At 68.8% G+C, this 57,671-nt stretch carries 51 protein-coding genes (1 of these 51 cut by a window edge); 21 read left to right on the plus strand and 30 right to left on the minus strand.

All coding sequences use genetic code 11. The features are described 5' to 3' along the window. Positions 1–1,302, minus strand: a 1,302-nt coding sequence (locus tag EV138_RS13660; protein WP_133981890.1) for a sensor histidine kinase, incomplete at its 3' end; no start/stop codon positions are given. 166 nt (positions 1,303–1,468) lie between these two features. On the opposite strand from EV138_RS13660, the gene EV138_RS13665 reads away from it, so the two are divergent. The 3 genes from EV138_RS13665 (at position 1,469) to EV138_RS13675 (ending at position 3,617) form a co-directional block, all read left to right on the plus strand. Beyond that, entirely contained in the window at positions 1,469–2,362 is an 894-nt protein-coding gene (locus EV138_RS13665; RefSeq protein ID WP_133979253.1) for an ABC transporter ATP-binding protein, read from the plus strand. Positions 2,363–2,390: 28 nt separating this feature from the next. Further along, entirely contained in the window at positions 2,391–3,209 is an 819-nt protein-coding gene (locus EV138_RS13670) for an ABC transporter permease (RefSeq protein WP_133979255.1), read from the plus strand. A gap of 216 nt (positions 3,210–3,425) precedes the next feature. After that, a complete protein-coding gene (locus EV138_RS13675; RefSeq protein WP_112241259.1) occupies positions 3,426–3,617 on the plus strand; it encodes a DUF3073 domain-containing protein in 192 nt (63 codons plus the stop codon). A 247-nt stretch (positions 3,618–3,864) separates the two neighbouring features. Here the strand turns inward: EV138_RS13675 and purM are convergent, their stop codons facing one another. The 3 genes from purM to EV138_RS38390 form a co-directional block, all read right to left on the minus strand. Continuing rightward, positions 3,865–4,938, minus strand: a complete 1,074-nt coding sequence (gene purM / locus EV138_RS13680; protein WP_133979257.1) for a phosphoribosylformylglycinamidine cyclo-ligase — start codon at positions 4,936–4,938, stop codon at positions 3,865–3,867. Positions 4,939–5,020: 82 nt separating this feature from the next. Further along, positions 5,021–6,583, minus strand: a complete 1,563-nt coding sequence (gene purF / locus EV138_RS13685; protein ID WP_133979259.1) for an amidophosphoribosyltransferase — start codon at positions 6,581–6,583, stop codon at positions 5,021–5,023. 19 nt (positions 6,584–6,602) lie between these two features. Further along, on the minus strand, positions 6,603–6,731 hold the full coding sequence (locus EV138_RS38390; protein WP_255513685.1) for a hypothetical protein: 129 nt from the start codon (positions 6,729–6,731) through the stop codon (positions 6,603–6,605). A 102-nt stretch (positions 6,732–6,833) separates the two neighbouring features. Here EV138_RS38390 and EV138_RS13690 point away from each other — a divergent pair, with 102 nt between their 5' ends. The 3 genes from EV138_RS13690 (at position 6,834) to EV138_RS13695 (ending at position 8,357) form a co-directional block, all read left to right on the plus strand. Continuing rightward, positions 6,834–7,817, plus strand: coding sequence for a helix-turn-helix transcriptional regulator (locus EV138_RS13690; protein ID WP_238158117.1), 984 nt, complete (start codon positions 6,834–6,836; stop codon positions 7,815–7,817). A 41-nt stretch (positions 7,818–7,858) separates the two neighbouring features. Beyond that, positions 7,859–7,996 (plus strand): hypothetical protein, encoded by a 138-nt coding sequence (locus tag EV138_RS37260; protein ID WP_166678582.1) that lies wholly within the window; start codon positions 7,859–7,861, stop codon positions 7,994–7,996. 175 nt (positions 7,997–8,171) lie between these two features. Then, entirely contained in the window at positions 8,172–8,357 is a 186-nt protein-coding gene (locus tag EV138_RS13695) for a hypothetical protein (protein WP_166678583.1), read from the plus strand. A 511-nt stretch (positions 8,358–8,868) separates the two neighbouring features. Here the strand turns inward: EV138_RS13695 and EV138_RS13700 are convergent. The 4 genes from EV138_RS13700 to EV138_RS13715 form a co-directional block, all read right to left on the minus strand. Continuing rightward, the gene (locus EV138_RS13700; RefSeq protein WP_133979265.1) at positions 8,869–10,239 is read right to left on the minus strand and encodes an NAD(P)(+) transhydrogenase (Re/Si-specific) subunit beta; all 1,371 of its coding nucleotides are present in this window, start codon (positions 10,237–10,239) and stop codon (positions 8,869–8,871) included. Further along, positions 10,236–10,541 carry an NAD(P) transhydrogenase subunit alpha part 2 gene (locus EV138_RS13705; RefSeq protein ID WP_112241273.1) on the minus strand — a complete coding sequence of 102 codons (306 nt, stop codon included), beginning with the start codon at positions 10,539–10,541 and terminating at the stop codon, positions 10,236–10,238. The genes EV138_RS13700 and EV138_RS13705 overlap by 4 nt, the downstream gene beginning before the upstream one ends. Further along, positions 10,538–11,662 (minus strand): NAD(P) transhydrogenase subunit alpha, encoded by a 1,125-nt coding sequence (locus EV138_RS13710; RefSeq protein WP_133979267.1) that lies wholly within the window; start codon positions 11,660–11,662, stop codon positions 10,538–10,540. Before EV138_RS13710 ends, EV138_RS13705 begins: the two co-directional genes overlap by 4 nt. A gap of 72 nt (positions 11,663–11,734) precedes the next feature. Beyond that, a complete protein-coding gene (locus EV138_RS13715; RefSeq protein WP_133979269.1) occupies positions 11,735–13,060 on the minus strand; it encodes a dipeptidase in 1,326 nt (441 codons plus the stop codon). A 94-nt stretch (positions 13,061–13,154) separates the two neighbouring features. On the opposite strand from EV138_RS13715, the gene EV138_RS13720 reads away from it, so the two are divergent. Beyond that, the gene (locus tag EV138_RS13720) at positions 13,155–14,105 is read left to right on the plus strand and encodes a hypothetical protein (RefSeq protein ID WP_133979272.1); all 951 of its coding nucleotides are present in this window, start codon (positions 13,155–13,157) and stop codon (positions 14,103–14,105) included. Here EV138_RS13720 and EV138_RS13725 read toward each other — a convergent pair whose 3' ends face one another. After that, positions 14,106–15,599 (minus strand): serine/threonine-protein kinase, encoded by a 1,494-nt coding sequence (locus tag EV138_RS13725; protein WP_133979274.1) that lies wholly within the window; start codon positions 15,597–15,599, stop codon positions 14,106–14,108. Between the two features lie 170 nt (positions 15,600–15,769). Here EV138_RS13725 and EV138_RS13730 point away from each other — a divergent pair, with 170 nt between their 5' ends. The 5 genes from EV138_RS13730 to EV138_RS13750 all read left to right on the plus strand — a co-directional run bounded on the left by EV138_RS13730 (position 15,770) and on the right by EV138_RS13750 (position 21,213). Next, on the plus strand, positions 15,770–16,873 hold the full coding sequence (locus EV138_RS13730) for a hypothetical protein (RefSeq protein WP_133979276.1): 1,104 nt from the start codon (positions 15,770–15,772) through the stop codon (positions 16,871–16,873). A 49-nt stretch (positions 16,874–16,922) separates the two neighbouring features. Beyond that, positions 16,923–18,050: a hypothetical protein gene (locus EV138_RS13735; RefSeq protein WP_133979279.1), complete on the plus strand. Its 1,128-nt coding sequence runs from the start codon at positions 16,923–16,925 to the stop codon at positions 18,048–18,050. 23 nt (positions 18,051–18,073) lie between these two features. Further along, positions 18,074–19,144 (plus strand): hypothetical protein, encoded by a 1,071-nt coding sequence (locus EV138_RS13740; protein ID WP_166678584.1) that lies wholly within the window; start codon positions 18,074–18,076, stop codon positions 19,142–19,144. Positions 19,145–19,192: 48 nt separating this feature from the next. Further along, on the plus strand, positions 19,193–20,356 hold the full coding sequence (locus tag EV138_RS13745; RefSeq protein WP_133979283.1) for a hypothetical protein: 1,164 nt from the start codon (positions 19,193–19,195) through the stop codon (positions 20,354–20,356). A 122-nt stretch (positions 20,357–20,478) separates the two neighbouring features. Next, positions 20,479–21,213 carry a metallophosphoesterase family protein gene (locus EV138_RS13750; RefSeq protein WP_133979286.1) on the plus strand — a complete coding sequence of 245 codons (735 nt, stop codon included), beginning with the start codon at positions 20,479–20,481 and terminating at the stop codon, positions 21,211–21,213. A 161-nt stretch (positions 21,214–21,374) separates the two neighbouring features. Here the strand turns inward: EV138_RS13750 and EV138_RS13755 are convergent, their stop codons facing one another. The 4 genes from EV138_RS13755 to EV138_RS13770 all read right to left on the minus strand — a co-directional run bounded on the left by EV138_RS13755 (position 21,375) and on the right by EV138_RS13770 (position 24,904). Continuing rightward, on the minus strand, positions 21,375–22,157 hold the full coding sequence (locus EV138_RS13755) for a hypothetical protein (protein WP_133979288.1): 783 nt from the start codon (positions 22,155–22,157) through the stop codon (positions 21,375–21,377). Further along, entirely contained in the window at positions 22,154–22,684 is a 531-nt protein-coding gene (locus EV138_RS13760) for a SigE family RNA polymerase sigma factor (protein ID WP_133979291.1), read from the minus strand. Before EV138_RS13760 ends, EV138_RS13755 begins: the two co-directional genes overlap by 4 nt. 163 nt (positions 22,685–22,847) lie before the next feature. After that, the gene (locus tag EV138_RS13765; RefSeq protein ID WP_133979293.1) at positions 22,848–23,858 is read right to left on the minus strand and encodes an expansin EXLX1 family cellulose-binding protein; all 1,011 of its coding nucleotides are present in this window, start codon (positions 23,856–23,858) and stop codon (positions 22,848–22,850) included. A gap of 101 nt (positions 23,859–23,959) precedes the next feature. Then, positions 23,960–24,904 carry an alpha/beta hydrolase gene (locus tag EV138_RS13770; protein WP_133979295.1) on the minus strand — a complete coding sequence of 315 codons (945 nt, stop codon included), beginning with the start codon at positions 24,902–24,904 and terminating at the stop codon, positions 23,960–23,962. A gap of 233 nt (positions 24,905–25,137) precedes the next feature. Here EV138_RS13770 and EV138_RS13775 point away from each other — a divergent pair, with 233 nt between their 5' ends. The 7 genes from EV138_RS13775 to EV138_RS13805 all read left to right on the plus strand — a co-directional run bounded on the left by EV138_RS13775 (position 25,138) and on the right by EV138_RS13805 (position 31,958). After that, positions 25,138–25,704: a TetR/AcrR family transcriptional regulator gene (locus EV138_RS13775; RefSeq protein WP_133979297.1), complete on the plus strand. Its 567-nt coding sequence runs from the start codon at positions 25,138–25,140 to the stop codon at positions 25,702–25,704. A gap of 162 nt (positions 25,705–25,866) precedes the next feature. Continuing rightward, positions 25,867–26,997: a histidine kinase gene (locus EV138_RS13780; protein ID WP_112241308.1), complete on the plus strand. Its 1,131-nt coding sequence runs from the start codon at positions 25,867–25,869 to the stop codon at positions 26,995–26,997. 10 nt (positions 26,998–27,007) lie between these two features. Further along, a complete protein-coding gene (locus EV138_RS13785) occupies positions 27,008–27,754 on the plus strand; it encodes a LytR/AlgR family response regulator transcription factor (protein ID WP_133979299.1) in 747 nt (248 codons plus the stop codon). Then, positions 27,751–28,134: a hypothetical protein gene (locus EV138_RS13790; protein ID WP_133979301.1), complete on the plus strand. Its 384-nt coding sequence runs from the start codon at positions 27,751–27,753 to the stop codon at positions 28,132–28,134. Before EV138_RS13785 ends, EV138_RS13790 begins: the two co-directional genes overlap by 4 nt. A 32-nt stretch (positions 28,135–28,166) precedes the next feature. Beyond that, on the plus strand, positions 28,167–29,702 hold the full coding sequence (locus EV138_RS13795) for a sodium/solute symporter (protein ID WP_238158118.1): 1,536 nt from the start codon (positions 28,167–28,169) through the stop codon (positions 29,700–29,702). A 271-nt stretch (positions 29,703–29,973) separates the two neighbouring features. After that, positions 29,974–30,315, plus strand: a complete 342-nt coding sequence (locus tag EV138_RS13800; RefSeq protein WP_133979305.1) for a DUF485 domain-containing protein — start codon at positions 29,974–29,976, stop codon at positions 30,313–30,315. Then, entirely contained in the window at positions 30,312–31,958 is a 1,647-nt protein-coding gene (locus tag EV138_RS13805; RefSeq protein WP_238158119.1) for a monocarboxylic acid transporter, read from the plus strand. Before EV138_RS13800 ends, EV138_RS13805 begins: the two co-directional genes overlap by 4 nt. A gap of 90 nt (positions 31,959–32,048) precedes the next feature. Here EV138_RS13805 and EV138_RS13810 read toward each other — a convergent pair whose 3' ends face one another. From EV138_RS13810 to EV138_RS13815, 3 genes are read right to left on the minus strand one after another with little or no spacing between them, the layout of a single operon-like run. Then, positions 32,049–33,533, minus strand: a complete 1,485-nt coding sequence (locus tag EV138_RS13810; RefSeq protein ID WP_133979307.1) for a CYTH and CHAD domain-containing protein — start codon at positions 33,531–33,533, stop codon at positions 32,049–32,051. A 48-nt stretch (positions 33,534–33,581) separates the two neighbouring features. After that, positions 33,582–33,749: a hypothetical protein gene (locus EV138_RS37265; protein WP_166678585.1), complete on the minus strand. Its 168-nt coding sequence runs from the start codon at positions 33,747–33,749 to the stop codon at positions 33,582–33,584. Next, positions 33,737–34,579 (minus strand): methyltransferase domain-containing protein, encoded by an 843-nt coding sequence (locus EV138_RS13815; RefSeq protein ID WP_133979309.1) that lies wholly within the window; start codon positions 34,577–34,579, stop codon positions 33,737–33,739. Before EV138_RS13815 ends, EV138_RS37265 begins: the two co-directional genes overlap by 13 nt. Positions 34,580–34,607: 28 nt before the next feature. On the opposite strand from EV138_RS13815, the gene EV138_RS13820 reads away from it, so the two are divergent. Continuing rightward, positions 34,608–36,317 (plus strand): aminotransferase-like domain-containing protein, encoded by a 1,710-nt coding sequence (locus tag EV138_RS13820; RefSeq protein ID WP_133979311.1) that lies wholly within the window; start codon positions 34,608–34,610, stop codon positions 36,315–36,317. On the opposite strand, the gene EV138_RS13825 is transcribed toward EV138_RS13820, so the two are convergent. The 5 genes from EV138_RS13825 to EV138_RS13845 form a co-directional block, all read right to left on the minus strand. Beyond that, entirely contained in the window at positions 36,318–37,286 is a 969-nt protein-coding gene (locus EV138_RS13825; protein WP_238158120.1) for a hypothetical protein, read from the minus strand. A gap of 11 nt (positions 37,287–37,297) precedes the next feature. After that, on the minus strand, positions 37,298–39,022 hold the full coding sequence (locus EV138_RS13830) for a thiamine pyrophosphate-dependent enzyme (RefSeq protein ID WP_133979313.1): 1,725 nt from the start codon (positions 39,020–39,022) through the stop codon (positions 37,298–37,300). Between the two features lie 10 nt (positions 39,023–39,032). After that, positions 39,033–40,622: an FMN-binding glutamate synthase family protein gene (locus EV138_RS13835; protein WP_133979315.1), complete on the minus strand. Its 1,590-nt coding sequence runs from the start codon at positions 40,620–40,622 to the stop codon at positions 39,033–39,035. 45 nt (positions 40,623–40,667) lie between these two features. Beyond that, positions 40,668–41,960, minus strand: a complete 1,293-nt coding sequence (locus tag EV138_RS13840) for an MFS transporter (protein WP_133979317.1) — start codon at positions 41,958–41,960, stop codon at positions 40,668–40,670. 67 nt (positions 41,961–42,027) lie between these two features. Then, positions 42,028–42,375 carry a sterol carrier family protein gene (locus tag EV138_RS13845; protein WP_133979319.1) on the minus strand — a complete coding sequence of 116 codons (348 nt, stop codon included), beginning with the start codon at positions 42,373–42,375 and terminating at the stop codon, positions 42,028–42,030. An 82-nt stretch (positions 42,376–42,457) separates the two neighbouring features. On the opposite strand from EV138_RS13845, the gene EV138_RS13850 reads away from it, so the two are divergent. Then, the gene (locus tag EV138_RS13850) at positions 42,458–43,096 is read left to right on the plus strand and encodes a hypothetical protein (RefSeq protein ID WP_133979320.1); all 639 of its coding nucleotides are present in this window, start codon (positions 42,458–42,460) and stop codon (positions 43,094–43,096) included. Between the two features lie 5 nt (positions 43,097–43,101). On the opposite strand, the gene EV138_RS13855 is transcribed toward EV138_RS13850, so the two are convergent. The 9 genes from EV138_RS13855 to topA all read right to left on the minus strand — a co-directional run. Continuing rightward, positions 43,102–44,637: an alpha/beta hydrolase gene (locus EV138_RS13855; protein WP_238158121.1), complete on the minus strand. Its 1,536-nt coding sequence runs from the start codon at positions 44,635–44,637 to the stop codon at positions 43,102–43,104. Beyond that, positions 44,637–45,734, minus strand: coding sequence for a PSP1 domain-containing protein (locus EV138_RS13860; RefSeq protein WP_133981893.1), 1,098 nt, complete (start codon positions 45,732–45,734; stop codon positions 44,637–44,639). Before EV138_RS13860 ends, EV138_RS13855 begins: the two co-directional genes overlap by 1 nt. A 176-nt stretch (positions 45,735–45,910) precedes the next feature. Further along, entirely contained in the window at positions 45,911–46,939 is a 1,029-nt protein-coding gene (locus EV138_RS13865) for a DUF4190 domain-containing protein (protein ID WP_133979325.1), read from the minus strand. Positions 46,940–46,976: 37 nt separating this feature from the next. Continuing rightward, positions 46,977–47,651 (minus strand): DUF4190 domain-containing protein, encoded by a 675-nt coding sequence (locus EV138_RS13870; protein ID WP_133979328.1) that lies wholly within the window; start codon positions 47,649–47,651, stop codon positions 46,977–46,979. 104 nt (positions 47,652–47,755) lie between these two features. Then, positions 47,756–48,925, minus strand: coding sequence for a DNA polymerase III subunit delta' (locus EV138_RS13875; protein ID WP_133979330.1), 1,170 nt, complete (start codon positions 48,923–48,925; stop codon positions 47,756–47,758). After that, positions 48,922–50,892, minus strand: a complete 1,971-nt coding sequence (tmk, locus tag EV138_RS13880; protein ID WP_238158122.1) for a dTMP kinase — start codon at positions 50,890–50,892, stop codon at positions 48,922–48,924. Before tmk ends, EV138_RS13875 begins: the two co-directional genes overlap by 4 nt. Positions 50,893–51,040: 148 nt before the next feature. Beyond that, positions 51,041–53,872: a glycoside hydrolase family 2 TIM barrel-domain containing protein gene (locus EV138_RS13885; protein WP_238158123.1), complete on the minus strand. Its 2,832-nt coding sequence runs from the start codon at positions 53,870–53,872 to the stop codon at positions 51,041–51,043. A 646-nt stretch (positions 53,873–54,518) separates the two neighbouring features. Beyond that, entirely contained in the window at positions 54,519–54,962 is a 444-nt protein-coding gene (locus EV138_RS13890) for a Fur family transcriptional regulator (protein ID WP_133979334.1), read from the minus strand. 16 nt (positions 54,963–54,978) lie between these two features. Further along, positions 54,979–57,671, minus strand: the 3' portion of a protein-coding gene (topA, locus tag EV138_RS13895; protein WP_133979336.1) for a type I DNA topoisomerase. Its footprint extends 82 nt past the window's final position; 2,693 of the gene's 2,775 nt are visible here — the last part of the coding sequence; its start codon lies beyond the right edge, outside the window — the gene reads right to left on this strand; the stop codon is at positions 54,979–54,981.

Consider the following 57,671-nt stretch of genomic DNA (forward strand, 5'->3'; position numbering starts at 1 on the left):
GGCGCCGGTCTTGTCGGTGGCGCCGGTCTTGTCGGTGGCGCCGGTCTTGTCGGTGGCGCCGGTCTTGTCGGTGGCGCCGGTCTTGTCGGTGGCGCCGGTCTTGTCGGTGGCGCCGCTGTCGTCGGTCCGGGCGGGTCTGGCCGGGTCCTTCTCGGACCACGGCAGCCACGCCTCGACCCGCCAGCCGCCTTCCGCGGTCGGTCCGGCCGAAATACTTCCGCCCGACAGGCTGACCCGCTCCCGCAGCCCGACCAGTCCCGCACCCGCGCCGGGTAACAAGGAATCCGCCGCCACCGGCCGGACGTTCGTCACCCGGACTGTCACGCCAGTCCCCGGCGCGCCCTGCACCACTACTTCGGTCGAGACTCCCCGGGCGTGCTTGTGCACATTGGTCAGCCCCTCCTGCACGATCCGGTAGACCGTCCGACCCACCGAAGCCGGTACGTCGTCCGGCAGGACCAGCTCGCTCGACACGTTCACCCCGGCCGCCCGGGAGGCCTCCACCAACCGGGCCAGGTCGAGCGCTTGCGGTACTGGGGCCAGGTCCGCACCGGCCGCGCTGAGATCTGTCCGCAGTACGCCGAGAACTTCGCGCAGGTCCTCCATCGCCTGCCGGGCGGTCTCGCGGATCAGGCCTGCCGAGCTCTCCACCTTCTCCGGGCCGACCGCCGGGTTCACCTCGAGGCCGCCGGCGTGCAAGGCGATCAGCGACACCTTGTGCGCCAGGACGTCGTGCATCTCCTGGGCGATCCGGGCCCGCTCACCCAGCCGGGCCTGGTCCGCGCGGAGTTCGCGCTCCGCCTCGGCTCGCTCGGCCCGGTCCCGCAGCGACACCATCAGATCGCGCCGGGCGCCGATGTAGGCGCCGACCGCGACCCAGGTCCCGATCAGGAACGGTCCAGTGAAGAGCAGTACGTACGGATCGCTGGTCCGGTCGGACCAGGCACTGGCGACATACGCGACGTACGCCGCCAGGCTGAGCGCGGCCAGCATCAGGTCACGGCGGCGAACCGCCAGCGTCAGCAGGGCCAGTCCCATCGGGACGAAGATCTGACCGCCCAGCAGCGCCAGGATGGCAACGACGGTGACGGTGACGGGGAAGCGACGACGCCACCACAGGGCCAGCGAGGCGGCGATTCCGAGGCCGAGCACGAACCAGTCCCGCGCCTGCCAGCCACCCCGGGTGGTCCCGGACGCTGCCTGGGCGACGATCGTGATCAGGCTGAAGCCGATGTACATCAGGTCACGGATGCGCGGGGCGCGCTGGACGAACCAGCCGTACCAGCGCCGCAACCATTGCATTGCGTCAGCGTAGTCGCGCAGCGTAGATGTCCACGTCCACCTTCGGGAGCGATCCGTCTCCCTCCTCCGGTGGGGGTCAGGGTGGATCCCCGACGACTTTCGTAGGGGGCCGGTCGAGACGCTCGGTCGATGTGGGCAGGGGGCTCCGGACGGAAGAGTTGCCCCCATGATCACCGTCGAGAACCTCAGCAAGCGCTACGGCAACACCACCGCCGTGCAGGATGTCTCCTTCACTGTCGAGCCCGGCAGCATCACCGGATTTCTCGGCCCGAACGGGGCCGGCAAGTCCACCACGCTGCGCATGCTGACGGGACTCACGCCGCCGACCTCCGGCCGCGCGACGATCACCGGCAAGCGGTACGTCGAGTTGCCGAACCCGGGCCGCGTCGTCGGCGTCATGCTCGACGCTGCCGCCCAGCACCCGGGCCGCACCGGCCGGGAGACCCTGCAGCTCAACGCGAGCCTGCTCGGCGTACCGAAGGGCCGTGCGGACGAGATGCTCGAAGCCGTTGGGCTCAGCTCGGCCGCGAAGCGCCGGGTCGGCCAGTACTCGCTGGGGATGCGGCAGCGGCTCGGTATCGCGAGCGCGCTGCTCGGCGACCCCGCAGTACTGATCCTGGACGAGCCTGCCAACGGGATGGACCCGGAAGGCATTCGCTGGATGCGTGGCTTGCTGCAGGACTTCGCGAACCGCGGCGGCACAGTGATTCTGTCCAGCCACTTGCTGGGCGAGGTGCAGGCGACCGTGGACCGGCTGGTCGTCATCGGAGGCGGCCGCATCGTCGCCAACGGCTCACTGGACGAACTGCTCGCTGGGAGCGGCACGCTGGTCCGCGGTCTCGACCCGGTCGCGCTGAACCAGGCCCTGACCGCCGCCGGTCTCTCCCTGGAGCCGCTGCACGACGGAGCACTCCGGGTCGACGCCACTGCTGAGCAGGTCGGCCGCGCTGCCGCCGCTGCCGGCCAGATCCTCCTTGAACTGCGCGAGAGCGACGGCGCCGGTCTGGAAGAGCTCTTCTTCCAGCTGACCAGCCCGACCGCCACTGCCGTTGCCGCCTGACCACTCGAAACTTCTGGAGTTCACCACCATGGCTGTCACCGAAATCGCCTCCCCACCCACCACGTCGGCCGCGGTCGCTGGGAAGCACCGCGCCGTTGCCACCTCACTGCCGCCCGCACGGGGGCAGTCCTTCCTCCGGCTGGTCGTCACCGAGCTGCGGAAGTCCCTGGACACCCGCAGCGGCCGGGTGCTGATCCTCGCCATCCTTGCGCTGGCCGTGGCTGCGCTCACCTGGCAGCTCACCCACATGGACGCGGGCCGGCAGCACTTCGACAGCTACCTGGCTGCCGCATCGACAGGCGTCCAACTGCTGCTGCCGGTGATCGGTGTGATGGCGATGACGAGTGAGTGGACCCAGCGCACCGCGTTGACCACCTTCACGCTGTCGCCGCGCCGGGTCCGGGTCCAGCTGGCCAAGTTCGTTTCCGCGATCGTGCTGAGCATCGTCGTACTGACCGCGACCACGGTGCTCGCGATGGCCGCCACTGCGATCGGCGGCGCCACCGGCGGCAACGGATCGTCGTACGCCGGACTGGGCGGCTCGCTGGCCGGTGCCTACCTGACCACCGCGTTGAACGTCGTGATGGGTGCCGCTTTCGGTGCGGTGATCGCCCAGACCGCCGTCGCGATCCTGGTCTTCTTCATCGCCCCGACGGCCTGGGCACTGGCCGGGCCGGCGCTGTTCAAGGACAACGCGAACTGGCTGGACGTGTTCGGCGCCTTCGGCCGGATCGCCGAGCGCGATCTGCACGGGATGCTGCCCGAGACGCTCACCGCGATCGGCGTCTGGATCGTGCTGCCGACCATCGCCGGACTGTGGGCAAGCTCACGTCGCGAGGTGAAGTAGGTCCTCGGTTCGACGCTCAAGACGCGGAAGGCCTGGCCGGTTTGAGGGGATCGGCCAGGCCTTCCGGCCGGTCACCGGGCCTGTTCGGGGGTCCAGCCAGGGGGCGGTGCGTGTGTCGGACACCGGCTCCGGGTAACCTAGAACCACGATTACTGACGACTGATCCGTGGGCGCCCAGCTGCGTACCCGGTTGACTTGTGCGAGGGGGTCGACGCTATGGGGCGCGGCCGTGCAAAGGCCAAGCAGACGAAGGTCGCACGCGACCTGAAATACCGCACCTGGGAGACCGACTTGGAGCAGCTCAAGAAAGAGCTGTCCGGCGGCGAGCAGAGCGGTAACGGATCTGCGAACGGCGACAACGACGCAGACGTCGGCGATGACGCCGACGACTACCACCCCCGTCGGTAAGGCAGCATTTCAGCTCGGATGACCTGCCCAGCGCCTTGAGCGCCGGGCAGGTCTCCTGTGCTTGACCGACGTAGTTCTACCCAGGGCGGTGTCCCGAGTCGGGAGATCGTGCTTCAGCACACAGATCGCGGTTCGTGCTGCCCTGCTCACCGTGTGATCCGGAGAACGCCTCGCGGGGTTCTCCGGATCTCGCGGACTGGTTGACGCAGTCGGATTGTCGTCGGCTGGTTGCCTCAGCGGGCCTTGCTCAGCGGGCGTAGTCACCTTGGAGTTCGACACCGGAGGTGCCGTCGGCAGCGCTGACCTCGCCGCACACCCAGGCGGGGATGTCCCGCTCAGCCAGTACGGCGATCGCCCGGTCCGCGGCGGCCGGGTCGAGCACCGCGACCATCCCGACGCCCATGTTCAGGGTCTTCTCGAGCTCCAGCAGTGGTACGTCACCGAGCTGACCGACCAGGCCGAAGATCGGCGCCGGCGTCCAGGTGGACCGGTCGATCCGGACCGCGAACTCGGCGGGGATCACCCGGGCCAGGTTCGCCGCGAAGCCGCCACCGGTGATGTGCGACATCGCGTGCAGCGGCTTCTCGTCGGCGTTCAGCTCCCGGATCAGCTCCAGGCAGTGCTTGGCGTAGACCTTGGTCGGCGTCAGCAGGGTGTCCCCGAGGGTGCCACCGAGTTCGGGGACCTCCCGGTCGAGCTGCCAGCCGGCGCGGTCGAAGAAGACGTGCCGGACCAGGGAGTACCCGTTCGAGTGCAGACCCGACGAGGCCATCGCCACCACGACGTCACCGGCGCGAACCCGGTCCGCGCCGATCACCTCGTCGGCCTCGACGACTCCGGTGGCCGCGCCGGCCACGTCGTACTCGTCGGCTTCGAGCAGGCCGGGGTGCTCGGCCGTCTCCCCGCCGACGAGCGCCGTACCGGCTTCCACGCACGCCTCGGCGATGCCCTTCACGATCTGCGCGATCGTCTCCGGCACCACCTTGCCGGTGCAGATGTAGTCGGTCATGAACAGCGGCTCCGCGCCGCACACGACCAGGTCGTCCACGACCATGCCGACCAGGTCGAAGCCGATCGTGTCGTGCCGGTCCAGCTTCTGCGCGATCGCGACCTTGGTCCCGACCCCGTCCGTCGAGGTCGCCAGCAACGGCCGCCGGTACGCCGTCAGGGCGCTCGCGTCGAACAGGCCGGCGAATCCGCCGAGCCCGCCGACCACCTCGGGACGGGTCGCCTTCGCGACCCACTCCTTCATCAGTTCGACGGCCCGGTCACCGGCCTCGATGTCGACCCCCGCGGCGGCGTAACTGGCGCCCTCGGACACGTTGTTCTCCTTGTTCTCAGGGCCTTGTTCTGATCGGCCTGTTCTGGCGCCCTGTTCTGATGGCCTGTTCTGGCGGCCTGGGTCAGGGCCGGGACAGGGCGTCCGCGGCGCCGGCACCGCCGGCCACCGTGGCCAGACCGTCGACGTCGGTGGCGACCGGCAGTTCGAGCAGGTGCTTGCCGAGGTGCTCCGGTTCGGGCAGCGCGATCGGGTAGACACCGTCGAAGCAGGCCCGGCAGAGCTTGTCCTTGCCGACCGAGGTGGCCTCGATCAGGCCGTCCAGGCTGACGTAGCCGAGCGAGTCCGCGCCGATCGAACGGCAGATCTCCTCGGTGTTCAGGCCGTTCGCGATCAGTTCCGCGCGGCTGGCGAAGTCGATGCCGTAGAAACACGGCCACTTCACCGGCGGCGACGAGATCCGGACGTGGATCTCGGCCGCGCCCGACTCGCGCAGCATCCGGATCACCGCGCGCTGGGTGTTGCCGCGGACGATCGAGTCGTCCACCACGACCAGGCGCTTGCCCTCGATCACCTCGCGCAGCGGGTTCAGCTTCAGCCGGATACCCAACTGGCGGATGGTCTGGCTGGGCTGGATGAAGGTGCGGCCGACGTAGGCGTTCTTGACCAGGCCCGAGCCGTACGGGATGCCGGACTCCTCGGCGTACCCGATGGCGCCCGGCGTACCGGACTCCGGGGTCGCGATGACGAGGTCCGCCTCGACCGGGTGCTCGCGGGCCAGTTGGCGGCCGACCTCGACGCGGGTCGAGTGGATCCGCTGGCCGGAGATCTGGGTGTCCGGGCGGGCGAGGTACACGAACTCGAACAGGCAGCCCTTGGGGTCCGCCTCGGCGAACCGGGTCGAGCGGAGGCCGTCCTCGTCGATCGCGACGATCTCACCCGGCTCGACCTCCCGGATGAAGCTCGCGCCGACGATGTCGAGGGCCGCGGTCTCGCTGGCGATCACCCAGCCGCGCTCGAGCCGGCCGAGTACCAGCGGGCGGATCCCCTGCGGATCGCGTGCGCCGTACAGGGTGGTCTCGTCCATGAAGACGAGGCTGTACGCGCCCTTGACCTTGGGGAGCACCTTCGCGGCGGCCTGCTCGATGGTCAGGTCCGGGTACCCGGCGAGCATCGAGGTGAGGATGTCGGTGTCGGAGGACGCGCCGTGCTTGGCGTTCGCCTTCGCGTGCTCGACCTCCAGGTCCAGCCCGAGATCGAGCGGATCGGTGCCGCCCAGGGTCGCGGCCAGCTCACCGGTGTTGGTGAGGTTGCCGTTGTGCCCGAGCGCGATCGACCCGGTCGCGGTCGACCGGAAGGTGGGCTGGGCGTTCGCCCAGACACTGGAGCCGGTCGTCGAGTACCGGCAGTGGCCGACGGAGATGTACCCCCGCAGCGACGCCAGGGTCGCCTCGTCGAACGCCTGACTGACCAGACCCATGTCCTTGTAGACCAGAATCTGGGTCCCGTTGCTGACCGCGATGCCAGCCGACTCCTGCCCCCGGTGCTGCAGAGCGTAGAGCCCGAAATAGGTGAGTTTGGCAACCTCTTCCCCCGGAGCCCAGACCCCGAAGACGCCACAAGCGTCCTGAGGTCCTAGGTCCTGCGGGTCAAGATCATGAGTGAGCCGACCATCGCCACGAGCCACGCCGCACAGTCTACGGGACCTACATCTGCCAGCAGACAGTGCACAGTCCGCCAGGCTTGTCACCGGCCGTCGCCGTCCCCGGAGCACCGACGAACAGTCCGGCCAACAACCCCGCCGCCGCCGCTACGGTGAGAAACCTCTTGATCACGGCACGTCCTTTCGAAATAATCCGAAACGTCCTGTTGAGCGCGCTAAATCGACGCACCCTGTATATGGTCGGTTCCAAACGAGCGTTGGAAGGGTGTAGATAGTGCTGGAGCCGTTAGGTGTGGACGAAGCCACCTTCGCGGTCTACCACGCCCTTCTGAGAGAACCCGACAGTACGCCCGAGCAGATTGCCGCACTACTGAATTGTGCGGTCGAAGAGGTTCATCTCCGGATGGACCGGCTCCGGAAACTCGATCTTCTGGTTCCGACCTGGACCAATCCGACCATCGAGCACGCCGTCCACCCGCGGGTCGGACTCAGTGGTCTGGTCGAGCGCCGCCGCAGCGAGCTCAACCAGTTGATGGGTGAACTCAGCCAGGCAGAGGCTTCGGCCGAGATCATGGCCGAGCAGTACAACGAACTGCTGACCTCCCGGACCAGCGGCGACGTCGAAGTACTGCGCGGTCGCGCCAACGCCTCACGTCGGATCGAGGAACTCGGCTCGAAGGCTCGCGAGTCCTTCTGGGGTCTCATCCCGGGCCACGTGGACGACATCGTCGCGCCCGCCGAGGAGTCGCCTGACATTCCACTGCTCGAGCGTGGGATCAGGATGCGGAGCCTCTATCTGCAGAGCATGACCGTCTCGAAGGCCGGCCTCGAGTTCGCCGCGTACATGTACAAGCTGGGCGGCGAGGTTCGCGCCACTCCCACCCTGCCGATGCGACTGCTGATCATCGACCGGGAGATCGCGGTCATGCCGCTCAATCCCGAGGTCGAGAGCGCGGGCGCGGTGATCCACCGCAGCCCATCCGTCCTCGCCGTGGCGATCGCCCTCTTCGACGCCTACTGGTCCCGCGCCACAGAGCTGTTCGCCCCAGAAGACCGCGAGGACAACTCCCCTCTCACGCCCCACGAGGCCGAGGTACTACGGCTCCTCGCCGGCGGCGCCAAAGACGAGCAGGTGGCCCGCCTCCTGGGCATCTCGCTCCGCACCGCGCGCCGCATCACCGCCAACCTCTCCGAGCGCCTCGACGCCACCTCCCGCTTCGAACTGGGAGTAGCCGCGGCCAAACGCGGCTGGGTCTGACCCCGGGCGAGGAGTACGCGATCCACCCCAACCGGGGCTTCATGCTGCTGGCGGAAAGACGCCGGGAGGAACTGGGCCACCTGCTGCGGGAGCGGACGGCCAATGAGACGGAAATCCTGGTCGGCCACGAACGCGCCAACCAGCGGATGCAGCAGTTCATGCCGACAATATCCACCTGATGCCTGATTATCCGGAATATCTATATCGACAGTCAGGTCCCGGCCAAGGCCGGCCAATTATTTGCTCGATGGCATTTCGACTGCGGCGTCAAAGTGCGAAGTATGCAGGTCGGTCGCGATGCAATTGGATCCCGAGGACGAGCACGCCGGCGCAGTAATTCACCACAGAACCCAAGTGGTCCATCTCGCAAAGCAGTTCTTCAAGCATTGCTGGCGGCACGCCACCTATGTGTTCAGCGACATCCCGGCGTCCGACAGCGAGATCACGCCACAAGAGGGTGAGTTGTTGAATCTGTTGGTGCAGAGGGCAACTGATGAGCAGGCGGGGGTGCGGACGGCTCAGCGGGGGTGGGCGCGGTAAGGGCCGGGAATGAGCGACCAATTCTTCTGGTGGGCGGGGACGGAATTACCGGACTGGACCGCTTCAGCTGCACCAACCGTGCTTGTGTTGGCCGGAAGCTGCCAAAGGGTTGTGATCTCGGCAGAAAAGTGCTTTGACGTTGCCCCATTTCGACGCCGGTCGAAAGTTGTTCGGCGTACTGGGTGGCGGTGGGGGCGAGCGGGACCAGCAGCAGCGAAAGCAGGACGGTGCTACGGGACAGCGGGCGCGCTGAATACGTCGTACGTGCGGACACGGTCATCCTTGGCTTTCGGGCATGACGAATAGACCGCAGAGCGGCCGGATCGTTCACATTGGCGGGCGGAATGCCACCGGAATCTCAGCGGCAGAGGCCGCATGGTGCATTGGCACCACCCGGCCGCCCACTCGCGCGCACCAGGTCGGTCGGGTGGCCTGTCCGCAGGCGGCGGGCGCGCCGTGGGCATGGAGAAGCGGCGGACTCCGCAGGGTCCGCCGCTCAAGGGTGCTCCGGCTAGACGGTTTTGACTGCTGCGAGGAGTTTGGTGAGGGAGTCTTTGGCGTCGCCGAAGAGGAGGGTGGTGCGGGGGTCGTAGAGGAGTTCGTTCTCGATGCCGGCGAAGCCGGGGCGCATGGAGCGCTTCAGGAAGATCACGCGCTGGGCCTCGTCGGCGTTCAGGATGGGCATGCCGTAGATCGGGGCGCTCGGGGTGTTGCGGGCGGCCGGGTTGACGACGTCGTTGGCGCCGACGACCAGGACCACGTCGGTGGCCTTGAAGTCGGGGTTGATCTCGTCCATCTCGCGGAGCTGGTCGTAGGGGACCTGTGCTTCGGCGAGCAGGACGTTCATGTGGCCCGGCATCCGGCCCGCGACCGGGTGGATCGCGTAGTCGACCTTCACGCCGCGGCCCTGCAGTACCTCGACCAGCTCGCGCAGGGTGTGCTGAGCCTGCGCGACCGCCAGGCCGTACCCCGGGACGATGATGACCCGTTGCGCGTACGCCAGCAGGATCGCCACGTCCTGAGCCCCACCCGAGATCACCGGCCGGTCGGACACCGTCCCGGCACCGAGAGTCGAACCACCGCGGACAGCGCCGAACAAGATGTTGAAGACCGACCGGCCCATCGCGTCGGCCATCAGCTTCGTCAGCAACGTACCGGCCGCACCGACGAGCGTGCCGGCCACCAGCAGCAGCGTGTTGCCGAGGACGTAACCGCCCGCCGCCACCGTCAGGCCGGTGAACGCGTTCAGCAACGAGATGACGATCGGTACGTCGGCGCCGCCCACCGGCAGCACCAGCATCACGCCGACAGCCAGACCGACCAGGCAGAGCAGTACGCCGACCCACACCCGCGGGTCGGACACGAGCCACCCTGACAGCGCGATCGCGCCGAGAATGCCGGCCACGAACAGCACCGGCAGACCCGGGAAGGTCACCGGCCGGGTCGTCATGAGTTCCTGCAACTTGGCGAAGGTGACGATCGAACCGGAGAAGCTGATCGCACCCACCACGATGGTGAACGCGGTGGCGATCGCCGCGACCGTCTCGCCCGACTCGACCTCGCCGAGCTCCATCAGCGCGACCAGCGCCGCGGCGCCACCGCCGACACCGTTGAACAAGGCCACCAACTGGGGCATGTGGGTCATCTGCACCCGGCGCGACCCGATCGCGCCGCCGACCGCGCCGATCACCAGCGCGATCAGGATCGGCACCAGGTGGTGGGGCTTGTAGGCGATGAAGGTGATCAGCACCGCCAGCACCGCGCCGGCCGCGCCGAGCAGGTTGCCGGTGCGCGCGGTACGCGGTGACGACAGCGCCTTCAGGGCGACGATGAAGCAGACCGCCGAAACCAGGTAGCCGATCTGGGCCCAGGTGGCGATCACTTGTGCAGCTCCTTCTTGCGTGCCGCGGGACCGCGGAACATCTCCAGCATCCGGTCGGTGACGACGAAACCGCCGACCATGTTCACGGTGGCCAGTACGACGGCCAGCAGGCCGACGATCACGACCAGCGCGGAGTCGGCCTGGCCGGTGACGATGATCGCGCCGACCAGGATGACACCGTGGATCGCGTTCGCCCCGGACATCAGCGGGGTGTGCAGGGTCGAGGAGACCTTGCTGATCACCTCGACGCCGACGAACGCGGCCAGCACGAAGATGGTCAGCAGGGCGATGGACTCGGTCATCTGGACGGTCCTTCCAGGAGCTCCCGGGTCGGCTCGTGCAAGACCGAGCCGTCGTGTGTGACGCAACAGCCGGCCACGATCTCGTCATTGAAGTCCGGGTCGAAGGAGGCGTTGCGGGTCATCAGCGTGATCAGGTTCGCGATGTTCTGGCCGTAGAGGCGGCTGGCCGGGCCGGCCATCTGGCTGGGTACGTTCGCGCCGCCCCAGACCAGGGCGTTCCCGATCATCAGTTCGGTCCCGGCCACCGAGCCCTCGACGTTGCCGCCGGATTCCGACGCCAGGTCGACCACGACGGAGCCGGGCTTCATCTGCTCGACCATCGACCGCGACACCAGCATCGGCGCGGTGCGGCCCGGCACGGCGGCCGTGGTGATCAGGGCATCCGCGCCCGCGACGTACGGCGCGAGCAGGTCGCGCTGGAGCTGCGCGCGCTCCTCGGTCATCTCGCGTGCGTAACCACCGGGTCCGTCCAGCGTGCCCAGTTCGAGCTCGATCGGGCTGGCTCCCATCGAGGCGATCTCCTCGGCGGCGGCGGTGCGTACGTCGTACGCCTTCACCACTGCGCCAAGGCGTTTCGCGGTCGCGATCGCCTGCAGGCCTGCGACGCCGGCACCCAGGACGAGCACCTGTGCGGGCGGGACCGTGCCGGCGGCGGTCATGTTGAGTGGGAAGAACCGGGGCAGCCGTTCCGCGGCGATGATGGCCGCGCGGTAGCCGGCGACCAAGGCCTGCGAGGACAGAGCGTCCATCGACTGGGCCCGCGAGATCCGCGGGATCAGCTCCATCGCGAAGGCGGTCAGCTTGGCCCGCGTCGCCGCCCGGATCACGTCCGGTGGATTCGTCGGCAGGAACGACATCAACGCCGTACCGGCATGTAGCCGCTGCAGGCGTTCGCGTTCGAGCGGCTGTACCGACACGACGACGGTCGCGGCGTGGTCGGCTCCCCAGGCGACCTCGGCGCCGGCTTCACGGTAGGCGTCGTCGGAGTACAACGCGCGCTCACCGGCCGCGGGTTCGACCGCGACCTCGTAGCCGAGCTGGACAAGTTTGGTGACCTGTTCCGGCACCAGCGCCACCCGGCGCTCCGCCGGTCTGGTCTCGCGCACTACTGCGATCTTCACTCGCCGAAACCTATGCCAAACCCTGGGTACCCGGAAACCCCGGTACCGAGGGCTTGGCCAAGTTGTGAGCGATTACGCCAGGTTCTGTAGCAAATGAGCTTCGGCGAGGCAGACCTTGGCGAACTCCTCCAGGTGCAGGCCTTCGTCGATGCCGTGGGCCCGGGTGTCCGGGTCCTCGACCCCGGTGACCAGTACGGCGGCCTGCGGGAACGCCCGCTGGAACTCGGCGATGAACGGGATCGAGCCGCCCATCCCGGTGTCCACCGGCTCCACTCCCCACGCTGCCGCGAACGCCGACCGGGCCGCGTCGTACGCCGTGCCGCGGGCGTTGATCGAGCAGGGCTGGCCGATATCGCCTTCCGTGACAACGACCTGGGCACCCCAGGGAGCGTTCTGCTCCAGGTGGTTGACCAGGGCCTGCATCGCCTTGACCGCGTCGTCGCCGGGCGCGACACGGAGGCTGACCTTGGCCTTGGCGACCGGCACCAGCGTGTTGCTCGCCTCCGCGGTCCGCGGCGCATCGATGGCGAGCACCGAGATCGACGGCCGGGTCCACAGCCGGTCGACCAGGGAGCCGGATCCGGTCAGCCGGACCTGGTCCAGCACGCTCGACTCGGCCCTGAACCGGTCCTCGGGGTAGTCCAGGTCCGCCGCACGGGAAGCATGCAGACCGTCGACGGCGACGTCGCCGCTCTCTGTGTGCAGGGTCGCCAGCAACCGGCACAACGCGGTCAGCGCGTCCGGAACAGCACCACCGAAGAGGCCGGAGTGCACTGCGTGCTTCAGCGTCCGTACTTCGACGTAGCAGTCGACCAGGCCGCGCAGCGACACTGTCAACGCCGGCTGGCCGACCGCCCAGTTGCCCGAGTCGGCGATCACGATCGCGTCGCAGGCCAGCTCATCGGCGTACTCGTCGAGCAGTTGCAGCAGGGTCGGCGAACCGATCTCCTCCTCGCCCTCGACGAACACCGTCACGCCGACCGGAAGATCGTTGCCGAAGGCCCGTACTGCGGCGAGGTGGGCCGCGATACCGGCCTTGTCGTCGGCGGCGCCGCGGGCGTAGAGCCGGCCGTCCCGCTCGGTCGGCACGAACGGGTCCGTCGTCCACTCCTCGACCGCACCGGTCGGCTGCACGTCGTGGTGCGCGTAGAGCAGCACGGTCGGCTTGCCCTCGGGAGCGGCCTTCTTCGCGATCACGGCCGGCGCACCCTCGCCGGCGCGGACGATCTTCACCTCGAAGCCCTCGGCCTCGAACAAGGCGGCGGTGGCCTCGGCCGATCGCTGGACGTCGCCCTTGCGGGCCGGGTCCAGGCTGACCGAGGGAATCCTGATGAGATCCTCGAGATCGGCACGAACACTGGGCAGAACGCGGTCGATAGCCGCTTTCAGATCGGTCATGCGCCCTACGGTACGGCGGCCCTGCGCGTCAATGATTACCGGACTACGCTGAGCTTGCCGAAGGTTTCCGCCCCAACCTGAAGAGGACCCGCCCATGCCTCGCCCGTTTGCCATTCTTACTGCCTTCATCACTACCGCCACCGCACTGACGGCGGCAGTCGCTGCTCCTGTCACTGCCAGTGCCGCCATCAGTTGCGATACCGCGACCACTGGTGGCAGCACCTTCTACGACGGGCCGTCCGCGTCGGTGAAGTACGACGCCCGGTTCAGCAACTCCAGCATGACCGTCCCTGAGCTCGGTTCGTACACCCCGCAAGGGGCCGGTACTTGGTACAACTGGGACGGCTCCGGCCAGAACCTGATCCTGGTGGCGTCCTACCGCAGCGGTGCCGATTCGCACATCTACGGCATCAACCCGGCCACCGGCGCAACTGTCGGAGTTGTCGCTGTCGCCGAGGCACACGTCGGTGGCATCACCACCAGCAAGGGCTGGGCCTTCGTCGCCGGCACGAGCAACACGATCCGCAAGTACCGCCTCACTGCGCTGCGCGACGCAATGAAGGCCGCTGGTACGCCGTACCTGGCACAGGTCGGTACTGCGAGGTCAGTGGCCGGCGCTTCCTTCCTGACCAGCTACGGCGACTCCGTGTGGTCCGGCTCGTTCAACGAGACCGGTCGCGGCACGATGTACGAGTACAAGATCGCTGACGACGGCACCCTCACCACGGTGGCCGGCGCCTGGGAGATCCCGACGAAGACGCAGGGACTCCTGGTTACCGCGACCCACTTCATCTACGCCACGTCGTACGGCAGGGGCAACCGGAGCAACCTGTACGTCGTACGTCGCGGCCAGAAGGATCTCGACGCGGCCACCCTGAGTTGCTTCCGGGCGCCGAGCATGGCCGAGGGCATCACGGAGTACAACGGCACGGCGTACCAGGTCTACGAGTCGGGCTCGTACCTCTACAGCGGCGACCCGGCGACGCTCAACGTGATCAGCAAGATCCACAAGGCCACGGTGTCGTCCCTGACCTCACTGGCCTAGCTACTTGACCTCGACCGAGTCGAGCACCTTCCGGAGCTCGGCTTGGTCGTCGTCGCGCACCTGGATCCTGACCAGCTCTTTGTCAGAGAGCTGGATGTAGCGCTCGACGACCGTCGGCGTACAGGAGTAGGTGAAGGTGACAGCCTTCTTGTCGCCGATCGACGAGTCGTCCCGGGTAGAGGGCCCGCAGCCCTGTGGCGGCGTCGGGTTGGGCGGCAACGTGGTCGCGTTGACTACTCCGGCGAAGACTCCGGGGACCTTGGCCTGCTTCTGCCAGTCGGACGTGCTCGTACTGACCAGCAGCGCCGCGTTCGCGCCGGTGGTGGGGCCGTTGGACTTCTGCGTCCAGTCCCTCGGCACCTTGACCGTCAGCCGCCCACTGCTGTCGTGCACCTCGACCGGCCGGCTCATCACGAGCTGGTAGCCCCCGTAGCCACCACCGCCTGCCAGTACTACGGCCAGCAGGGCCGCGATCAGCCGGGCACGACCGGACCGGCGCCTCACAGGCGCTGCGGCCACCGGGCTCTCAGCAGCGGCGGTCTGGGCTTCGGACAGACCACCGGCGAGCGGCGCGACGGTAGGGCGGTCCGAGTCCGACAGTTCGGTCGCCTGGTCGATCGCGCCCGGTCCGGCCGGGACCGGCAGCTCACCTGCCGGGACCAGGTTGGCCGGGATCTTGCCGGTGGTGTGGGCCTCGTTCAGAGCGTCGAGGAAGCTGTCGAGGTCGGGCCAGCGCTTGTCGCGATCCGGTTCCAGCGCACGGCGTACGACGGCGTCGATCGCCGGCGGGATGTCGGCGCGGATCGTGCTCATCGAAGGCGGCGGGGCGTCGATCCGCATCACCGCGCCCAGGCTGATCACACCGTGCGGGGCCTGCCCGGTGAAGGCGGCGTACGCGACGGCGCCCAGGGAGTACAGGTCGGCGCGGTGGTCCAGGCGGTCGCCCATGACCTGCTCGGGAGCCACGTACGCCGGCGTGCCACCGGGCATGGTCAGCTGGGACACGGTCTCCAGTGACTTGCCGAGCCCGAGGTCGCCGAGCATCGCGCGGTCTCCGGCGGGGTCGGTTCGGAACAGCACGTTCGCCGGCTTCACGTCGCGGTGCAGGACGCCACGCGCGTGCAACTGCTTCAGCCCGCTGCCGACCTGGGTGACGATGTCGACCACGTCGGCGATCTCCAGCGGGCCGGCCTTGATCTTGTCGGCCAGCGAGCCGCCGTCGGCGTAGGTGAGCACCAGGTACGGGCGGCCGTCGTCGGCCTCGCCGATGTCGTGCACGCCGACCACGTGCGGCGAGTCGACCCGGCGCAGGAAGCGTCCCTCGGCCACGAACCGGCGCCGGACGTCGTCCTCGTCGATCCAGTTGTCCGACAGGATCTTGACCGCGACCTCGGCATCCAACTGCTCGTCGCGGGCCAGCCAGACGGTCGCGAAACCCCCGGCACCCACCCGGCGGACCAGGGAGTACCGGCCGATCCGCGGTGGCTGGTCCATGTGCGCATTATGCTCGATTCCTTCTGCGACCGTGTCGCCAGTACTGCGTTCCGGCGCCCCTTGGTCACGGATTTCTGCAGTGCTGTCACAGCCTTGTCACAGCACTGTGACGACAGAAGCCAACCGAACGCCCGCTGGCGGCGTCTGAACCGGGGATGGGAACAGGGCGCGTGGCAGGCAGGATCCGGCCGCTGGTCGCCGTGGTAGCCGCGGTAGCGGTCGCCGCCGTGGCCGCCGGTGGGCTGCTCGCGTCCAGGCGCAACCCCGAGGCCGGTGCAGGCGCCGCGGTCCCACTGGCCGCTTCGAACAAGCCGCAGACCAGTACGCCGCCGAAGAAGCTCGCCGTCGATGCTGCCAAGCTCCAACTCGGCCGTGAACCACAGGTCCCGTACGTCCGTGGCCGGACCCTGCAGGGCGGTGGCGGCCAGGCGGTCGTGATCCCCGGCAAGAACGAACTGGTCGCCGTCGCGAGGCTCTGGGACCTCACGCTGACCGTGCAGCTCAAGAGTGTGACCAGCCCGTCCCTGGTCGTCCTCGACGGCGAAGGCAAGCAGGTGAACCAGGTGCCGGGCGTCGACTCGCTGGTCACGAGCGCCGACGGGCAGGCTGCGGCGTACGCATCGGGCGGTAGGTTCGCAGCCGACGCGATGGCCGGCGGCACCGTCTACTTCCAGGAGCCTGGCAAGAAGCCGACAGCGCAGCTCAGCCGCCCGCACGTGTACGACCTGGAGGTCCTGGCTGTCATCGGCAAGTCTGTGTACTTCCACTCGGCACGCGGGACCGACGTACCGTGGGAGCTCTACCGCTGGCAGGTGGACAAGCAGACAGTCACCAGGGTTTCCACTGTCGCTTCTCCGGTCGCCGTGTCGACCAGTGGCACCGCTGCGGCCGGGTTCGTGGTGTTCAACGACAGCGGCATGTGCACAGCGGTCACAGATCTCGCCAGTGGACGGCAGAGCTGGCGGACCTGCCAGTACCAGCTGACGCGCTTCAGCCCGACCGACAGGTTCGTCCTGGCGATCCCGCCCGGCAGTTCGCCGTACGGCGATGAGCTGACCGCCGCGTTGGACAGCAAGACCGGCGCCCTGCTGCGCGAGTGGGACGCCGGCTCTCTGCGCGGTGCGGTTGCCGAGGACGACGACCATGTGTTGCTGCAGTGGCACGACCGGCCGGAGCCGCAATCACGGTCGGCACTCGTCCGCTGCACGATCAGCACCGGCCAATGCGAGCTGGCCACTCCGTTGTCGTCCGATTCACTCCTGCTCGGATCATGACGAACAAATCCGCGTCGACCGGCGTCGTATCCGCCACGGGGACCAACCGATGGGACGACCGAACGTGAGAACGGGGAACGGCCGGCTGGCCATGGGAGTGGCTGCGGTCGCAGTACTGGCTGTTGCCGGCGGTGCGGCCTTTGCTGCTCACCGGGGGCCTGTCGCGTCCCCGTCCGCTGCTGCCCGGCCGCTCGCTGCGACCGCCACACCGGTGAGATCGACGGTCAAGGTGGACCTCGGCAAGCTGCCCACGGGCCGGCCTCCGCAGGTCGCCTATGTCAGCGGTCGGACCATCAGGGGCGGCCTCGGCGAGGACGTGACCGTTCCCGGACGGCAGGAGATCATCCGCGCGGTCCGGTACGACGGTGACGCGCTGGTGATCCTCGAAGTCGGCATGGGCGGCTCCGAGCTCGTCCGGGTCAGCAAGGACCAGGGCATCCTCCCCGGCAGCACCCCTGCGGTTGCGAGCCTGGTGACCTCGGTCAACGAGGACGCTGTGGCGTACGGGACGGCGCGGACCAACGCCGACCACACCAGCCGGCAGGGCAACGCCGTGTACTGGCGTAACGCCTTCACCGACAACAAGCTCGATCGCCCTGAAGACTGGGCCTCCACCGTGCTGGCTGTTGTCGGCGACACCGTGTACTTCGCCGCCAGTACCGATCGCGACGGACAGACATCCACGCTGAACGTCTGGCATACGCAGACCGGCCAGGTCGACCTGCTGAAGTCCTTCCGGTCTCCGGCCGTGGTCGACTTCCAGGGTACGAACGGCGTGGACCAGATCTCCGGTGCCGCCCAGACCTTCTGCTCGGCGATCCGTGAGCTCGCCACCGGCAGCCAGCTCTGGCGGACCTGCGAGTACTCGCTGAACGGGTTCACCCCGGACGGCCGGACCGTGATCGCCACGCCGGACTTCCGCGGCGAGGGAGGCGATCCGTCAACCACCGCGATCGACAGCAGATCTGGTGCCGTACGGCGGCAGTGGACCGGTGTGCATTTCCTCGGCGCGACCGCTGAGGACGACGACCACCTGCTGATGGTTGTCGACACCGGCGAGAACACCGCCGGCGCGATCATCCGGTGCAGCATCGGTTCGGGCGCCTGTGAACTCGCGACCGCCCCCACGCGCACGCCCCGGCGGGACACGCTGCGGTTGATGGGAGAACGGTTTTGAAGCGCAACAGCGGCCTAGTGGTCGTGTCTGTCGCGGCAGCGACGGTCGCTGCGGTCGTCCTCGGCGGCACGGTCGCTTCTCGCCGGGTCCCCCACTCCGAGAGCGTTGCTGCCGCGGCGCCGCTGCCGCCGTCGACCGGCGTACCGGCGACCACTGGACCGACCAGGATCACGCTGGCTCTACGCGGACTCGGCAAGGGACAGCCGCCGACAATTCCTTATCTGGTAGGCCGCGAGGTCCGCGGCGGCGCCGGTGGGCCGGTGCGAATCCCTGGCACCGAGGACGTTCTCGAGATCGCCCGGGTGAACAGCTCCGTCCTTGCCCTGACCACGAACGACAACGGCTGGCACCTCCAACGGCTGAACGCGAACGGCGCCAAGAGCATCACAGGCGTCAACCACCTGGAGGTCAACGAGGACCGCAGCGGTGCTGCGTACGCGGCGTACGACGGTGGCCTCCCGCCGGTCGAAGGCGGCACTGTCTATGCCGACTCCGGCACGTCACTGAAGTCACTGAAGCTCAAGACCGGCTGGAACTTCAAGGTCCTCGCCTATGCCGCCGGCAAGGTCTACTACCAGTCCTCCGACGTACTCGGCTCTGGTGCCACGTGGAGCACCTATGCGTGGACGCCCGGCTCCACCAAGGCCGAGCTGGTCAAGACGATCCCCTACCTGACCAAGCTGAGCTCCGACGGCAAGACCGCTGCCTCGACACTGCTGGTTAACAACAGTGGCTCCTGTTCGGCGATCAACGTCGTCAGTAGCGGTGTGCGGGTCTGGAAGACCTGCGACTACTCCCTCAACGGGTTCAGTCCGGGCGGCGCCATGGTGTTCGGTGTCCCGTCGCGGGATCAGGGCAGCTGCGCCTCGGCAGAGGCGGTCCTCGACACCAGGACCGGGCGATTGCTGCGGGAGTGGAAGGCCTGCGTGCAGAACGCGGCGCCCGAAGACTACGAGCACCTGCTGCTGGTGGTGAGCGCATCGGGTGCCTCGGGCAACAATACGCAGTACGGGATCGTCCGCTGCGCGATCAGCACCGGCGACTGCGAGCTCGCGACACCGCTCGCCGCGGAGCGACTCCTGCTGAGCGCATGATCGCCACCCCGCTGGTCGAGTACGACGTACCTCTTTAGGAGCCTGGCAATGAAGCAGATGAACGGCCGGCTGGTCGTGCTGGTCGCGGCGATCGCAGTGGCCGCCGTAGTGGTCGGCGGCGCCATCGCCTCCCAGCGCGGACCCGAACCGGGCGCGAACTCCGCAGCTCCGCTGACAGCCACCAGCTCGGTCCCGCAGACCCCAGCCGGTACGCCGTCCGCCCAGACGCCACCGGCAACACCGGCAACACCGTCCACCGCCGGCAGGCCGGTGAAGGTGGCGCTGAAGCTGAACAAGCTCAGCAAGGGCCGTGACCCACAGGTGGCGTACCTGGTCGGCCGTGAAGTCCGCGGTGGCGCGGGCGACGTGGTGAAGGTCCCGGGTACCGGGCAGATCCAGGCGATCACCCGGGTCGGCGACGCCGTACTGGCCGTGGTCACCAAAGGCCTCGGCACCGAACTGCTCACCATCCAGTATGACGAGGTCAAGCACACTCCCGATGTCACCTCGATCGTCAGCACCGCGGACGGCAAGGAGGCTGCCTACGCGACCAAGAAGGTCAGCGCCGCCGACGGCGGAGCGATGCAGGGCAGCACTGTCTACGCGACGGTCACCGACGCCGGTCTCCCCGCCGTGAAGAAACTGGAGCTGCCGAACCGCTGGGAGGTCTCGGTGCTCGCCTACCAGGACGGCAAGGTCTACTACCGCGCCTTCACGACCCAGAACTCGCCCACCTGGCAGCTGTACGAATGGGACCCGGCGAACTCGGCTGCCGCCGAAGTCAAGACGGTCACCTCACCGACCGCGCTGTCCCCCGACGGCAGGACGGCCGGAGTACTGACCGTCCTGAACGACAACGGCACCTGCTCTGCCGCCATCGAAGTTGCCAGCGGCAAGAGTCTGTGGCGGACCTGTGAGTATCAGATCAAGGGCTTCACCGCCGACGGCCGGACGGCGATCAGCGGACCGTCACGCGTCGACGGGTACGCCGAGGGGCTGGCCGCCGCGCTCGACGCTCGTACCGGCAGCCTGTTGCGGGAATGGACCGGGTTGTCCTTCCGCCAGACCGTCGCCGAGGACGACCAGCACCTCCTCATCCTCGCCGACGACGGCCCCGAGACGAAGGCTTCTATCCTCCGCTGCACCATCACCACCGGCGCCTGCGAACTCGCCACCCCACTCGCCAAGGGCGAACTCATGATCGGCCGATGAGCGGTCTCGTTCGGTTTGTTCCGGCGTTGGTTCGCTGCGACGTCGGCTGGGTAGCTGGTTGGCGCGTCTGCTGGTAGCAGAGCGGGCGCCAGGCGGCGTCGACTGCGGCCACACTGGTCGGTATGAGCGTTGTGGTGCTGGCCGATATCCACGGAGTACTGCCCGCGTTGGAAGCCGTGCTGGCTGAGCCGGACGTCGCGGGCGCGGAGGTGATCGTGCTGGCCGGCGACATCGCCAGCGGGCCGCAGCCGGTGGAGACGCTGGATCTCCTTGTTTCCTTGGGCGAACGCGCCGTCTGGGTGCGCGGGAACGCGGACCGGGAGCTGGTCGCGATGGCGCGCGGTTCGTTCGAGGGAACCCCACCCGATGCGGTCAGCCCGTGGGCGGCCGAGCAACTGCGTCCCGACCAGGTGGAGCTGCTCGACAACCTGCCGACCACCGTGACGCTCGGCGACACACTCTTCTGCCACGCGACCCCGCGCGACGACGAGGAGATGGTGCTCGTCGACAGCCCGATCTCCCGCTGGACAACGGTACTCACCGGCGTACCGGACGACATCAGAACCATCGTCTGCGGCCACACCCACATGCCCTTCGCCCGGCAGGTCGACCGCCGCCTGGTCGTCAACGCCGGAAGCATCGGCATGCCGTACGGCGCCCCCGGCGCAAGCTGGGCCCTCTTGAACTCGGCAGGTGTCCAACTCCGCCGTACCCACTTCGACCCCGCCCAGGCCGCGGCCACCCTCGCCACCCAGTCGACCTACCCCCACATCGCCTCCTGGTCGCAGGAATACCTCCTCACCACCTACTCAGACACCGAAGCCCTGGAGGCCTTCCGCCCCCGCACGGAAATTTGACCCCACCCACGCACCTCCTCCGTCGGCGCTCCCCACCCCCCCAGCCACGGCACTCCTTCGTCGCGCCTTCCGCTGCCCCAAGCCTGAGCCAGCGGAGTCGACAGTTCTGTCCCAGCACCGTCAGTCGCCGTACCGTCGTTGCCGCCGGTGCGGGGCCATCCTCAGCGAGGTGGGGTGAAGCCTCCCCAGACTTCGCTGGAGGCGCGGGGGGTTTGGGCGTGGACGTGGTAGGTGTCGCGCTTGATCTTGCGGATGCCGGGGGCGTGGTTGTACTGCGCGGCGAACTCGTGCTCGCCGGCCGGCACGGTGTGGCCCGGCTTCAGGGTCCAGCGGTAGAGCAGTGCGCCGCCGGACTCCTGGACGGTGACGGTGAAGTCGTCGCTGGACAGTGTCTGCCAGTTCCCGGTCTTCTGCACACCGCCTGTCTGGGCAATGCGTAGTTCCACGGTGAGTGAGGTGAGCTGCTCGGTGGTCTTGAGGATGAGGTCGTTCTGGGCCCAGTAGAGATTGCTGTGCACGTCGATCGAACCTTGGGATCGCAACGGCCCGTCCTGGAGCCGACTGCCGCCCGATGGAGTCGACCGCGAACTGGGCGCGGTAGTGGCGGGAGCCCGACCGGTGCTCGTGGCGCGCGCCGAGGGCGTCGACGTGGAGGTGACGGTCGGGGATGGGACGGGCGAAGTCGAGGCGACGGCAGGGGGAGCGGCGGCCGGCAGCGACGGAACTCCGCCGATGGCGGCAACGGCCAGACCACCGGTCGCCAGCGTGGCGGCGGCGACGAGGCCGACGATCGCCGCGCGGGGCCATGACCTGGCGATCGAAGGTGTGCGGTGCCGGACGACCGGGTCGGCCATGCCACGCTCGACCCGCGCCAGAATCCTTGGGCGGTTGGGCTCGTGGGCCTCGGCGGCCTCTCGGAGCCGTCGGTTGATCTCCTCGTTCACCGGTTCCTCCTTCCTGCCGCGAGTTCGCCGACTGCTGCTGCGCCGAGCAGCCGTTCCAGCTCGGCCATTCCCTTCGAGGTCTGGCTCTTCACCGTACCGACCGATATGCCCAGCGCCGCGGCGGTGTCCTTCTCCGACAGGTCGAAGGCGTGACGCAGTACTACGCACGCCCGCTTGCGAAACGGCAGCCGGGTGAGTGCGGCCCGCACGTCCAGCACGACCGCAACGTCCGGCCCATCCACCAGTTCCGTACTACGTGACCAGAACAGCGCTACTCGCCGTCGCTCGCGGACCGTACTCCGGATCCGTTCCCGCGCCAGGTTGGCCACTACGCCGCGGGCGTAGGCGACCGGGTGTTGCGCGGCCCGCAGCCGGTCCCAGCGCTGCCACAAGGCGACCAGCGCATCGGCGGCGAGGTCGTCGGCCGCGTCCTTCTCGCCGGTCAGGAGGTGAGCGAGACGAGCCAGTTCGGCGTGGTGGCGTTCGAAGAAGTCGTGGAACTCCGCGGACGCGTCATCGAGGAGCATCTCCCGCGGTCGCCCTCCCCCTGCGATGTGCGCGTTAACAAGAGGCCCGAGCGTAACAGCGCCCCTCTCCGGCTGCCGAACGGCGAACGCCGGTGGAGGCGAGCTCAGCGCCGCCGGCCTCATGGCGCTTCGGTGACGTCCTGACGAGGGACCGGCGGCACGATCAATGCCGCGCGAACTGGACGCCTGTCCGCTGCGCGACGTCCGGTTTGACTGCGATCCCGTTGATGGTCAGCCGCTCACCGTAGATGTCGGTGATCCTGATCGCCTTGCCGCAGCCGCTGCCGTCGGTGGAAAGGAAGTAGTTGTAGTCGGTGCGGTGCAGCTTCCGCCAGCCCTTGGCAGTCTGGACCTCGAGTGCGGCCAGCGGGTTGCGATGACCGATCGCCTGCACACCGCACCAGTACTGACTGGAACCGTCCTTGTATCGAATGGAGATCGTGCCGGACGCAGCGGGGCTCACCAGGGTCCAGGTGATCGGGAGCCGACCGACGGAGAGTTTGGCGAGCTTGGCGAAAGCCTGTTGGCTGAGGTCCAGTTGCCCCGGGGCGCAAGGTAACGGGCACTCGTTGACGATCCGTACCGTGATGGAGGCGCCGTTGGCCGCACGGACCAGGACATGCGCCCCGCAGGCCTTGGCCGACTCGTAGTCGGTGTGGTTCATCGCCGCGATCATGAGGTCGCCGCCGGACGGCCCGTAGAGACAGGCGCCATTGCCGTCACCTGCCTCGTAGGCGGTCGCGACACCGCGGTACCGGACGCCCGGCTTGATCCGTCCCGCCAGCGATCCCGAGGTCGCCGCGGACGGCGTACGCGGAGTGTTGGTAGCCACGCGCGGCGTGCTGGATGCGACGTGCGGGGTAGGAGTAGCCGCAGGCGGACGGCTTGAAGGCGTCGTAGTACGGGGCGATGACTTCGGTCTCGTGAGGGGCGACGGCGTCGGCGCGGTGGTGGCGTCGGCCGTCACGTCTGTGGAGCCGGACCCGGACGGAACCCTCGCCTTGGCACCCGCGACGGACGCGTCGGCAGTACGACGAGGAGCAGCGCCGCCCCTGGTGGGGAGCACGGCGATCAGGCAGACCACCACACCGGCAGCCAGCAGCACGACCGGAATCCCCAAGGCCCACCGCTGCTGCTTCGGCACCTGCGCCGCACCGTGCTTCGTTGTCCTCATATCCATCCGTTCAGTTGACCGAGTCGACGTCCACCCCCAGTTGCCACCCACGGCCAAAAGGTTGCCGCCGCCGGGGAATTGCCTATCGGCGGCAGAGAGACTTACTGGAGGGCGGCGATGATTCCGTCGGCCAGGCCGCCTCGCCAGCAGGCCAGGTCGTGACCACCGCGGTATTCCCTGAACGACACCGCGTGGCCACTGGCCTGCAGGACGTCGCGGAATCGATGATTCTCCGTCAGGAGGTCGCCTTCTTGGCTGCCGACTTCCAGGAAGAACTGTGGCGATCGCGGGCCGGCCTCTTCGTAGGCTGCGATCACCGCCGCGCCGGGCAGCCCGCCGGACTCGTCGCCCGGCCACCAGAGTGCGGCTGATTGGCCGATCACCCACCCGATGCGGTCCGGCGCGACAGCCGCGACATGGAGAGCAGCCAAGCCTCCAAGGCTTTGGCCGGCCAGAACTGTGCGATTGGGGTCGCTGGTCACCGGATAGCTGGTGCGGAGGTACGGCAGCAGCTCGGCCAGAACGAAGTCGACGAACTGGTCCGGATGCGTGAGGCTCTGGATCCGCGTCGGTCCGCGCTCGACGGAACCTTTGATCGACTCGATCAGGACTGCGACGAACGGCGGTACGACGCGATCGGCGACCAGGTTCGCGAACGTGGCCGTGATGCCGATCCGGAGCCAGGAACCGCCGTCGAAGGAGATCACCACCGGCAGTTGCTCCAGCGGCTGATCCGTGGCGGGGGTCCAGATGTGGATGACGGAGTCCCCTAGTTCGACCCGGGTCGACTCTCCCGGCGGTACGGCGGGGCGCCGGGCGACCCAAGGCTGCGGCAGCGCGGCCGGCAGTTCGAGAATCGACGCTGGACCCGGGTTGCCCCACAGAGTCTGGGGTGGCAGGCCCGCGGCGGCGATCGGATCCGGCACGCCGGTCGCAAGAATCTGCAGCCACCGATCCTCGTCCGGCGTCTGTCCACGCAACGGCCGATCGCGAACCGGGCAGAACTGATAGGCCGTCCGCAGGTCGGCGGCAGCTTGGAGGTCCAAGTCCAGCTACCGCCCGGCCCCGGCTCCATCAGGTAGGGGGACAGATCGCCCGCGTCGTAGGCGTCATCGGTCAGGGCAATGAGCCGGACGAGAACGTCGATCGCCGGGTGCGACTGGTCGGTATCAGCCCATCGCAGGGTGACCTCGTGATCGGTGGCAAGGCGCTCGGAGTTAGACATGCTTCGTCGTGCCATGAGACTGTTCGTTTCATCCATGAATCGACGGAGCGACCAATGGACAGCCGATTGCTCGCCGTGGCCACCGAGTTGCTCGACCAGGACGGCTGGACGGCGCTCAGCCTCGACCGGATTGCCGAGCGCGCGGGTGTCTCACGGGCAACGGTCTGGCGAGCCGGACTCACCCGCGCCAACGTCGAACTCGTGCTGAGGCGGAAGCTGGCGGCTGACTACCAGGAACTGATGTGGCATCCGCTGACCATGCCCGGCTCCGGCCTTGATCGCCTCCAGGCAGCGCTCAGATCTCTGTGTGCTGTTGCCGAGCGGAACCTGCCCTTGCTCGCGCACACCGACCTGGCCTTTCACGAGCCGGACCTCGACGCAGCCGGCCTGGAGCTCGACTACTTCGGACCATGGCTGCGAATCCTCGAACAGGCCGCCGCCGACGGAAGCCTCCCACCGGTCGACAACCCGACGAGATTCGTCGTGGCCCTGACCGACGCCCTGCTACTCACCTATGTCCACCTCCGCGCCCACCACAGCACCTACGGCTGGACCCCCGACAGCACAGCCGACCACCTGATCACCCTCCTCACCCACGGCTACCTCCCCCGCTCGGGCTGATCGCTGAACCCGGCTGATCGGTGAACCCGCTCGGGGCGAGGCAGCGAGAGGCGTGACTTAGGAGCGCCGTAGCTGGGGGTGGGGAGCGCCGACACAGGAGGCGCGTGGGCGGGATCGCGCCGCTCTCCCCTGTTACAGCCTCTCAGCGGTTACCGTCGGGGCATGTTTGCTCGGCGGCGGAAGCATTTTGGGACTCCGGCTGACAAGGCGACGTATGCGACGCTGCATACCGCCTCGTTGGCTACGCCGAGTTTGCGGGAGGGGTTGACGCCGGAGGCGGCGGGTAAGGCGAGCAAGCATCTGCGGGACCTGCTCGGTACTGCGGCGATCGCGATCTGCGATTCGTCCGGCGTACTCGCCTGGGACGGGGTCGGCGGGCCGTACGAGTCCAACCATCGTGTGGACGCCAAGTCCATCGCCGCGCACACCCTGCGCACTGGGCGGACCGCAGTACTCGGTGCTCATGATGTGGCCTGCAAAGACCCACAATGCCCGATCCGTACTGCGGTGGTCGCTCCGATCGTCACCGAAGAACGCGTAGTCGCGGTACTGGTTGCGTACAGCCCCCGCTCGTCGGCTGCGCTCGTCCGCGCAACCGAGGAGGTAGCCCGCTGGGTCTCCGGCCAAGTGGAGCTGGCGGAGCTCAACAAGGAACGCACCCGCGCGATGGAGGCCGAACTCAGGGCGCTCCGGGCCCAGATCAGCCCGCACTTCATCTACAACGCGCTGGCCGCGATCGCCTCGTTCGTGCGGACGGATCCGGAGCGGGCCCGTGAGCTCCTGCTCGAGTTCGCCGACTTCTCCCGGTACGCCTTGCGCAGGGGCGGCGAGTTCACCGCGCTGTCCGATGAACTGCGCAATGTCGAGCGCTATCTCGTCCTGGAGCAGGCGCGCTTCGGTGAGCGCCTGACCGTATCGCTGCTGATCGCGCCCGAAGTACTGGCTGTCGCCATCCCCTACCTGGTCGTCCAGCCGCTGGTCGAGAACGCCGTACGGCACGGACTGGAAGGCAGTACCGGCGTCGGGCGGATCACCATCCGCGCGCTCGACCGCGGTTCCGAAGCGGAGATCAGCGTCGAGGACGACGGCGCCGGCAGCGACCCGGAAGTCATCCGCGCAGCTCTGGCCGGCGAGCCGAGCGGCGACTCGATCGGCCTCGGCAACGTCGACTCCCGGCTGCGGCAGGTGTACGGCGACGCGTACGGCCTGGTGGTGGAAACGGCTCCGGACGCCGGCACGAAGGTAAGTTTCCGAGTGCCCAAATACTCCTCAGGCGTGCATGCGTCCCCTTAGTCTGTGCGCCATGACCGACTCTCCGTTACGCGCGCTCGTTGCTGATGACGAGGAGCCTGCGCTGGCCGAGTTGGTCTATCTGCTGCGGCAGGACGAGCGGATCGGCGAGATCCAGACCGCGTCCAACGGGCCCGAGGCGCTGAAGATCCTGCAAGCGGCCGATCTGGACGTGGTGTTCTGCGACATCAAGATGCCCGGCCTGGACGGCATCGACCTGGCCCGGGTGCTGTCCAAGTTCGCCAAGCCGCCGCGGATCGTCTTCGTCACCGCATACGACGAGCATGCCGTCGACGCCTTCGATCTGAACGCGACCGACTACGTGATGAAGCCGGTCCGCGCCGAGCGTCTGACCGAAGCCGTACGCCGGGTGGTCAGCGCCGGTACGCCGACCGCTCAGCCGCCGCCGATCGACACAGGAGACGAAACCATCCCGGTCGAGCTCGCGGGCGTGACCCGATTCGTCCAGCGTTCCACCGTGCGGTACGTCGAGGCGCAGGGCGACTACGCGCGCCTGCACACCGGCCAGAACTCGCACCTGGTCCGGATCCCGCTCAGCACGCTGGAGGAGCGCTGGCGCGACGCCGGGTTCACCCGGATCCACCGCAGTACGTTGGTGGCGCTGGCCCACGTCGACGAGATGCGCGTCGACGGCGGTCGCTGTGCGGTCCGCGTCGGCAACGACTGGTTGCCGGTCAGCCGCCGGCACACCCGCGAACTGCGCGACCTGCTGGTCCGGTCGACCTCGCTGCGGGGATGAGTACGCCGGCGGAGGGACCGCGTCGGGTTCGGGTGACGAGCCCTCGGACGAGTGCGGCCCGCCGCCCCAGTACGCCGGCAGGCACCCGCGAGATCGACGAGCAGACCCGCCTCGGCGAGGTCTACATGCACTCGCTGATCCAGTCCCAGCTCCGCCTCGCCCTCGCCGTGGTCGCCGGGGCCGCAGTCGTACTCGGCGGACTCCCGCTGCTGTTCGCCCTGCTGCCGGCCACTCGCAAACTACTGATCCTCGGCATCCCTCTCCCCTGGATCCTGCTGGTCTTCGTCGTCTACCCGGTGGTCTACGTATCGGCCCGGATCTACGTCCGCAACGCCGAGCGGATCGAAGCCGAGTTCACCGAGTTCGTCGGGCGGAAATGATGCCGGCCCGGAGGAATTAGATGTCATCGGCAATGAGTTTGACCGCCATCGGTTTGGTGATCGCGGCAACCATCGGGATCGGCCTGTTCGGGCTCCGGATCTCCCGTACCACCAGCGATTTCTACGTCGCCAGCCGGGCCGTGTCGCCGCGCTGGAACGCCTCCGCGATCAGCGGCGAATACTTGTCGGCGGCCTCTTTCCTCGGTGTCGCGGGCCTGGTCCTGGTGAACGGCGCCGACATGTTGTGGTTCTCGGTCGGTTACACCGTCGGCTATCTCATGCTGCTGGTACTGATCGCCGCGCCGCTGCGCCGCTCGGGCGCCTACACGCTGCCGGACTTCGCCGAGACCCGGTTCGAGTCCGCGGTGGTTCGGCGACTCTGTTCGGGCCTGGTGGCCGGAATCGGCTCGCTCTATCTACTGCCGCAGCTTCGCGGCGCCGGACTGACCTTCCATGCCGTCACAGGAGCTCCGCCGGCCGTCGGGGCCGCAATCGTCGCGGCGATCGTGGTGATCAACGTCGCTGCCGGCGGGATGCGCTCAATCACCTTCGTCCAGGCCTTCCAGTACTGGCTGAAACTCACCGCGCTGGCCGTTCCGATCTTCGTCATCCTGATCACCTGGCGATCGATGGACCACCCGGTCGGGCTGCTCGACTCGCTCCAGGGCGCAGGTTCGGAATGGGCCGAACCCCTTTCCCACGCCGGCGGCCGGGACCACCCGCTCTACGCCACCTATTCGTTGCTCTTGGCCCTTTGTTTCGGCACGATGGGCCTGCCGCACGTCCTGGTTCGCTTCTACACCAACCCCGACGGGCGGGCCGCGCGCCGGACGACCGTCGTCGTCCTGGCTCTGCTCGGGCTGTTCTACCTGTTCCCGCCCCTGTACGCCGTACTCGGCCGATCCTTCGCGGCCGACCTCATCGGGACGTCACCCGACACCGTCGTCCTCGAACTGCCCAGCCGGATCTTCGCCGGCACGACCGGGGACCTGCTCGGAGCACTGCTGGCCGCCGGTGCGTTCGCGGCGTTCCTGTCGACCTCGTCCGGGCTCACGGTCGCGATCGCCGGGGTGATCGACCAGGACCTGCTCCGGTCCCGGCTGCACCGGCTGACCGGTGGCGATTACCTTGCAGTGAACAGTTTCCGGATCGCGGCCCTGCTCGCGATCGCCGTCCCGTACCTCGCCTTCAACCTCACCAAAGCACTCAGTCTCGCCGACACGGTCGGGCTCGCGTTCGCCGTCGCCGCGTCGACCTTCTGTCCTCTGCTGGTGCTGGGGATCTGGTGGCGCAAGATGTCCGTCCCCGGTGCCGCGGCCGGGCTCGTGGTCGGTGGAGTCGCCGCGATCACCGCCGTCCTGGTGAACGTGATCGGACCACCGTCCGGCGGCTGGCCGAAGGCGCTGTTCGGCCAGCCTGCCGCCTGGACGATGCCGCTCGCGTTCCTGACGGTCGTCGTGGTGTCGAAGCTGACCCCTGAGCGCATCCCCCGCGGCACCGCCCGCAGCATGGTCCGCCTACACACCCCCGAAGCCGTCGACGTCGACCGAGGTCTCCCCTCCGCCTGACAACGCGCTGCCGGCGCCCGCCAACCGCCGACCGGGCGTACGCAGTACGAGGATGGACCGCTCGCCGGGCGATCGCAGTACGGCGTGCTTCCGTTCGTCGCGGGTTTTCGACCGCTCGTCGCGGAGACGGGCACCGTCGGGCGAGGGGGCGGGGCCGCTGGGCGCTCGAGGCGTGTGCGTGCTGTCGGGCGACCGTGACCTGGGCCACAGTTTGGCCAACAACCCTGCGCGCCGGTCTCCGCCCGGCCCGAGATTCGTCTGGAGGTCCGCGATGAGCGATACGCGTCGCGCGGGCGATCCGGAACTGACGACGTACCGGGATGTCCAGCTGTCACCGGACTTCTCCGAACTGCGCCGCCGCTTCCGCCGCTTCGTGTTCCCGATGACCGGCCTGTTCCTGGTCTGGTACTTCGTCTATGTCCTGCTCGCCGACTACGCCCACGGCTTCATGTCGCACCGGGTCGGCGGGAACATCACCGTCGCCCTGCTGTTCGGGCTCGGCCAGTTCGTCTCCACCTTCGCGATCACGATGATCTACGTCCGCTGGGCCGACAAGGAGATCGACCCGCCGGCCGAGCGGATGCGGAACCTGATCGAAGGTGAGGACCTGTGAGCGCGCCCCTGATGTTGCCGTTGGCAACCGATATCGGCAACCCGACCGTCAACATCGTGATCTTCGCGCTGTTCGTGGTGGCCACCCTCCTGATCGTGATCCGGGCCTCGCGCAACAACCGGACCGCGGCCGACTACTACGCGGGCGGCCGGTCCTTCACCGGCCCGCAGAACGGCATCGCCATCGCCGGCGACTACCTCTCGGCCGCCTCGTTCCTCGGCATCGCCGGTGCGATCGCGGTCAACGGGTACGACGGTTTCCTGTACTCGATCGGTTTCCTGGTCGCCTGGCTGGTGGCTCTCCTGCTGGTCGCCGAACTGCTCCGGAACACCGGCCGCTTCACCATGGCCGACGTGTTGTCGTTCCGGCTCAAGGAGCGGCCGGTCCGGATGGCTGCGGCCATCTCCACGCTGGTGGTCAGCTTCTTCTACCTGCTCGCCCAGATGGCCGGCGCGGGCGGCCTCGTCGCGCTCCTGCTCGGTGTCTCGCACCGCGCCGGACAGAACATCGTCATCGCCGTCGTCGGCCTGCTGATGATCACCTACGTCCTGGTCGGCGGAATGAAGGGCACCACCTGGGTGCAGATCGTCAAGGCCGTCCTGCTGGTGATCGGCGCCGGCATCATGACGTTCTGGGTGCTGGCGAAGTACACCTTCAACCTGTCCGCACTGCTCGGCGCGGCGGTGGACAAGAGCCCGGCCGCAGGCGAGAAGCTGCTCAGCCCGGGACTGCAGTACGGCGCGACGGGGGTCAGCAAGCTCGACTTCATCTCGCTCGCCCTGGCCCTGGTGCTCGGAACGGCCGGTCTGCCGCACGTGCTGATGCGCTTCTACACCGTGCCGAACTCGCGAGAGGCCCGGCGCAGTGTCAGCTGGGCGATCTGGATCATCGGCATCTTCTACCTGTTCACGCTGGTCCTCGGGTACGGCGCGGCCGCGCTGGTCGGGCCGGACCGGATCAAGGCAGCACCGGGCAAGGCGAACTCGGCCGCGCCACTGCTGGCCTTCGAGCTCGGCGGCGAACTCCTGCTCGGGGTGATCTCCGCGGTGGCCTTCGCCACCATCCTGGCGGTCGTCGCCGGGCTGACGATCACCGCCAGTACGTCGTTCGCCCACGACGTCTACGGCCAGGTGATCAAGAAGGGCCAGATCAGCGGCAACAACGAGGTCCGGGTGGCCCGGATCACGGCGGTCGTGATCGGCATCGTCGCGATCATCGGCGGCATCTTCGCCAACGGGCAGAACATCGCCTTCCTGGTGGCGCTGGCGTTCGCGGTGGCGGCCAGTGCGAACCTGCCGACGATCCTGTACTCGCTGTTCTGGCGGCGCTTCAACACCCGCGGCGCGCTCTGGAGCATCTACGGCGGCCTGGCGTCCGCGATCATCCTGATCGCGTTCTCCCCGGTCGTGTCCGGCAAGGTCGACAAGAAGACCCACGCCAGCCTGTCGATGATCACCGACACCGGGATCGACTTCCACTGGTTCCCGCTGGACAACCCCGGCATCGTGTCGATCCCGCTGGCGTTCCTGCTCGGCATCATCGGCACGCTCACCAGCAAGGAAGCGGTGAACGTCGACAAGTTCGCCGAGATGGAGGTCCGCTCACTCACCGGCGCCGGCGCGGAGAAGGCCGTGCAGCACTGAGACCTGTCAGGCAGGTTCTGCTGGTTCGACGCGAACCTGCCTGACAGCACCACCCGCTGAGGAGCCCCTGGCAGCCGGCCAGGGGCTCTCTCATTTGACCGTGGGCCAGAGCTCGAGGAACTCCCGGTACGAACGCTCGCCGCGGTACTCCTCGGCGGCGTGCAGTCGCCCGAAGGTAAAGGCATTGCCGCCGGACAGGTGGACCTCGACAGCCAACTGGCGAAGCAATTCCCGGCCGACCACGCTGTCCTGGTGGTCACCGAGGACCTCCTGGACCTGCTCGGCCCGGCCGGCCAACTCCGTGGCCTCCGAACCAAGCACCGGCTCGGCCGACTCCGCGGCGTACCGGAGTCGCTTGGCTGCCTTGCGTACTTCGTGCAGCTCGTGATCCCGCGCCACCGGATCCTCGGCGGACTCCATCCGGCGGACGGCCTTTCGCATCCGCTTCCAGTCGTGCTCAAGGATCGCTGGAAGCTGCTTGGCCGCCTTCCGCTCGTCGCCGGTCAGCGGTGGGTTCGCGATCAGCTCGTCCAGCGAATCGAGCAGGCGGAAGTACCGCGCACTCTCCAGCGCGGCCAGCGCATCGACCCGGGCTGCCTTGTAGACGGCCCGCAGGTGATCGTCGATCGCACCGGCGACGCGGCCCATCACCAGCTCGGCCGGCTGCTCCGCGACGACACCGGCCAGGTGCTCCCGCAGTACTTCGGCGTCGCGCGCCCCGCCGAGCTCCCCGGCGAGCCATTTCAGCTCCGCCCGGATCGCGTCTCCGGCTTCGCGATCCACCACGGGGCGGTAGCTGGCCAGCGCCGACCGAAGGCGCCGGGTGGCGACGCGCATCTTGTGGATCGAGTCGGGCAGGTCCCGGCGGACTTCGGGATCGCGCAAGCGGATCGCCTCGACCTGCGCACCGGCGTACAGGCGGAAGAGGTCGGCGGTGAGCGGCTTCTTCGGCAACTCCCACTCGACCGGCTCCGGGATCCGCGAACCGAGCGCCCGGGCGAGTTTGCTCGGGCCCGCTGCCGGTGTCGCGCCGGCGTCGCGCAGCAGCGGCTCGGCGGCTTCGACCAGCTCGGGACCGCCGTTGACGAGCTCGAGTTCCCACTCCCGCCAGCGATCCGGCTCGGCCCCCTCGATCTCGGCGGTCACGTGGTCGTCGGCGAGTTCGGCGAGCACTTCGCCGTCGGCGTCCAGCAGCCGGTGCACGATCCGGTGGGTCCGCAGGATGACCACCGGAGCGAGTTCGCGGTCGCGGACGTGCACCCGGACTGTTCTGATCACCTGCAGCGGCACCTTCCGGACCGCGCGGCCGAGCGGATGACGGATCTCCAGCCGGCCGGCTTCGGAGCTGGGGAGCTTCACGTGCCAGCCGTCGTCCTCGCCGCCGGTGCGTCTGCGCAGGGTCACCTTGTTCGAGGCCAGAGCCAGGTCGGCCGTGTCGAAGTACACCGCCTCCAGGTCGAGCTCGACCGGTTGGGCGACGCTCGCGACGCCGGGCAGCTCGTGCAGAGCCGGCAAGATCGCGTGCTCGTCGACGTCGTACTTGGTCTCGATCTCCAACTGCTCGGTCGCGGCCATAGTCCCCTGTCTACCAGCCCGGACCAATGCGCCCCACCCTGTCGCGCGTCACAGTTCGCGCCCGGCCGTCGCCTGCAGTTCGGCGATCACCCGCTCTGTGTCGCGATCCTGGACGTCAGAGCTGCCGGACGTGCGCGGACGGGGGTGTGGTTGTCGGCGGCGGTTGCGTTCGAGGGCAGCGACGACGATCGCGGAGATGAGGATCAGCCAGACCACGAGCCGGCTCCCCCGGTATCCGCGGCCTTGATTCCGACGGCTTTGAAGAACGTGTAGTGGAACGTGCCGCCGGGTTCGGCCGCGCGTTCCAGGTCGCGAATCCCCTGCTCCCATTGGGCTTCTGTCCGTAGACCTCTGGTGAGGGAGCGTTCGCGGACCGACTCGACCATCGCGATGAAGGTCTTGCGGGTGAACCCGTCGACCAGGTGCGGCAGCGTCTCGTCGGCGTACACCGTGCGCGGGCGGGCACTGACCTCGTCGTACCCGGCCTCCGCCAGTAGCGGTTGCAGTCGTCGCCCGATCAGCGCGTCGCCACCCGCCTCGGCCTGGAGTTCGACCAGGCAATCGATCACGCGTTGCGCCGCCGGACTGCGCGGGTGGAAGAACGCCGACTCGTGATCGCCTTCGATGACGGTGATCGACCCGCCCGGCCGTAGCAGTCGGCGCAAGCTCGCCAGTGCCTCGGCCGGTTGTGGCAGGTGCTCGAGCACGAAACAGACGAAGAGGTGGTCGAAGGTCTGGTCCTCGAAGGGCAGCGCCAGCAGATCGCCCTGCAGCCATTCGACGTGAGCTTGTGGAGCCGCCGCGGCGACTCGTGCTTTGGCATGCGCGAGCGATTCCTCGGAGATGTCGACGGCGGTGAGCCGGATGCCCGGACTCCTCGTCACCAGTTGCACGGTCTGCGCGCCGACGCCGCAGCCCACCTCCAGCACCTTGCTGCCCGGCTCGTACTGCGTATCGCCGTGCAGCAGGTCGGCCAAAGTACCCGCTTGGTCGGTCAGTCGGCATGTCTCGGCGGTCGTGTATCCGTGGACGTAATCGATTCCCATAACTCCACTCTGGCGTCACAATGGTCTAGTGAACAGGTCCATACCGGGTGCGATCAGTAGGTCCAAAAGCGGAGCCGACTTCCTGCAGTTGTCGCTCGGCGACGTCCCGGCGGGCGGGTTGGCCAACTGGCTGGCGTCGCAGCTCCGGGCTGCCATCTCCGACGGCCGCCTCCCGATCGGCAGCCGGCTACCGGCAACCCGGGTGCTGGCGGCCGAGCTGCGGGTCTCCCGAGGTGTCGTCACCGAGGCCTACCAGCGCCTCACCGAAGACGGCCACATCGCCGGCCGTGGCCGAGCCGGCACCACCGTCGTAGCCGCCCCACTCGACGACACCACCACGTCGCCGGCAAACCCCGGCAATGGTCGCGCCAGGCCCGCGGGCGGCGCTGGGTTGGCGGCCGGCGGTGGATCGGCGGCGGCCGGCGGGTCGGCGCACGGCGCCGGGGCGGGGAGCGACGGCAGATCGGCGCACGGCGCCGGGGCGGGGAGCGACGGCAGGTCGACGCACGGCGCCGGGGCGGGGAGCGACGGAGGGTCGGCGCAGGCCAGCAGGGCCGGGAGCGACGGCGGGGCGGCGGATGGCGCCGGGGTGGCGGGGGCGGTGGTGGGTGAGCCGGGGCTGGATGTGTTCGATGTGATGCGGGCAGTGCCTGCTCGGCTCGATCTCACGCCGGGGGTGCCTGATCTGGCCGCTTTTCCGCGGGCGGCCTGGCTGAAGGCGGAGCGGGCCGTGCTGAACGACCTGGCCGCGGCCGAGTTCGGTTACGGCGAACCAGCCGGTACGCCGAGGCTGCGGCGGGCCGTTGCGACCTGGCTCGCGCGCAACCGTGGCATCAAGGCCGATCCGGACGACCTCATCATCGTCGCCGGCGTCGCCCAGGCGCTCGGCCTGATCGCCCAGGTCCTCAAGGACGAGGGGACGACCGAGCTCGCGGTCGAGGATCCCGGGTCGCTCGGATCACGCCAGCACTTGCAGAACCACGGGATGCGGACGACGCCGATCCCGGTCGACTCCGACGGGCTCTGTGTCGATCAACTCCGCGCGACGGGAGCGCGCGTAGTACTGGCGACTCCTGCGCATCAGTTCCCGATGGGTGTCGTGCTTGGTGGGGAACGGCGGCGGCAGTTGATTCAGTGGGCAGCGGAGGGTGGGTTGATCGTCGAGGACGACTACGACGCGGAACACCGGTACGACCGGCCTCCGGTTCCCGCGTTGCACGCGATGCTCACCGACCGGGTGATCTACACAGGCAGCGTCTCGAAGCTGCTCGCGCCGTCGCTCCGCATCGGATGGATGCTGGCGCCGCCGCAGTACAAGGAGGCTCTGATCCGCGCCAAACGCCTTGCAGACCTGGGAAACGCGAGCCTGCCTCAACTGGTGCTCGCCCAGCTGATGGACTCAGGCGACCTGGAACGCCAGCTCCGCTACGTCCGCCGCCGTCACCGGCAACGCCGCGACGCCATCATCGATGCCATCGGCAACCACTTGCCCACGGCAACAGTCCACGGCGCCGCCGCCGGCCTGCACCTCACCATCACCTTCGACACCCCACTGGACGACGTCGCCCTCGCCAGCTCCGCCCTGGCCCTGGGTGTCAAAACCCAACCCCTCTCCTGGCACGCCCAAACCCCCACCCCACCAGGCCTCGTCCTCGGCTACGCAGCCCGCACCCCCACCGACCTCACCGAAGCCATCACCACCCTCACCACCGCCCTCCACCAAACAACCACCAGCTGATCAGCGGGTGTAGAGGCTGTTGATGGAGAGGGCGAAGGCGACCATGGTGTCGGGGTCGGGGTGGGCGATGCCGATCGGGATCAGGTCGACGAGTTTGCCGGTGCCGACGCGGATGGTGCCGCGGCCGGTGGTGGTGTCGACGTAGCCCTCGTCGCCGAGGGGGACGGACATCGAGGTGGGTGCTTTGCGGATCGGGACCATCGCCGCTTCGGCGTCCGTGACCCGGCGGGCGGTGGTGTAGAGGACGCCGGTCGCGGTGATCCAGCCGCAGACGGGGTCGCCGGCGGAAGTCTCGCTGTCGCGGCGGATGATCGCCGGGGCACCCATTACCTTGGCGGCCTTGGTGGTCCCCCGCTCGCACTCCGGGCGGGCGATCACCGGCGCAGGATCAGGCAACCCGGGCGCCTGCCGGACGGCTTCCTGCCCGAGTACGACGTACTTCGCCGGCGTCGCCGGAGGTCCGCTCACCTTCACAAGCCGCCCACCGAGCAGGAAGACCACAAACCGGCTCGTCCCGAACCCACCCGAGCCCAGTGTCACCGGCTTGGCGGGTTCCGCTCGAGTCGCGGCGTACGCCTTCTGCGCCGCCGCCAGCTCCGTCTTGGTCGCCGGCAGAACGGACACGCCCATCCGCAGTACCGGACCGTTCGAGGCGGTGCTCAGCGCGAGCTGACACACGTCGTACGTCGGCAGGCCGAAGTCGGCCGGGAGCTGCTTCGGCTGGATCTCCACCACCGGTACGCCGAGCGTCGTGCGCACCAGCGTCTGGTCGACCCGCGTGCACAACGTGTCGGCCACCTTCGACGTCGCCGGATCACTCGGGGTGGGAGTCGGCGTCGGTGTGGGTGTCTCCGTCGTCGGGACCGAGACCAGCGGCGGCACGTTCGGCGCGTCCTCGTTCCCCGGCCCGCTGCAACCAGCAAGCAACGCGGCTACCCCAAGGAGCCCTACTACCGAACGCATGCGCATGGTCACCCACACTACTCAAAGCTTTCGAGGAACTCCTTGCTCTTGGCGATCGCGAACCCCCAGCCCTGGCTCAGCGTCGGCGACGGCGGGACCGACACCTCGTCGGGGTTCGTCAGTACGTCGAGCAGCACCGGGCCCGGCATCGCGAAGGCGTCCCGCACGGCAGCGTCCACGTCACCCGGCTTCTCGACCCGGATGCCGGTCAACCCGATCGCGGTGGCCACTGCCGCGAAGTCGGGATTGGCGAGCTTCGTCCCGTACTCCGGCAGGCCGACCTGCTCCATCTCCAGCTTCACCATGCCGAGTCGGCCGTTGTCGAACACGACCAGCTTCACCGGCAATTCGTACGCGACGGCGGTGATCAGGTCGCCGAGCAGCATCGACAACCCGCCGTCCCCGCAGAACGCGACGACCTGACGACTCCGATCGGCCGCGGCGAGCCCGAGCGCCTGCGGCATCGCGTTCGCCATCGACCCGAGGTTGTACGAGCCGACCAGCCGCCGGCTTCCGCGCATCCGCACGAAGCGGGACAACCACACCGTCGACATCCCGGTGTCCGTCGTGAACAGCGCGTCGTCGGCCGCATGCCGATCGACGGCAGCGGCCAGCAACTCCGGCCGGATCCGGCCGTCCGGGTTGTCGACCTTGCGGCGCAACAAACCCTTGGGCTTGCGGTCGAACGCAGGATCGGTGAACTGCTCCTGCCGCTTCCGCCACGCCTCGTACGCCGAACGCGCCTTGTCGAGGTGGTCCGTGTCCTTCTTCGCTGTCAGCAGGGGAAGCAATTGCGCGAGCGTAGGTTTCGCGTGCCCGACGAGCCCGTGGTCGACGCCGACCCGCCGGCCGATGTGCTCGCCGCGCAGATCGAGCTGTACGACGGTCTTCCCGCCCGGCAGGAACTCGCGATAAGGGAAGTCCGTGCCGACCAGGAACAACACCTCACAACCATCGAAGGCCACCTTGCTCGCGTGGTTGCCGATCAGCCCCGATTGCCCGACCTCCTGCGGCAGATACTCCTCGAACCCTTCCTTCGCCTTCAGCGTGAGCACGACCGGAGCCGCCAGCGTCGAGGCGAGCTCCTGTACTTCGGTCAGCGCCTCGCGCGCTCCGATGCCGACCAGCAGCGTCACCTTGGACGCCGCGTTCAGCACAGCCGCGACACCGGCCAACTCCTCGGCCGACGGAACCGTGTGCGAGGCGGGCTCGAGGAAACGCGGTACGGCGGTTCCGTGCGGCAACTCGAGACCACCGACATCACCGGGGATCGACAGTACGGCGACGCTTCGCTCGGCCAGCGCGGTGTTCACAGCCTGCTCGATCAACCCGGGTGCCTGCTCGGGTGTCATCACGGTCGCCCGGAAGACGGCGACGTCGGCGAACACGGCGTCGTTGTCGACCTCCTGGAAGAAGTCGCTGCCGATCTCCTCGCGCGGGACCTGGCCGCAGATCGCGAGGACGGGGACGCGCGACTTGGCCGCGTCGTACAGGCCGTTGAGCAGGTGGATCGCGCCGGGGCCGACGGTCCCCATGCAGACGCCGAGCTTGCCGGTCAGCGCTGCCTGGGCGCCGGCCGCGAACGCACCGGCCTCCTCGTGCCGGACGCCGATCCATTCGATCCGGTCCTCGCGCCGGATCGCGTCCGTGACCGGGTTCAGGGCGTCACCGACGACGCCCCAGACAGAACGGACACCGTGCTCGGCCAGCGACTCGACGAGCAGTTCAGCGATGGTGGTCATCTGCGGCTCCTCAGGGTTTGAACACGTCCGGGTCTGCCTGTACCCAATCCCGGGCCCAGTCCTCGGGCAGGTCGTGCGCGCTGCCCAGCAACTGGCCGGGGGCCAGGTGGTCGAAGAGCTCCGCGTAGCTCTCGGTGCGGGTGTGGTCGATCCGGCGGCGGAGCATCCGCGGTTCGAGCTGGTGCGGGCTGTCGAGGCCCATCGAGGCGATCACCTGCATCGCCTGCTGGACCGTCTCGCGCTGGTAGTTGGCGACCCGATCGGTCTTGTCCGCCACGTCGAGCGCGCGCATCCGGCGCGGGTCCTGGGTGGCGACCCCGACCGGACAGGTGTTCGTGTGGCAGGTCTGGGCCTGGATGCAGCCGGTCGCCATCATCATCGCCCGGGCGGCGTTCGTGTAGTCCGCGCCTTGCAGGATCCGCTTGACGATGTCGACCCCGGTCGCCACCTTGCCGCTGGCCCCGACCTTGACCCGGTCGCGCAGCCCGGCTCCGACGAGCGCGTTGTGCACCGTCAGCAGGCCCTCGGTCAACGGCGTACCGATGTGGTCCTCGTACTCCTGCGGTGCCGCCCCGGTGCCGCCCTCAGCTCCGTCGACCACGATGAAGTCGGGCGTGATCCCCTCGGCCACCATCGCCTTGCAGATCGCCAGCACATCGGTGCGCGACCCCACGCACAGCTTGAAACCGGTCGGTTTGCCGTCGGCCAGCTCACGCATCCGGGCGATGAACAAGATCAGCTCGCGCGGCGTGGAGAACGCCTTGTGGTACGGCGGGGAGACGCACTTCTCCCCCTGCGGGACACCGCGGGCAGCCGCGATCTCGGCCGTCACCTTCGCACCCGGCAGAACTCCGCCGAGGCCCGGCTTCGCGCCCTGGCTGAGCTTCAGTGAGATCAGCTTGATCTGATCGTCGGCCACCTTGTCGCGGAACTGGTCCGGGTCGAAGTCGCCGTCCTTGGTCCGCGTGCCGAAGTACCCGCTGCCGATCTCCCAGACCAGGTCGCCACCTTGCCGGTGGTACGGGCTGATCCCGCCTTCACCGGTGTCGTGCGCGAACCCGCCCTTCGCGGCGCCCCGGTTGAGCGCCTGCAGCGCGTTGGCACTGAGCGCGCCGAAGCTCATCGCGGACACGTTCAGCAAGGCCATCTCGTACGGCGCGCGGCAGTCCGGGCCGCCGATCCGGACCCTGGGGACCTCGGTGGCGACCGGCCGGGGTGCGGTCGAATGGACCAGGTACTCGTACCCGATCTCGTTCACGTCCCGCTCGGTGCCGAACGGCTGTTCCTCGTTGGTCCCCTTGGCCCGGGCGTAGATGGTCGAGCGGGTGTCCCGGTCGTACGGGCGGCCGTCGTAGTTGCGCTCTATGAAGTACTGCTGCAACTCCGGCCGGATCCCCTCCAGCAGGAACCGCATGTGCCCGATCACCGGGTAGTTCCGCAGGATCGAGTGCTGCTTCTGCACCAGGTCGTAGATGCCGAGGGCAACCAACGCGACCACGACCGCCAGCAGGAACCACCAGCCGGGTCCACCGATGACCGCGGCCATCAGTGTCACCGCGCCCAAGCCGATCAACGTCGCCAGGACGTAGAAGCGAACCATGCCCCCGAAGCTACCTCGTCACCACAGCCGCGCCGCGGAGGTCAGTCAGCCGGCCGCCTCGGCTGCGGTGCGGAGGTCTCGCTCGCGGATGGCGTGCTCGTCCGTGCGGGCGTCGTAGCGCCAGAACTCGCGCAACCACACCGTCGTACCGATGACGCCCGCGACGCAGAGGATGCCGCCGCTGACGATCGCGGTCCGTACGCCGGTCAGGTCGGCCACGAGGCCCGAGCGGGCCTGGCCGCCGAGCGGGCCGAGTGAGTAGCCGAGCATCTCGATCCCCGCGAGCCGGCCGCGCATCTCGTCCGGGATGGTCTGGTTCCAGATCACCGAACGGAACAGCACCGAGACCATGTCGGCACCGCCGGCCACCGCGAAGAAGGCGATCGCGACCCAGATGTTGGGCGCCAGGCCGGCCAGCCCGACCGACGCACCCCAGCCGATGGTGGCGAGCACGACCGCCCGGCCCTGGTGATGGACGCGTTTGGCCCAGCCGCTGGTCAGGCTGGCCGCCATCGCCCCGATCGCCTCGGCGCTGTAGAGCAGACCGAGCAGTTTCGGCTCTTTCAGGATGTCGGTGGCGAACGCGGGGAAGAGCACGATCGGCATCGCCAGGAACATCCCGACCATGTCCACGACGTACGTCGCGAGCAGGTCCTTGCGGCGGAACGCGTAGGTGATCCCCTCACCGATCCCGCGCAGGCTGGGCGGTTTGCTGTGTTCGCTCGACTTGTAGGAGCCGAGCCCGACGTAGAGCGAGGTCGCGAGGATCACGCCGGTGAGCTCGATGCCGAATGCCCAACTGACGCCTGCGGTGCCGACCAGTACGCCGCCCAGCGCCGGGCCGGCGAGTTGGCCGACCTGCATGGTGAGGGAGCTCAGCGCGACCGCGGCGGCCATCTCCTGGTGCTTCACGACTCGCGGGAGCAGCGCCTCGCGGCTCGGGCGCTGCAGCGAAGTGGCGATCGCGTTGAGGGCACCGCAGGCGTAGATCACCCAGACCTGCGGATGGCTGAGCAGGCTGTTGGCGAGCATCACGGCACAGACGGCGGCCTGCGCGATACCGGTGGCGATCAGGGTCTTGCGGCGATCGAGGTGATCCGCGAGCGCACCGCCGTACAGGCCGAAGACGACCAGGGGCGCGATGGTGACCAGGCCCATCGCGCCGACGGCGAAGTTGGAGCCGGTCAACTGGTAGAGCTGGAACGGCAGCGCGACGTACCCGACCATGCCGCCGAGGAAGAACACCGTCCCCGCGATCAGCAGGATCCGGAAGTCGCGCGACCCGCGCCACGGGGTCAGGTCGACGCTCAGCCGCGCCAGCCGCGCTCGAAGACTCACCGGCCCATCGTGTCATCTGTGTCCGCGCAAGACGACCCTGTTTCCACCATCTGGTTGCCAGGGGCGCCTAACGGGTGAGGAGGGGCAGCAGGGCGGTGAGATCCGTCCGCTCGCCGCTGGCCCGGACCTTGCCGGTCGCGCGAGCGTCCGGCCAGCTGACCCGGCCGAGCGCGAGGGCGATCCACATCTCGGCCGGCATCTCGATCACGGCGCCCGGCGTACCGCGGGTGTGCCGCGGTCCCTCGATGCACTGCACCGCGCCGTACGGCGGTACGCGCACCTCGACCGCATGCCCCGGCGCCTTCGCCACCAGAAGGTTCAGCAGCTGTTTCACCAGCAGTTTCAGGTCGGCCCGCTCCGCCTCACCGGCGTCGTAGCGGCGCAGCGCCTGGTCGAGGGCCTCGTCCGTCTCCACGACGGGCCAGCGTACGCCGGGTTTCGGCGAAGCCCCCTCCGTAGACGATAATCGGGGCGAGGCAACGGAAGGCGAGGTCGGGATGCTCACGCCCAGGCACCAGGCACTGGTCGCGACACTGGCGGGGATGACCGTCGGCGTGGCCGTCTTCGGGACGGTTCTGGCGATCAACCGGGCCAACGGCCCCGACACGCCGTCGCAGGTGGTGGCCACGCCTTCGACGACGCCCAGCACGCCCGGGCCGACGGACGGGCTGAAGGCCGACTCCCTGACCTACGTGACGCAGACCTTCGGCACCGACAAGGCTCCGGTGACCACCGAGGTGCCGGACGGCTGGACCAGCATCCAGACCGGGGCCAGGCCGAAGTTCGTGGACCCGACCGGGGTCTGGCAGATCCGGTTCGACACCCGCGGCAGCAAGCAGACGCCCGACGACCTCGTGACAGCCCGGGCGAACAGCATCGACGAGCAGGATCTGAACGTGCTCAGCCGCACCGACGGCACCCTGATCTACACCTACGTCGACAAGGTGCGCGGCCCGCGGATGGGTCTGTCGCGCTGGATCCCGGCCGACGGCGGCAAGCGGTCGGCGATCGAGATCACGGTCGGCGGCCGGCCGCAGGACCAGGAAGCGCTCAAGGCCGTGCTCGACCACGCCACGGACACCTTGCAGCTACCGCCGCAGGATGCCGGCGAGGCCGGCGACACCCGCCCGAATTAGTCCTGTCAGCACTTGATGTCGCCGGACGGCGGAGTGCCCTTCACCAGATAGGTCTCGACCGCGCTGTCCACGCACGCGTTGCCCTCGTGGTAGCCGGTGTGACCGTCGCCGTCCCGGGTGACCAGGACGCCGTTGTCCAGTTGCTTGGCCAGCCCGACCGCCCAGGCGTACGGCGTGGCCGGGTCCCGCGTCGTACCGACCACTACGATCGGCTTCGACCCGGGCGCCTTGATCACGTGCGGTTTGTCGGTCGGCTTCACCGGCCAGTTCGCGCAGGCGAGCGAGCCCCAGAGCAGGAACGACCCGAACCGCGGCGACGCCGCCTTGTACTTCGCCTCCTGCGCCTTGGCCTGCGCGATCGAGGTGAGATCCGGGCGATCGAGACAGTTGACCGCGTAGATCACCTCGTTCGCGTTGTCGCTGTACCCGGAGGAGGTCCGGTCGGTGTATTCGTCGGCATTCGCGAGCAACCGGGCGCCCTTCCCGTCCAGCCCGTCGACCACGGCGTCCTCGAGCCGGGGCCAGTACTCCTTCACGTAGAGCGGGAAGATCACGCCCAGTACGGCGATCGCCTGGGTCACCTGACGTTTGCCGTCCCCGGGAAGGGGTTTCGCGTCGGTCTCGGTGAGCAGCTTGTCGACGTTGGCGAGCACCTCCGCCTTCGTGCTGCCGAGCCGGCACGCGCGCTGCGCGCAGTCCTCGGCGAATGCGTCCAGCGCGGTGTCGAAACCCTTCGCCTGCGCGATGTTGTTGGTCTCCGACGACAGCGACGGGTCGATCGCACCGTCGAGCACGAGCCGGCCGACGTTCTTCGGGAACAGTTCCGCGTAGGTCGCGCCGAGCAACGTGCCGTACGACATGCCGAGGTAGTAGAGCTCGGAGTCGCCGACGATTCCCCGCAGTACGTCGATGTCGCGGGCGGCGTCCTTGGTGGAGACGTGCGGCAGCAGTTCACCCGACTTCTGCTCGCAGCCCTCGGCGAACAGCTTCGACTCGTCGTTCAGCTCGGTGATCTCGGCGTCGTTGTCGGGGCTGCCGTCGGTCGCGATGAACTTGTCCAGCTGCTCGGTGTCGAGGCAGCTGACCGGCGTCGACTCACCGACTCCGCGCGGATCCCAGCCGATGATGTCGAACTTCCGGAGCAGATTCTGCCCGAGCGCGAATCCGGCCGCGGCCGCGAACTGCTGGCCGGACGCCCCGGGACCGCCCGGGTTGATGAAGAGAGTGCCGATCTTGCCGGCGCGGTCGCGGGCCGGCACTTTGCGCGCCCGCAGCTCGATCGTCTTGCCCGACGGGTTCGCGTAGTCCAGCGGCACAGTGATCGTGGCGCATTGGTTGCCCGAGCCGCAGCGCGACCAGCTCGGCTGCTGACGGTAGAACTTCTCCAGCCCCGCAGGGATCGGGCCGGCCGGCCCCTTGGGCGTGGCGCCGCCTGTAGTCACGCCGCCCGGCCTGTCCGAGTCCTGAGCCCTGCTGGCCACTCCACATCCGCTCATCAGTGCCGCCAGGGCTGCCAGACCTGCGATCGTCCTGCGCGTCATCACTGCGAGCTGTCTCCCGTGTCTTGGTCGTCGCCTGCCTGACTCAGCCGGCGTCGGCGGCGCGGCTTGCGTCGCTTACCGCCGGTCTCTCCTGGAGTCTGCTCGACGGCAGGCTCACCAGCCTGCTCCAGCTCAGCCGCAGGCTCACGCGCCTGCCTCTGCTCGACGACAGCCTCACCCGCGTGCTCCACCTCAGCCGCCGGCCGCTCAGCGATCTCTACAGACACGGGCTCTGCTGTCACCGGCTCTACCGGTACGGCGTCCGGCGTGGTCGTGGGTGACGCCTCGTACTGCTGGCGCGGCGAGCACACGTCCGCCCGGCTGCAGGCACACCGCCGCCCCGAAGCCGCCAGCCGTACTACAACCGTGTCGCTGGGGACGTTGTGCCCGACGACAACCCCGTCCCCCGCCGGCGTCTCGACCGCAGTACCGGTGGCCGGTGCCTTGGCGTTGAACTCCTGGTAGAGCGGGTGCTCGTACTTGAGGCAGCACATCAGCCGGCCGCAGGCACCGGAGATCTTCAGCGGGTTGAGCGGCAGGTCCTGGTCCTTGGCCATCCGGACGCTGACCGGTTCGAAGTCCTTCAAGAAGGTCGCACAGCACAGGTCGCGGCCACACGGGCCGATGCCACCCTGCAGCCGCGCCTCGTCGCGGGCGCCGACCTGGCGCAGCTCGATCCGGGCCCGCAGACCGCGGGCCAGATCACGAACCAACTCGCGGAAGTCGACGCGGTGCGGCGCGGAGAAGTAGATGATGACCAACTGGTCGACGTCAGGCCGGCGGTCGACGAAGTCGATCCCGACCACCTTCATCGGCAGGCCGTGCTCGCGGATCAGCCGCTTGGCGATCAGGCGGGCATCGGCGCGGCGCTGCCGGTTCTGCTCGTCGCGGTCCAGATCGGCCGTCGTCGCGATGCCTTCACACAGCGGCAGCCCGCCGATCTCCTCGGTGACGTACTGCGGCGCCCAGACGCACTCGGCGACCTCGGGCCCGTCGTCGGTCGGGACCAGCACTTTGTCCCCGACCCGCGGTCGATGCGAGCCGGGGTCGAGGTAGTACAGCCGCCCGTACCGCTCGAACGACACCGCCATCACCATTCCCACCCGGCCAGCCTACGTGGGAGCGCCCACTTGACGCGTCTCCGCACTCTCGGTGCGCCCGACTCTCGAGGTGTGCTCACTCGGCGTGCTGCCCGCGCTCGGGGTGCGCGAGTCGGCGTGCTGTGCCTGCTCGGGGTGCGCGAGTCGGCGTGCTGCCCGCGCTCGGGGTGCTGCTAGCGCTTGGTGCCTTTGACGCTGCCACGGAGCTGAGCACCGTTCTCGCCGTACGCGGCACACACGACGCCCCGGTCACCGTCCTTCCACAGCTCCGCGTCCGGCCACCAGAAGCCCGACTTGCGCACCGACTTGTCCGGGGAGACACCGATGTACTTGGTGAACTCCTGGCGGCACGCCGATCGAGCGGACTCCTTCACCTTGGCGTCGCCGGGGTAGGCGCCGGCGGGCAGGGTGACCTTCGAGATCAGCTCGGCGTCGTGCAACTCCGGGCAGGGCTGCCGCACCGCCTCCCCTTCGTCGAAACCGTCGTCGAAGCACTCCCCGACGATCAGGTCGTCGACATAGACCTTGTCCGGAGAGGCGGAGGAGGTCGCGACCGGTTGATCGGAGCCGTAGTCGCTGTCGGTGCCCTCGTTCCAGTCGACGGCGACGAGGAAGATGACGACCGCCGTGAACACCAAGGTGAGCAGCCCACCGATCGACAGCCCGACCACGGCCTGAGCGGTCCCGTTCTCGCGCCGCCGCTTGATCTGCACCAGGGCGACGATCCCTAGCCCCACCGCGACCGGCGCGGTGATCCAGAAGAAGATGCCCACCAGACCACAGACCAGAGCCGCGACCGCCAGCCCGTTCGTCTTCACTTGGTGGACCCTGGGATACCCGTAGCCGTACCCGTACTGCGGCGGGTACTGCGGCCCCTGCGGCGGCACCTGGTACTGCGGACCACCCTGCGGGCCCTGGTGCTGCGAGCCTTGGTACTGCGGCCCGCCCGGGTACTGCGGGTTCTGCGGACCGCCCTGGTACGGCGGGCCCTGCACCGGCGAACTCGGCGGAACGAAAGGCGCCGCCGGATCCTGCGGCCGTTCGTACGGGTTCTGCTGCGGCTCCGGTCGCCCGTACGTCGGGAAGCTGGGCGGCGGATTGCTCGCCGGATACTGACCTGGTTGCTGGGCGGGCTGCCCCGGCCGGTCCCGCGGGGTGTCCTGCGGACGGTTGGGGTCCGGCGGATGCGGCGGGTAGCTCACGGTTCTCCCCCCAGCGAAGCTGGTGTCCTGACGATGATCAGCGCTGCGACCCGCGCATCGTACCGGTCAACCGCTCACCGGGCTTGCCGACCAGGCACAGGACGTTGCCGTCAGCAACAGGATGATCCTCCAGCACCACGTAGTACATGTCCAGTTCCGATTGCACGTAAGGCTTCCCGACGAACTGCTGGAAGGACACCGCGCACGCCTGGGTGGCCGCCGTGCCCTTCTCGTCGGTGGACAGTCCGGTCAGCCCGGCCGACGCCTTCGCGAAGGCCTCGCCGGCGTGCCCCGCGGCGCAGTCGGCGATCGTGACCAGCTTGAGCGTGTTCCCGGCGTCCAGGTCGGCGTCGAAGCACTTCCCGACCTTCAACTGAGCGATCGGGACGGACCGTCCGATGCCGGCCTTGTGCTCGCCGTACAGACCGAGTGCGGCGGCGACACCGATCGCGATCGCCCAGCCCACACAGATCGCCAGCGCGGCGACGCCCAGCTTCCGCCCGCGCGCCCCGGACTTCCGGATCCGGGCCAGGCCGACCAGGGCCAGGACGGCGCCGAGCGGTGCGGTCAGTCCGGGGAGGCTGATCACGAACCCCGCCACGGCATACCCGTCCAACTGCCGTTGCGCAGGCAGCGGTACGCCGGTCAGCCACGACTCCGCGGACGGGAGTTGCGTCCGGGCAGGCTGGATCGGGGTCGGTGGTTGGGTCATGCAGTTCCTTCATGGGGGACGCGTCAGCCGGTGATCCAGCCACCGCTGACATCGGCGCGACCGCCCACTTCGTTACAGCGGCGTCCGCTCCTCAGGCGCGCATCTCACCCTTCGAACAAGGCGATCGTCATCGCCTCCAGCGCCAGCAGCGGCGCCACGTTCCCCTCGATCGCCTCACGGCAGGCCGACAGCGCGTCGATCCTCCGAATCGTCTGCTCCGGGCTCGTCCGATGGGCCAGTTGCTCGATGTTGCGGTGCAGTTCTGCGTTGATCAGCTCGGCGCCGGCGCCGGTCTGCAGCACCAGGACATCGCGGTAGAGCGCCATCAGGTCGACCAGCGAGCGGTCCAGGACGTCGCGTTCCCAACGTTTGGCCCGGGCCTTCTGCTGGTCCTCGAGCTCCTTGATCGCCGCGGCCGTCTCGCGCGGCTTGGCGCCCTTGGTGCCCATCCCGAGCGCCTGCTCGAGCTCGGCCCGCTCCTTCTCGTCCACCTTCGCCGCGCTGACCTTGGACTCGGCCTTGGCGGCATCGACCAACTGCTGGGCCAGGTTCAGGCAGGCGCCGATGTCGCGCAGCTCGAACGGAACCTCCAGCACCTTGTTCCGCCGGTCGCGGACCTCCGGGTCGCGGGCCAGCGCCCGGGCCCGGCCGATGTGGCCCTGCGCCGCGCGCGCCGCGAACCCGGCCAGCTCGGGCTCGACGCCGCCCTTCGTCGCGAGCATCTCGGCGATCGCGGCCACCGGCGGCGTCCGCAGTACGAGCAGGCGGCAGCGGGACCGGATCGTGGGCACGACATCCTCGACCGTCGGAGCGCACAGCACCCACACCGTGCGCGGTGCCGGCTCCTCGATGCTCTTCAGCAAGGCGTCGGCGGCCTGCTCGGTGAGCCGGTCCGCGTCCTCGACCACCATCACCTGCCAGCCGCCCTGGGTCGGGCTCATCGCCGCCCGGCGGACCAGTTCGCGGATCTCGGAGACCCGGATCGACAGCAACTCGGTGCGGATCAGCGACACGTCCGGGTGCGAACCGCTCATCGCAGTACGGCAGACGGCGCAGTCGCCACAGCCTTGGTCGGGACACTGCAGGGCGGCCGCGAAGGCCCGGCCCGCATTGGAACGGCCGGAGCCCGGCGGCCCGGTGATCAACCAGGCGTGGGTCATGCCGTTGGTCGCCGTGCCGGTTTCGCCCCGCATCCGGGCGGCGGCACCGTTCACGGCTCGCTTCAGTACGGCGACGGCGGGCTCCTGCCCGACCAGGTCGTCCCAAACAGTCATGGCTTCACCTTCGGCAGGATCGGCAGCAGGCGTTCCTGGATCTTGGCTGCGAGTTGCTCGCGGTCCAGCGTCGCGTCGAGGACCAGGTAGTGCTGCGGCTCGGCGGCCGCGAGCTCCAGGAAGGCGGCCCGGACGCGCTCGTGGAAGTCGGCCGACTGGGCCTCGATCCGGTCCCGCTCGGCGAACCGGCCGAGGCCGCTCTTGGGCGGCAGGTCCAGCAAGATGGTCAGGTTCGGCCGCAGGTCGTCGGTGGCCCAGCGGTTCACCCGCTCGACGTCAGTGAGATCGAGGTCGCGGCCGGAGCCTTGGTAGGCCAGCGCGGAGTCGACGTACCGGTCGGTGATGACGACGGCGCCGGTCTTGAGCGCCGGCCAGATCACCGAGTCGACGTGCTCGGCCTTGTCGGCGGCGTACAGCAGCGCCTCGGCCCGGTGCGAGATGTCGCCGGTCGCGGGGTCGAGCACGATCTGCCGCAACGTCTTGCCGAGATCCGTGGCCCCCGGCTCGCGGGTGAGCAGGACCTGCTGGCCTTGCTCCTCGAGCCACTTCACCAGCAGCGCCGCCTGGGTCGACTTGCCCGCGCCTTCGCCGCCTTCGAGAGCGATGAACAAGCCGGTGGTCGGGTAGACGCCGGGCGTCTTGCCGAAGCTGCGCCGCAGGTCCCGCCAGAACGGTACGCCGGGGCGGTCGTCCATCTGCCGCCAGGCGACCAGCCCGATCACACTGGCCAGTACGGCCGCGATCAGCATCGTCATCGAGGCGCCGTTGTACGTCACCGAACGGTCGCCGGGCAGGTTGACCGTGTTCCGGCCGATGGCGCCGGCGACGAAGGGCGCGACGGCGAGCGTCACCGCGAGCACGGTCCGGACGGCCGACTGGACGAACGCGAAGGTCCGGCCGCGAACGTTGTCCGGCACCTCCAGCCCGAGCAGCGTGTAGCCGGACACCCAGGAGGCGCCCGCGCAGAACCCGAGCACGACCGCGATCATCGTGGCGATCTCGAGTTGCTGGATCAGCGCCAGCCCGGCCAGCCCGATCCCCGATCCGACCAGCCCGGCCGCGAACAGCCGGCGCCGGGACAACCCGGAGAACAGCCGTGGCGCGAACCCCATCCCGAGCGCGAGACCGCCGAACACAGCACCGAAGAGCAACCCGTACCCCGGATCGCCCGCGTCGAGATCCTCCACATAGGTCCGGCCGAGCCCGATCACCACCGCCCCGGCCGCGAAGGCGCCCGAGATCCCGACGACGAGGCCGCGGACGACCGGCGTACCGGTCACGTACGACCAGCCTTCGACCATCGTGCGCCACAGCGTCGGGTGTTCCTCGTGCTCGTGACCCGGTGTCCGGCCGATCTCGGCGACCGACACGATCGCCAGCCCGGACACCACGAAGGTCGCGGCGTTCAGATAGACGGCCAGGTCGATCGAGAAGTCACCGGCCCACCGCGTCACCAGGGTGATCGCGGTGAACAACGCCGCCGCCGGAAGAGCCGACCCGTACGTCGTGATCAGGCTCAGCTGGTTCGCGGCCTCCAGCCGGTGCCGGGGGATCAGGTTCGGCACGCTCGCGTCCTTCGCCGGACCCCAGACCAGGCTGACGATCTCGATCAGCACGGTCGCCACCAGCAGCCAGGTCAGCGTGCCGACGATCGGGATCGTGACGAAGAACGCGGCCCGGATCAGGTCGCCCAGGATCATGGTCCACCGCCGGTCCAGCCGGTCGGCGACCCAGCCGGCCACCGGACCCATCACCAGCGCCGGCAGCACGCGCAGGAACAGCACCCCGCCGATCGCGAAGTTCGCCGCCTGGTAGTCGTCGCCCGCGAACGCCTTCGCCATCGCCGTCAGCGCCAGCAACCCGATCCAGTCGCCCAGACTCGACAGCCCGAACGCGATCCACAGCCGTCGGAACGCCCGGATCCGCAACACCGCGCGCAGGTCGTGCGCCGGTGCAGGGTCAGTCAACGGGTCATACACCTCCGGCACGCCCCAAACCCTATCCGGGCCCGCCGACAACCCCGACCTCCGACCTCCGCGCCACTCCGGGCAGCCAGCGCTTGCCCTCGGCTGGACCGGTCCACCCCAAGGTGATCTCGGGGTGGACCGGCTTCGGTTACGCCCTGGTGAACCGCAGGGACAGCGACGCCGGTGCGGTGTGGAGCTTGTACTTGTCCGGGAGAGCCGGCCCGCAGGAGTTGGAGCCGATGCCCGCCTGCGCGAGGTCCAGCGTCACGTACGTCGTGTCGCCGGCGACCAGGTCCGGAGCGTGTGTCGCGTTCTCCAGGTCGGCCGTGGTCCAGTCGCGGACCGTGAGACCGAACAGGTCGGGCGCCGCCTCGATCCGGAGCGGACCGACGGTTGCCCAGCGGGTGTCGATCCGGTGACCGTTCTCCTGCGGACGCACGTACGGCGTCTGCAGGTCGGCCACCGTTGCCGAGTACTTGCCGACTGCGGCTGCTGCGCGCGTATCGACGTACGCCTCACCCGGGCCGGCACCGAACCACTCGACCTGCTCTACCCGCGGCAGCTCGAAGGTGATCGCCAGCCTCGGCAGGGTTGCCGGGAACTGACCGTCAGGCTGCACGGACAGGTCCAGCGCGACAGAGCCGTCCGGTGTGTGACTCCAGCGCCAGGTAGCGACCAGCCCCCACTGCAGCGCGGGCGGCGCAGTACGGGTGACTACTTCCCAGGCACCGTCGTGCAAGCCGGCCGACACCAAGCGGTGCTGGACCCGGTGGAGTCCTGCTTCCTTCCAAGCCTCTACGACGCCAGGGATCGCGTCGTTGTCGGTCGGCGCGCGCCACACGTCCAGTCGCGCGTTCTGCAGGCCCAGTGAAGCTACTGCGATGCCGTCGACGCCAGCGGTGACATCCTCGCTCGCCGCCTCCGCACGAGCGTGCCGCGCCTCACCGGCAGCACCACCCTCGTCAACAGAGCCGCCTGCGTGCCGCGGCGCCACGGGCTGGTCGAGACGGACCTGGCCCCAGGCAACGCGGTGACCCGCGTCGGCCCACGCAGTACCGTCAGTCAGCTCGGCAGTAACCGTCAACCAGGTCTCAGGCTGACCGGCGTCGACCGGCGGCAGTTCCACCTGGGCGGTCTCTCCTGGCGCGATCGGCGGCACGGTGATGACGCCCGAGCCGGTCCGCTCGCCCTGGACCTCGGTGAGCACCCGGAACGTCAGGTGGCTCGTGTCGAGCACCTCGTACCGGTTGGTGATCGTGATGCCCGAGGTGTCGCCGGTGATGACCAGCGGCTCGATCACCTTGGTGTACTCGGTCATGCCGGGCGACGGCGTACGGTCCGGGAACAGCAGTCCGTCGCAGACGAAGTTGCCGTCGTGGATCGTCTCGCCGAAGTCACCGCCGTACGCGTAGAACTCCTTGCCGTCGCGCGTGGTGCGCAGGCCGTGGTCGATCCACTCCCAGATGAAGCCGCCCTGGCAGCGCGGGTACTTCTCGAACAGCGCGCGGTAGTCGGACAGCCCACCCGGCCCGTTGCCCATCGCGTGCCCGTACTCGCACAGGATGAACGGCAGGCCGCGGTACGACGAGGTGTCCTCGCCGATCTTCTCGACGTCCTCCAGTGAGGTGTACATCTGGGAGTAGATGTCCACGAACTCCGCATGGGTGTCCCGCTCGTAGTGCACCGGCCGGGACGGGTCGCGGTCGTGCGCCCACTCGTACATGGCTTTGAGGTTGTCGCCCATGCCGCACTCGTTGCCGAGCGACCACAACACGATGCTCGGGTGGTTCTTGTCCCGCTCGACCATCCGGGTCATCCGCGCGACCAGGTCGTCGCGCCAGCGCGGGTCCATCACCGGGTTGGGCAGGTTCGGTGGCTCGGGCTCGTACCCGAAGCCGTGGGTCTCCAGGTCGCATTCGTCCACGACGTACAGGCCGTACTGGTCGCACAGGTCGAGGAAGTGCGGGTGCGGCGGGTAGTGGCTGGTCCGGACGGCGTTGATCCCGGCCCGCTTCATCAGCAGGACGTCGTCGAGCATGTCCTGCTCGGTCAGCGCGCGACCGCGGTCCGGGTGGAACTCGTGCCGGTTGACGCCGTTGAACAGCACCCGATTGCCGTTCACGGTCAGGACGCCGTCGGCGATCGCGATGGTGCGGAACCCGACCTTGAGGCGCACCTCGCCGGCCGCGGTCCGCAGTACGGCGTCGTACAGGCGTGGGCTCTCGGCGCTCCACGGCTCGACAGTCGGGACGGGCGTCTCGAAGCCGGTCGGGAACTCCAGGCCGAGCTCCTCGACGACGACCGTGCCCGGCACGTCGGAATCGACCTTCAAGGTGCCACTGCCATCGGCATACGACGCGTGCACGAACACGTCCGTCGGCGCCTCGGGCTTGAGCGCGAGCAGGTTCACCTCACGGAAGATCCCGGACAGCCACCACATGTCCTGGTCCTCGAGGTAGCTGCCCGCCGACCACTGGTGCACCCGCACGACGATCTTCGCATTGTTGCCCGGAGCAACTTTGCCGGTGAGGTCGAACTCGGTCGGCAGCCGGCTGCCCGACGACCAGCCGACCAGGTCGCCGTCGACGTACACGGCGAACCGCGAGTCGACCCCCTCGAACCGCAACACGATCCGCGACCCGTCCCAACCGGCCGGCACCTCGACCGTCCGGGCGTAGTCACCGGTCGGGTTCGCCGTTGGCACGAACGGCGGCTCGAGGGGGAACGGGTAGACGACATTCGTGTACGCCGGTTCGCCGTACCCACTGAGCTGCCAGTGCCCCGGCACGCTGATCGTGTCCCAGGACGAGGTGTCCGGGTCCTTCAGGTCGTCCGGCGCGTCCGCCACACTCGGCGACAACCGGAAACTCCAGTCCCCCGTCAGCGAGATCCGCTCGGCATCATCATCCAGCCAGGCCCGCGCCGGCAACACATTCGCGGCAGCCGCGAAGTCTTCGACATAGCTGTGGTCATAGGTCACAGGTATCGACCCTAAGCCCCAGCCCCTCACAATTCCACACCGATGAACAGATATGGACAGTTCATCCGCCCCAGCTGACCGCGTACGCCGAGCGCCCACGCACCTCCTCCGTCGCTGCTCCACCCCCACCCAGGCTTGCGCCCGCCGGCGCTACGCCCCTCATCCACGCCGCTGACGCGGACTCCTCCGCTGACGCGGCTTCCTCGCTGACGCGAACCTCACGCGCTCCCCCCGCCACGCGGAGCTTCTTCGCTGCCGCGACCGCTTCATCGCTGCCGCGACCGCTTCATCGCTGCCGCGACCGCTTCATCGCTGCCGCGACCGCTTCCCCGCTGACGCGGGCTCGCTCGCTGTCGCCGCCTGCGCTCCCCGAAGCACGGCCAACCCCAAGAACCGGGGCCGGACCGCCAGGCCATCAATGGCCCGGGTTCCGCCATTCAGCTCTGGCGAAATCCCGCTCAGCCGAGCCAAGTGCGTGCCGTCCACCGCGCGCACTGATGGCGTGGCGGTCCGCCCCGCGACGATGCGCGCCTCGCCGACCGGCTCACCGAGCTATCCGGTACTACATGGCGCGGGCTAGCGGTGCTGGCGGGCACCACCCCGAGCGCGACGGAGGAGGTCGCGTGGGGCGGGACGTAGTACGGGGTCAAGCTGTGCAGTCGGCGCAGATTCCGATGAGGGCTACTTGTTCGGGGGCGAGGTGGAAGCCGAGTTCGCGGAGGAGTTTGCGGCGGGCGGGGTCGAGGATGTCGCCGGCTACGTCGAGGACTTTGCCGCATTCGCTGCAGCGCAGGTGGAGGTGCCGTGGGGCGAGGTCGCCGGCCAGGTGGTACGTCGTACCGGCGCGCCCCAGGTGCACATGCGTCACCAAACCGAACTCACCCAGCGCGTCGAGCGCCCGGTAGACCGTGGCCCGGTGGATCCCGGGCCGGAGCTGTTCGGCTCGTTCGCCGATCTGCTCCGCGCTCAGGTGTTCCTCGGTGTTGGCCAGTACCTCGACGACCGCGAGCCGGGCCGGGGTGACTCGCTCACCGCGCTCGCGGAGGCGTTGCGCGGTGACGTCGACCGGGCTCTTCGAAACAGTCGCCATGCCTCAGTCTGACCTATCAGGACTTCTCGGCGGCAGCCTTCTTCGCGGTCGCCTTCTTCGCCGTCGTCTTCTTGGCGGCCGTCTTCTTGGCCGTGGTCTTCTTCGCCGCGGTCTTCTTCGTCGTCGTCTTCTTCGCCGCGGTCTTCTTGGCCGCCTTCTTCGCGGTCTTCTTCACCGGCCCACGGGCCCGCTTGTCGGCGAGCAGTTCGGCGGCGCGCAGCAGCGAGATCGTGTCGACCGAGTCGTCCTTGCGCAGCGTCGCGTTCGTCTCGCCATCCGTGACGTACGGACCGAAGCGGCCCTCCTTCACCACGACCGGCTGACCGGAGGCCGGGTCTTCACCCAGCTCCTTCAGCGGCGGCGCGGCAGCACGGCGGCCGCGCTGCTTCGGCTCGGAGTAGATCTTCAGCGCTTCGTCGAGGGTGATGTCGAACATCTGGTCCTCGGTCTGCAGCGACCGCGAGTCCGTGCCCTTCTTCAGGTACGGCCCGTAGCGCCCGTTCTGCGCGGTGATCTCCTCACCGGACTCCGGATCCTTGCCGACCACGCGCGGCAGCGACAGCAGCTTCAGCGCGTCGTCCAGCGTGACGCTGTCCAGCGACATGGACTTGAGCAGCGACCCCGTACGAGGCTTGGCGCTCTTCGGCGCGTCCTCGGGCAGCACCTCGGTCACGTAAGGCCCGAAGCGGCCGGCCTTCGCGACGACCTTCAGCCCGGTGTCCGGCGTCTTGCCGAGCTCCAACTCGACACCCGACGGCTGGCTGAGCAGTTCCTTCGCGCGCTCGACGGTCAGCTCGTCCGGCGGCAGGTCCTCCGGCACGTTCGCCCGGGTCTCGTCGGCGCCCTCGACATACGGTCCGTACCGGCCGACGCGGACGACGATCCCGCTGTCCGGCGGACCGACCGGGAACGTCGACATCTCCCTGGCATCGATGTCACCCAGATCACTCACCATCGACTGCAGGCCTTCGATGCCGTCGTCGCCGAAGTAGAACCGGCCGAGCACCCCTTCGCGCTGCAGGTTTCCGGCCGCGACGTCGTCCAGCACGTCCTCCATCGAGGCGGTGAACGCGTAGTCGACCAGCCGGGTGAAGTGCTCCTCCAGCAGCCGCACGACGGCGAAGGCCAGCCACGCCGGGACCAGCGCGTTGCCCTTCTTGTACACGTACCCGCGCGCCTGGATCGTGCCCAGGATCGACGCGTACGTCGACGGCCGGCCGATCTCGCGCTCTTCCAGCTGCGCGATCAGCGTCGCTTCGGTGAAGCGGGCCGGCGGCTTGGTCTCGTGTCCCGACGCGAGCACCTCGGTCGCGGGCAGCACATCGCCCTCGGACACGTCGGGGATCTGCGTCTCGCGGTCGTCGGTCTCGGCGGACGGGTCGTCCGCGCCCTCGACGTACGCCTTCAGGAAGCCGTGGAAGGTGATCACGCGACCCGACGAGGTGAACTCGCAGTTCTCCCCCGACGAGGCCTTCGCGTCGATCTTGATCGAGACGCTGTTCCCGGCCGCATCCTTCATCTGCGACGCGATCGTGCGCATCCAGATCAGCTCGTACAGCCGGTACTCCGCGCCCGAAAGCCCGGTCTGCGCGGGGGTCTGGAACACCTCGCCGGCCGGCCGGATCGCCTCGTGCGCCTCCTGCGCGTTCTTCACCTTCGACGTGTAGACGCGCGGCTTGTCCGGCAGGTACGACGCGCCGTACAGCTCGCGGACCTGCGCCCGGGCCGCGGTGATCGCGGTGTCGGACAGCGTCACCGAGTCGGTACGCATATAGGTGATGTTGCCGTTCTCGTACAGCCGCTGCGCGATCTGCATCGTCTGCGAGGCGGACATGTTCAGCTTGCGTCCGGCCTCCTGCTGCAGCGTGGTGGTCCGGAACGGCGCGTACGGCTTGCGTGTGTACGGCTTGGACTCGATCGACCGGACGGTGAACTGCGAGTTCTCCAGCGCAGCGGCCAGCGCGGTCGCCGTCGCCTGGTCCAGGTGGACCGTGTTGCCGCTCTTCAGCTCACCGGTCGAGGCGAAGTCACGGCCCTGCGCCACGCGCTTGCTGTCCACCGAGACCAGCCGTGACGGGAACAGCCGGGGCGTCTTGCCCTCACCGGCGTCGAGCGTGGCGTCCAGGTCCCAGTACGACGCGCTGCGGAACGCGATCCGCTCCCGCTCGCGGTCGACCACCATCCGGATCGCGACCGACTGGACCCGGCCCGCCGACAGCTTCGGCATGACCTTCTTCCACAGCACCGGGCTGACCTCGTAGCCGTACAGCCGGTCCAGGATCCGCCGGGCCTCCTGGGCGTCGACGAGCGCGTCGTTGATGTCCCGCGCGCTGCCGACCGCGTCCTGGATCGCCTTCGGCGTGATCTCGTGGAAGACCATCCGCTTGACGGGGATCTTCGGCTTCAGCTCGTCCAGCAGGTGCCACGCGATGGCCTCGCCCTCGCGGTCCTCATCGGTGGCCAGGTAGAGCTCGTCGGCGTCCTTGAGCAGGTCCTTCAGTTTGCGGATCTGCTGCTTCTTGTCCGCCGGTACGACGTACAGCGGGTCGAAGTGGTCCTCGATGTTCACCCCGAGCCGCGCCCAGGGCAGGCCCTTGTACTTCGCCGGGATCTCGTCGGCGCCCTTGGGCAGGTCCCGGATGTGGCCGAAACTCGACTCCACCACGTACCCGGACCCCAGGAAGCCGGCGATCATCCGCGCCTTCTTCG

Origin of the sequence: Kribbella voronezhensis (genome assembly GCF_004365175.1) — a bacterium.
GTDB lineage: Bacteria > Actinomycetota > Actinomycetes > Propionibacteriales > Kribbellaceae > Kribbella > Kribbella voronezhensis.

Excerpts from the sequence above, each read along its gene's own strand:
- EV138_RS13665 (WP_133979253.1), top strand. The coding sequence starts at position 1,469 with ATGATCACCGTCGAGAACCTCAGCAAGCGCTACGGCAACACCACCGCC.
- EV138_RS13670 (WP_133979255.1), top strand. The coding sequence starts at position 2,391 with ATGGCTGTCACCGAAATCGCCTCCCCACCCACCACGTCGGCCGCGGTC.
- EV138_RS13675 (WP_112241259.1), top strand. The coding sequence starts at position 3,426 with ATGGGGCGCGGCCGTGCAAAGGCCAAGCAGACGAAGGTCGCACGCGAC.
- EV138_RS37260 (WP_166678582.1), top strand. The coding sequence starts at position 7,859 with ATGCTGCTGGCGGAAAGACGCCGGGAGGAACTGGGCCACCTGCTGCGG.
- EV138_RS13705 (WP_112241273.1), bottom strand. The coding sequence starts at position 10,541 with ATGACCGAGTCCATCGCCCTGCTGACCATCTTCGTGCTGGCCGCGTTC.
- EV138_RS13715 (WP_133979269.1), bottom strand. The coding sequence starts at position 13,060 with ATGACCGATCTGAAAGCGGCTATCGACCGCGTTCTGCCCAGTGTTCGT.
- EV138_RS13720 (WP_133979272.1), top strand. The coding sequence starts at position 13,155 with ATGCCTCGCCCGTTTGCCATTCTTACTGCCTTCATCACTACCGCCACC.
- EV138_RS13725 (WP_133979274.1), bottom strand. The coding sequence starts at position 15,599 with ATGGACCAGCCACCGCGGATCGGCCGGTACTCCCTGGTCCGCCGGGTG.
- EV138_RS13735 (WP_133979279.1), top strand. The coding sequence starts at position 16,923 with ATGGGACGACCGAACGTGAGAACGGGGAACGGCCGGCTGGCCATGGGA.
- EV138_RS13745 (WP_133979283.1), top strand. The coding sequence starts at position 19,193 with ATGAAGCAGATGAACGGCCGGCTGGTCGTGCTGGTCGCGGCGATCGCA.
- EV138_RS13750 (WP_133979286.1), top strand. The coding sequence starts at position 20,479 with ATGAGCGTTGTGGTGCTGGCCGATATCCACGGAGTACTGCCCGCGTTG.
- EV138_RS13760 (WP_133979291.1), bottom strand. The coding sequence starts at position 22,684 with ATGCTCCTCGATGACGCGTCCGCGGAGTTCCACGACTTCTTCGAACGC.
- EV138_RS13765 (WP_133979293.1), bottom strand. The coding sequence starts at position 23,858 with ATGAGGACAACGAAGCACGGTGCGGCGCAGGTGCCGAAGCAGCAGCGG.
- EV138_RS13775 (WP_133979297.1), top strand. The coding sequence starts at position 25,138 with ATGGACAGCCGATTGCTCGCCGTGGCCACCGAGTTGCTCGACCAGGAC.
- EV138_RS13780 (WP_112241308.1), top strand. The coding sequence starts at position 25,867 with ATGTTTGCTCGGCGGCGGAAGCATTTTGGGACTCCGGCTGACAAGGCG.
- EV138_RS13785 (WP_133979299.1), top strand. The coding sequence starts at position 27,008 with ATGACCGACTCTCCGTTACGCGCGCTCGTTGCTGATGACGAGGAGCCT.
- EV138_RS13790 (WP_133979301.1), top strand. The coding sequence starts at position 27,751 with ATGAGTACGCCGGCGGAGGGACCGCGTCGGGTTCGGGTGACGAGCCCT.
- EV138_RS13795 (WP_238158118.1), top strand. The coding sequence starts at position 28,167 with ATGAGTTTGACCGCCATCGGTTTGGTGATCGCGGCAACCATCGGGATC.
- EV138_RS13800 (WP_133979305.1), top strand. The coding sequence starts at position 29,974 with ATGAGCGATACGCGTCGCGCGGGCGATCCGGAACTGACGACGTACCGG.
- EV138_RS13810 (WP_133979307.1), bottom strand. The coding sequence starts at position 33,533 with ATGGCCGCGACCGAGCAGTTGGAGATCGAGACCAAGTACGACGTCGAC.
- EV138_RS13815 (WP_133979309.1), bottom strand. The coding sequence starts at position 34,579 with ATGGGAATCGATTACGTCCACGGATACACGACCGCCGAGACATGCCGA.
- EV138_RS13825 (WP_238158120.1), bottom strand. The coding sequence starts at position 37,286 with ATGCGCATGCGTTCGGTAGTAGGGCTCCTTGGGGTAGCCGCGTTGCTT.
- EV138_RS13830 (WP_133979313.1), bottom strand. The coding sequence starts at position 39,022 with ATGACCACCATCGCTGAACTGCTCGTCGAGTCGCTGGCCGAGCACGGT.
- EV138_RS13835 (WP_133979315.1), bottom strand. The coding sequence starts at position 40,622 with ATGGTTCGCTTCTACGTCCTGGCGACGTTGATCGGCTTGGGCGCGGTG.
- EV138_RS13850 (WP_133979320.1), top strand. The coding sequence starts at position 42,458 with ATGCTCACGCCCAGGCACCAGGCACTGGTCGCGACACTGGCGGGGATG.
- EV138_RS13855 (WP_238158121.1), bottom strand. The coding sequence starts at position 44,637 with ATGACGCGCAGGACGATCGCAGGTCTGGCAGCCCTGGCGGCACTGATG.
- EV138_RS13860 (WP_133981893.1), bottom strand. The coding sequence starts at position 45,734 with ATGGTGATGGCGGTGTCGTTCGAGCGGTACGGGCGGCTGTACTACCTC.
- EV138_RS13870 (WP_133979328.1), bottom strand. The coding sequence starts at position 47,651 with ATGACCCAACCACCGACCCCGATCCAGCCTGCCCGGACGCAACTCCCG.
- EV138_RS13875 (WP_133979330.1), bottom strand. The coding sequence starts at position 48,925 with ATGACTGTTTGGGACGACCTGGTCGGGCAGGAGCCCGCCGTCGCCGTA.
- EV138_RS13890 (WP_133979334.1), bottom strand. The coding sequence starts at position 54,962 with ATGGCGACTGTTTCGAAGAGCCCGGTCGACGTCACCGCGCAACGCCTC.